This window comes from Halovibrio variabilis, assembly GCF_007991175.1.
GTDB classification, from domain to species: Bacteria; Pseudomonadota; Gammaproteobacteria; order Pseudomonadales; family Halomonadaceae; genus Vreelandella; species Vreelandella variabilis.
The window spans coordinates 56,746-113,154 of record NZ_BJXV01000014.1 but is presented as its reverse complement, the minus strand read 5'-3'; the positions used below and the strand labels follow the sequence as shown (position 1 = coordinate 113,154).

The following is a 56,409-nucleotide window of genomic DNA, read 5'->3' as shown; positions in this document are numbered from 1 at the left end:
CGCCATGACCGAGTGTAGTCAAGCAGAAGGTGATTGTGAGCTGGTAGCGACCTGCAGCGTGGCCGACAACTGGCAACGGGTTTCATTGGCAATGCGCACCCTGCTTGAGAGCGTGACGCTCGCGCACCTTGCGGATACCGCGCCGATTAAATTGCCGGTGCAAATGCCGATTCAAACGATCAGCCTGTCGACAGCGACTGCCTAACAGCGCCGCCGTAGAAGCAGGCCTTATTAATTATTAAAGGCGATGACCTCGCCACCCAACTGCCCGGAGGGTATCACCATGGCAACTGAAGAAATGGAACAGTTGGTTCGTCGCGAATACAAAGACGGCTTTGTAACCGATATTGAAAGCGACACCCTGCCACCTGGCCTGGATGAAAACACCATCGCCTTTATCTCTAACAAGAAAGGCGAACCCGAGTGGATGCTTGAGTGGCGTCTGGATGCCTACCGTCAATGGTTGAAGATGGAGGCTCCTTCCTGGGCGCATCTCGATTATCCGCCGATTGATTACCAGTCCATCTCTTACTTTAGCGCACCGAAGCGCCCGGAAGACCGTCCTCAGAGCCTGGATGAAGTGGATCCCAAGCTGCTGGAGACCTACGAAAAACTGGGTATTCCGCTGCACGAGCGCGCCGCGCTTGCGGGCGTGGCGGTAGACGCCGTGTTCGACTCCGTGTCGGTCGCTACCACCTTTAAAAAGCAGCTGGGCGAAGCCGGGGTGATTTTCTGCTCGATTTCCGAAGCCATTCGCGACTACCCAGAGCTGATCAAGCAATACCTGGGCACCGTCGTCCCGCAAAACGACAACTATTTTGCGGCACTGAACTCAGCGGTGTTTACCGATGGCTCCTTTGTGTTTGTGCCGGAAGGCGTGACCTGCCCGATGGAGCTGTCGACTTACTTCCGTATTAACGCGGCCAACACCGGCCAGTTTGAACGCACGCTGATTATTTGCGAAAGCCGTGCTCAGGTCTCCTATCTGGAAGGCTGTACGGCGCCGATGCGCGATGAAAACCAGCTCCACGCCGCAGTGGTCGAGCTCGTCGCGCTAGACGACGCCTATATCAAATACTCCACCGTACAGAACTGGTACCCCGGTGATGAAAACGGCGTTGGCGGTATCTACAACTTTGTTACCAAACGCGGTGACTGCCGTGGCGACCGTTCACGGATCAGCTGGACCCAGGTGGAAACCGGTTCTGCCATCACCTGGAAGTACCCCTCCTGTGTGCTGCGCGGTAAAGACAGCATCGGCGAATTTTACTCCGTTGCGGTCACCAACGGTCGTCAGCAGGCGGATACCGGCACCAAGATGATTCATATTGGTGAGGGCACTCGCTCTTATATCGTCGCCAAGGGCATTTCAGCGGGCAGAAGTGACCAGTCCTATCGTGGCCTGGTGAAAATCGGCCCGCGGGCCAAAGGGGCGCGCAACTTTACCCAGTGCGATTCGCTGCTGATCGGCGATAAGAGCGGTGCGCACACCTTCCCCTACCAAGAAATTGGTAATAGCACGGCGACCATTGAGCACGAAGCGACCACGTCTAAAATCGGGGAAGACCAGCTGTTCTACTGCCAGAGCCGCGGTATCTCGGAAGAGGACGCCGTCAGCATGATCGTTAACGGCTTCTGTAAAGACGTTTTCCAAGAGCTGCCGATGGAATTCGCGGTAGAAGCCGAAGCACTGCTCAACGTGACGTTGGAAGGTGCGGTAGGCTAACCGTTGGCCCTTTGTTTTACTTACTTATACCCGTGTCGCCCTGGCGGCACGCAAGAATCAGAAAGGTAATCAATATGTTGCAAGTGAATGATTTACACGTCACCGTCGAAGGTAATGAAATTCTTAAAGGCCTCACCCTGACCATCAATGCCGGTGAAGTACACGCCATCATGGGGCCAAACGGCGCGGGTAAATCGACACTATCGGCGGTGATCGCCGGTAAAGATGGCTACGAAGTTACCCAGGGTACGGTTACCTTTGAAGGCAAAGACGTGCTCGAGATGGAAATTGAAGAGCGCGCCCAGGCCGGTTTGCTGTTGGGCTTTCAATACCCGGTGGAAATTCCAGGGGTAAAAAACATCTATCTGCTGAAAGCAGCGCTTAATGCCCAGCGTGTGGCTCGCGGTGAAGGCGAGATGCCCGCACCGGAGTTTATGAAGCTGGTCAAAGAGAAGCTCGGCTACATGAAAATGGACGCCAGCTTCCTGCAGCGTGCGGTAAACGAAGGCTTCTCTGGCGGCGAGAAAAAGCGCAACGAGATTCTGCAAATGCTGGTACTCCAGCCCAAACTCGCCATGCTCGATGAAATCGATTCGGGGCTGGATATCGACGCCATGAAAGTCGTTGCAGATGGCGTTAACAGCCTGCGCGCTCAAGACCGCGCCATTCTGCTGGTCACTCACTATCAGCGCCTGCTGGATTACATCGTGCCGGATAAAGTCCATGTGCTGGTCGATGGCCGTATTGTCAAAAGCGGCGACGCTGAGCTGGCCAAACAGCTGGAAGCCAACGGGTACGAAGGCATCGAGGAGTCTGTGGCATGAGCGATACGCAAACCTTTTTAGATACGCTGCAAGCGCGTAGCCAAGGCTATCAGGCGGAGCCAACCTGGATCGCCGCGCGCCGCCAGGCGGGCGCTGCACGGTTTGAAGCCTTGGGTTTCCCGACGCGCCGTGATGAAGAGTGGAAATATACCGACGTGCGCTCGATTGCCCGGGGCAACTTTGCCCTGGCCGATGACGCCGAATTTTCCCCGGCTAGCGCTGCGGCGCTGACGCTGCCCATCAATGCCTATCGACTTACCTTCGTGGATGGTGTTTTTTCGGCCGCACTCTCGGATGTTGATTCGCTGCCGTCAAGCGTCCAGGTATTACCGCTTTCCAAGGCGCTTGAGGAGAATCACGAAGCCGTGGGCGGGCCGCTGGGCCGTTTGACCGGGGTCGAATTCTCACCGTTTGCCGCATTGAACACCGCCTTTATGGAAGAGGGCGCCGTGGTGCGCATCGCGCCCGGAACGGTGGTTGAAAAACCCATTCTGCTGCAGTTTCTATCCCGTGCTGGCCAGCCGGTGATGTGCCACCCGCGCGTGCTGGTAGAAGCCGGTAGCCGCAGCGAAGCCACGCTGATTGAACACTATACTGGTGAAAGTGAAGCGACTAACTTCACCAATGTGGTGGGTGAGTTGATGCTTGATCGTGGCGCGATATTGGCCCACTACAAGCTGCAAGAAGCGCCGCTGGGCGATATGCACGTGGCAAGTATCCACGTGGAGCAGGGTCGTGATACGCGCTATACCTCTTACAACCTGAGCTTGGGCGGTTCGCTGGTGCGTAACGACCTGATCAGTGATTTGAATGGCCAGGGCGCGGAAACCAATTTTCTGGGGCTGTTCTTTGGCCAGGGGCGCCAGCACGTTGATAACCACACCAAGGTGAATCACAACGCGCCGCTGACGTTCTCCAACGAGAACTACAAAGGCATTCTGGATGACCGCGCCCACGGGGTGTTTAACGGCAAAGTCTACGTCAAGCGCGACAGTCAGAAGATCGAAGGCTATCAAAGTAACCAAAACTTACTGCTCTCGGATCGCGCCCACATCGACGCCAAGCCCGAGCTTGAAATCTATGCCGACGATGTGAAGTGCTCGCACGGTACGACCACCGGCCAGTTGGACGAAAACGCTATCTATGTGCTGCGTACCCGCGGCATTGATGAAGCCACTGCACGGGGTCTACTGACGCTGGCCTTTGCCGGTGAAGTGCTGGACAAGGTCAGTCTGGACGCAATTGCCGAACGCGTTGAATTAGCGGTCGCTGGTAAGCTGCCAGAGCGCTTTAATCTGGCAGGGCTGGTAGAAACGGCGGTTGCTCTCAACGATTAACCAGGAGTGTTCGATGCCACATACCGTTATTGAGTCAGCGCCTAGCCTTTCGCCAACGAGCCCTGCGCAAGCGCCTTTAGACGTTGCGCGGCTGCGTCAGGACTTCCCGATTTTGGCTCGTGAAGTGCACGGCAAGCCGCTGATCTATTTAGACAACGCGGCCACTAGCCAGACGCCACAGCAGGTCATTGACGTATTTAGCGATTACTATTCGCGCTATAACGCCAATATCCATCGTGGGCTGCACACCCTCGCCGATGAAGCAACAGCGGCGTTTGAAGGCACGCGCCATCGGGTTCGGGCGTTTCTCAACGCGGAAGATGCGCGTCAGATCATCTTCACCCGTGGCACCACAGAAGCGATTAACCTGGTGGCGCAAAGCTGGGGGCGGAAAAACCTTGCCCCTGGTGATGAAGTGCTTATTTCGATGCTTGAGCACCACTCCAATATTGTGCCCTGGCAGCTGCTGGCCGCTGAGATCGGCTTCACCATCAAGGTGATTCCCGTCGAAGCCAACGGCACGCTGGACCTGGCCGCTTATCGCGCGCTGCTTAGCGAGCGTACCAAGCTGGTGGCGGTGAACCACGTCTCTAATGCGTTTGGCACGGTTAATCCAGTCCAGGAGATGGCCGCGCTGGCTCATCATCAGGGCGCGGTGATACTGGTCGATGGCGCTCAGGCCGCGCCGCATCAGGTTGTCGATGTGCAAGCCATTGATGCCGACTTCTATGCCTTCTCCGGCCATAAAGTTTATGGGCCGACCGGGGTGGGCGTGCTGTACGGTAAGCAGGCACTGCTTGAAGCGATGCCGCCCTGGCAGGGCGGCGGTGAGATGATCAATACCGTCTCCTTTGATGTCGGCACTACCTTCGCGGCGATTCCACATAAATTTGAAGCGGGCACGCCGGCTATTGCGGAAGTGATCGCCCTGGGGCGGGCTTTGGAGTGGATGGAGAGCGTCGGTGTGAGCGCGATTGGCGCCTGGGAAGGGCAGCTGCTTGCGCATGCGACGCAAGCGGCGGGCCGCATTGACGGTCTACGTATTTTAGGCACAGCGCCTGATAAAGCTGCCGTTCTCTCCTTTATCGTGGACGGTGCGCACTCCCAGGATATTGGTCTGCTGATCGATCAGCTCGGCGTCGCCATTCGTACCGGGCACCACTGCGCGCAGCCGTTGTTACATCATTTCGGGGTAGACGCGACGTGCCGTGCTTCATTTGCGGCGTATAATACGCTGGAAGAAGTGGACCGCTTTATTGAAGCACTTCAACGTGTCATTAATATGGTGCGTTAAGCGCGGTTATGTAAGGCCAGTTCTCTAAGAACAGCTATTTAAGGACAGCTATGGATCTTGAGCAAGTCGCTAGTCTCGAACGAGGCCAACAGTTGCCGCTCCAGCGTGATGTGGAGGCTATTGCGATTCCGTTTGGGAGTACGGAAACGCTGGCCGAAGATAGCGTGGTGAGCGTCATGCAAGCGAAGGGCAGTACGGTGAGTGTCGGTTTTGAGGGGCGTCTTTTTCTGGTTGAGGGCAGCAACTTAGATGCCTTAGGGCTTGAGCCGTTACCGCGCCCTACGCTGCCCGAAACGGCAACGGAAGAAGAAATAGAGCAGTTTGTGTGGGATCAGCTACGCACCTGTTTTGACCCGGAGATTCCCGTTAACATTGTTGATTTAGGGCTGGTCTACGGCTGCCGTATCGAGCGCTTAATTAACGGTGAGCGCATGGTGACTATCCGTATGACGCTGACCGCCCCAGGCTGTGGAATGGGCGATGTGATTGCCGCGGATGCGCGCAATAAGATCCTCGGTGCGCCGCAAATCAGCAAAGTGCACACCGAAATCGTCTTCAGTCCGCCCTGGAGCCGTGACATGATGAGTGACGAGGCCAAGCTTGAACTCGGCATGTTTTGAGTTGGATACATAACCTTGTGTTGATATGGCTAAAGCGTTTGCTAATGTCGCTAGGAGCACTATTGCTGCTGGCGATATTGTTGTTTATAGCGGGTAATTTTTGGGTAGTGGCCACCACGGCGGCCTATATCGAAAAGCAACCCCAGCAATGCCGCCCCGATAAAGTGGGAATTGTATTTGGCACGTCTCACTGGACGCGCAGCGGCGTACGCAACCCGCACTTTCATGCCCGTATGCGCACCGCGGCAACATTGATTGATCAAGCGAGTGTCGAGCATCTGTTGCTCTCAGGGGATAACCGTACCCAGGCGTATAACGAGCCACGGGCGATGTGGCGCGAGCTGTATCGGCGCGGCGTAGCGCCTGAGCGGTTGACCATGGATTTTGCGGGCTTTAGCACCTACGACACGCTGGCTCGTGCCAAGGACGTTTTTCAGCTTGAAAGGGCGTTACTGATCACGCAGAGCTGGCACCTGCCGCGGGCGGTGTATATTGGTCGGGCGTTAGGTATAGATGTCACTGGCTGCGTGGCGGATGACCCAACGGTCGCTTTGGGGTGGCGCTTAAAGCTGCGCGAGTGGGCGGCGCGGGTAGCCACCCTGGGCGATCTGTATATTTGGAAGCGGGAACCCTATTTTCTAGGTGCGCCGGAACCCATTGAATTGCCGCCGCGGCCTCCCATTGAACTCATCCTGCCGGGGTTAGACAAGCGTTTTGTCGCCCCTTGACCAGCTTTGCCCACGTCAGCCTTGCCAATCTCAGCGATGCGTTTTGCGCTTTTGCAGCGTATACAGCTCGCGTATCAGCTTACGACAGCCCCGCATGCACTCTTCCACTACTGGCTCGATCGGGTCGGGCAAGGGGTGAGTAAACAGTGAAGAGAGGGCCTGCATCAGTACCCGCTCTTGCTCCAATAGCTCATTGATCAATACTTGACTATCGTTGCCAACAAAGCTTTTCAAGCGGCTCCATAGCCAGAGAAAATCATCCCGCTCAACGTCTGCATCGCGAGGCAGCATTTTCAAATGCGTACGGGCGAGTTCCTGCAGCTTGCGCATCTGTTTAAGCCGTTCGGTATAGTGCGGCTTTAGGGCGTCGCGCAGTGAGGGCCGCAGGCGTTCGATATTGTCTTGGAAATAATCAATGCTATCGGCCAGCGCTTCCAATACGCTGTCCATCGCCACTTGGCGATTATCGAGAAACATGAGCGTCTACCTCCTTCGGTGACGCAGATTGTGAGCGGGGCAGCGTCAATTTGCCACCCCCGTAACGGATATATTTTATATTTTTTGCCCTAGCCTTTCGGCTTAGGCGGCGCCTTGCGGGGGGGCACGGCATTTTTTTCAATATGTTCAATAATCATGCCTGCAATATCCTTGCCGGTGGCGTTTTCAATGCCAAACAGCCCAGGTGAAGAGTTAACCTCCATAATCACCGGCCCGTGATTAGAGCGCAACAAGTCGACACCGGCCACGCGCAGCCCCATGGCTTTTGCCGCGCGAATAGCGGTAGAGCGCTCTTCGGGGGTAATTCGGATCACGCTGGCGGTGCCGCCGCGGTGCAGGTTCGAACGAAACTCGCCCTCTGCCGCCTGGCGCTTCATTGACGCCACCACCTTATCGCCGATCACTAAGCAGCGGATATCGGCGCCACGCGCTTCTTTAATATACTCCTGCACCATGATGTTGGCTTTCATGCCCATGAAGGCTTGAATCACCGATTCTGCCGCCTGGTTGGTTTCCGCCAGTACCACGCCAATCCCCTGGGTGCCTTCGAGCAACTTAATGACCAGCGGTGCGCCTTTTACCATGGTGATTAAGTCGGGAATATCGTCAGGCGAGTGGGCAAACCCCGTGATTGGTAGGCCCAGGCCTTTACGCGATAGTAGCTGTAGCGAACGCAGCTTGTCCCGTGAGCGGGTAATCGAGACGTTATCGTTGATAACGTAAGTGCCCATCATCTCAAACTGACGCAGCACCGCGCAGCCGTAAAAGGTCACCGATGAGCCAATCCGCGGGATCACTGCATCGAAAGGCTCAATCTCTTCGCCTTTATAGTGAATCGAGGGGTGGTGAGAGGTAATGCTCATATAGCAGCGCAGCGTGTCCACCACGCGAGCGGTATGCCCGCGCTGCTCTGCAGCTTCCACCAAGCGGCGGGTAGAGTACAAATTGCGATTGCGCGACAGCAGAGCGATATGCATGTAAGAGACTCCGAGCCTAAATTAAGGCGACTAATAAGGGGTTAAGGCTCACCGTGCAAAAAAGCGGCACCGGGTGCAACTAGCAGGCGGCGCAAGGCGCGGCGTCCTAGTAACATCGGATGGCGCATATTGCTACGGTCAGTCAGGGTCAGTTCAACGAGAAAATTTAATTCGCCCATTTGCATCGGGGTGCGGATCACATAGCGCCACTCGCTATGGCCGTTAGAACTGGTGACCCGGCGTCGATCATGCAAGTGCAGACTATAACGGTGGGCCGGCGTGTCCGGTCCCCCGCCGTGGGTAATAAAACTCACCCACAGTTGCCCATGTTCATCTTCATGGGTGTCTATCTCTTCCGCATGCAGGGCAGACGTGCGTGCACCGGTGTCGGCTTTGCAACAAAGGTGGAGCCCAAGCTCAGGTAACGTCACCATCTCGCGACGTCCAATAACCGCCTTAGCCTGATAGGGTAATTCCTTCAAAGTTCACTCCTTGCAAATAAAAGTGACAACATCGAATCAAGCATTGCTGTGTTGCATCATAAGGGCTAATCGGCGTTGGACCGGGGAGCCCGCTGGCGCATCCCGTAGCGCCATCATGACCGGTAAGCGTAGCCGCGGTATTAGCGCAATGTCTCGCACCGCCGCGGCGAAATCGGTCCGCTTGTCCTCCGCCAAACGCTGTAGAAATAGCGGCAGTCGCTGAGCATCTTCAAGGTGGCGCCAGCCGCGGCCTGCCATGGCGGCGAGCACATCAGGCCCGCAAGCCGCCGTGTCAGTTAATAAAAGGCCATACCACTGGCCAATTTCGGCGCTGTCGGTATTGCCCACAGCGCGTAGACAGGCACACAGGGTTTCTACATCGCCCGCTTGCGCGGCAACCTCGCCTCGCTGGTGAAGTGCCGACGCTAGTGCCGCTGACAAGGCATGATGTTCTAAACAGTAGCACAATGAGTGAATAACGGCGGCAGGCAGTGAACCCAGTTGTTGAGCTAAGGTTGCATCGTCAGGCGTTTCCAAGCGGGCGACGTAGTCGGCGATCCCTTGTAACCCCAAGGCTTGCCAATCAATGCTTAGCTGGCCGCTAAAGTACGCTTCAACGGGTTCTAAATGCTGACTGGCGGGCAAGCCCATGGCGTAGGTAGCGCGGGCATTTAACGTCGCTTGGAAGGTAACATTCGGCGTGAAGGCGAGAGGATTATCCTTCATTAAATGATCCACGTCCGCTGTTTCTTCGCGGCCTACTTGCGAAACGTTGCGTCCCAGCGTCTCTAATAGCCGATTTAAAAACGCATCGCGCTGGGCGGGTACCAGCAGCCCTTGTTCATCCAGCGGTAAGGCTAAAAACCAAATCGCCGGCTCGGGCATATCGCCGAGGCGAAACACAATGGCTAATCGCGCTTGGCTTTGCCATGGTTCTGGCCACGCCAGCTCGCCACGTTCAAAGGCAGCGAATGACTCCCGTGGACAGGGGACGACATGGCGGCCCATATGGTAAAGCGAGACCTCACCACCGCTACGGGTAAAAAACTCATCAAGGGTTTGAATCGGTTGCATGACATCCTTCCGCGTTGCAAGCCTGCACTCTACCTTGATGATGGATCACTGTCAGCCGCAAAAGTCGATAAACATCGTTCAAATGACGCGCCATTCATGACAGTGCGGTTAAAAATTAAACAACTAGTCGAAAGCCCCATGAGAGCAGGCGCTGCGACACCTTTCCATAGTTTATCCACAGGCTCATGCAGGTTTTCTGTGGGTCTATGGATAAGTATTCTCAAACGATCTTGATTGGCAAGCCGTCCACACAGCAGGGATAATGATAGGACGATTTTCTTTTTCACTTTCCAAGGCAGTGACAAACCTATTTATGAGTACTTATCAGCCGCTGCAAACCGCGCTTTTAGAGCTTGAAGCTTCGATGAAAGCCGCCGATTTGTGGCGTATGCCAAGACCGGACGCAGACGCATTTGCAAGCCAGCAGCCGTTTTGTATCGACACCATGTCGCTTCCCCAGTGGATCCGCTTTGTGTTTATTGCCCGTTTGAACGCTTTGATTGATGCGAATGCTGCCATGCCCGCCAAGTGCGAGGTGGCGCCCGCCGTGGCGGCCTATTTGCAGCAGGAAAAAACACCCGCCCACCACCAGCTGCTCGTCGTTCGCGCGGTGGAGAAGGTCGATCAGATTGTCACGGAGAGCTGAAAGGGAAGAGCTGCGTAGGATCTTAGTAACGAAAAGCCTGCCAGAAAGGCAGGCTTTGGGGATAACAGCTAAAACGGTGGTTTTACAGGCGGCCTAGAAGCGGTAACTGAGGCCTGCCATGACCACGACAGGGTCGATCTCAACGCTGCCAGCGTCTGCGCCGCCTACTTTGGCGTCGGCATCGATATCGATATACCAGGCCGCCGCATTGAACGCCCAATGTTCATCAATCAGCAGGTCCACACCTACCTGACCCGCAGCGCCCCAGGAGTCGTCAAGTTCCAATGACGCGCCGATATCGGTTTTTTCGTCAGAGAAGCGGGTGTAGTTAATACCGGCGCCGACATAAGGCTGAACACGGGCCTCGGTACCCCCTAGCGGGTAGTACTGTAGCGTGAGGGTAGGCGGCAGATGCTTGGTAGAGCCATCGGTCACGCCTTCCACCTGCAGGTCGTGTTTGAAGGGTAGCGCGGCCAACAGCTCGACGCCCATCTTATCGTGGAAGCGATAGCCCAGAGTGAAGGCAAAATTCGATTCCGCATCGACATTAACATCGGCGCCTAAGATCTCACCGTTATTGCTTTTCGGGTCCACTTTCGCAATACCCACGCGGGTAAAAAAGTCACCCGCGCCATAAGCAAATGCCTGGCTGCTGGTCATCAATGCCGCAGCGGCAATGCTGGAAACGAGTAAGGTGGAAAGGGCGGCTTTACGCATGGGTTCACTCCAGGTGTTAAAACAGACAGTTTCAAATGACTAGTTGCAAAGCTGGGCGGCCATTCGATAGCCGCTTAACGATGAAACAAGTGTAACGAGACCCAGGGAGTGGATTATTGATCCAGGGCAAGGGTTATTAGACAAACGTTATTAGGAGGGAGGGGGGCGGGGAAGCCTAACTCAGGAGCGGGCTGCTGGCCATTTGGGTACCCAATTAGCATGGGTATATGCACAGCTATAAGCAGTATTTTGAGTCCGTAATGCGTGTTTTTCTGGTACGCTCAGCAAGCGGCATGCTCAAATTTTCCGGATTTTTTTATAAAAACGAATTAAAACAGCTGGTTGTAAAAAATATGCCGTGCTTATAGGCAATGCGAAAAGATGGTCATAAGTGATTATGAGCATGCGCTTTTTTCTAGCGTGGTTTGCATTGGGGATTGGTGATTTTCCATTCTTATCAATACCTTGAAGGTTTTTATGGTGTTAGACTTTCTAGAAAAATACGCATGCTTATAAATAAACTGTTAAATTCATGGAGAAACGAATGAACATCCGTACCACGTTAATTGTCGTAATTTTGTTTGCATTGTCAGGTTGTGGGCAATCTAGCAGCTCAGGCTTAGAGGTCTCAAAAGGCGAGTTTGGGGAATCTTGGCCGTTTACTGTAGAAAGTGGAGTTGTGGATTGTGTTGATGGCCAGGCGGCGATCTTCAAGACAGGCGGGACGTCCTATCAACTGAATGGTTTTGCCCGTAGTAGTGGCTATGCGCCTATAGATCCAATTTGGCGAGAAAACCCTGAGATTCCAGGGGTGAGAGTCAATATAGGTTCCATGATTGATTTAGCGCTGGAGCAGTGTTGAGAATTTAACCATCCTGTGCAGCCGACGCTCGTACCTCGCGCGGCTGACGGTTAGCGTTGGGCATCAACACACTCGCTCCGAGGCGACTGACCCCATGAATGCACGCACTCTAGGTACTCTGCTTCAATACGGTGTTGCTAGCGATCTTGCCGAAAAAGCTAATTCAGCTGGGCTCACTGTGACCAAGGCGAGGTCACTTAGCCAGAAGGATATGGTTTCAAAGTTCGGTCTTTCCGAGGCTGAAGCGAAGACCTTGAGCCACTGTGTACGGCGGGAACCAATCGACGAGCAAATTGTTCAGTTACTGCTGGAAAGCAGTAACTTCGTGTGCAGTGTGTGCAAAGGTCAAAAGGGGCCTTCTTACATCATTCACCACATAGTCGAATACGAAAAGACTCAGGACAACACCTACAACAATCTTATTGTCCTTTGCCCCGTCGATCACGACCTCGCACACCAAGGCGGGCTGACTCTAAGGCTCACCGAATCTCAGCTGCGCACAACAAAAACGAAGTGGGAAAAACAGGTCGAGGTGGCGAATGCGCAAAGAGCAGCGCAATTAATCGACGTGAATGACGATGCAATTGACTACGTCAATGTGAAACGCATCGAAGAGTTGTGTGTTCGTCTCTTCAAGAAGATACCTCAAACAACGCTTACAGCCAGCCTTCGCAGCGCAGGCATTTTGGGCGCTGGTGGCTCCTTTGACCAGAAGTATGTTCAGACACACTTGTCGGGAGGGCGCTACCTATTCGACTACATCACGCACCAAGAGACAGAGCACTACAAACAACTGACGCAGCAGATTGCCACGGTGACTAACTTCATCGATCTAGATGAAACGGCTAACGCAGGGCATTCCGCCCTGAAGGCGAGCGAAGGGCATTACGCGTTCTTCATCGGCGGTGTCTGTGCTAAAGGGCCGGACCTGCCTATCACTGCGAGCACTCCGACCATCCTTCTTCACTATTCACGAAAGCATCTTCGTATTGAATGGATACTAGATCCCATCTTCATGATGTCTATGTCAGCCATCACCCGAATTGGTGGCAAGAATCGCTACATCATCTATTGCCTTGTACGTACTGTTGAACTGCAAGCTGATAAGGTCACTCTAGTTCGGGCAAGTCCCCTTCTAATTGCTCAACCCAACAAATGGGTGCATAAGACGCCAGCAATTGCCTACGAACGGCAGTACGCCGAATACATTGATGATGATTTTTTGGACGATGATGCAGATGATGCCCAACCTGGCGGTGCAGGGGACGCTGCGCAGTGAGGCCGCGCAGCGCCCCTGACCTTGAACGTTATGTGCCCAAGAGGTCAGTATGGATTTGAACATGGAAATCAAAGATTGGATTACCGTTTGCGCGATCATCGCTGGGCCAATTCTGGCTGTCCAAGCGCAAAAAATGGTCGAGAGCATACGAGACCGAAAGCAAAGAAAACTTCAAATCTTCCATACCCTGATGGAGACACGGGCTACTAGGCTTTCAGGGCCACACGTTTCAGCTCTAAACATGATAGACCTGGAATTCTACGGGAAGAAATACTTCGGTAAACGCTGGCAATCGGAAGCTGACAGGAAAGTCACGAACGCATGGAAAATCTATAACGATCATCTGAATAACAGCGTACCTGATGAACGTCTAGACGCATGGATAGAGAAAGGGGCTGAGCTATTTACGTCTTTACTGTATGCCATGTCTCAGTCCTTAGGTTATGACTTTGATGAAGTCCAGCTGAAGCGGGATTGTTATAGCCCGATAGCGCACGGAAAAATTGAAAGAGATCAAACCAAGATAAGAGAAGGGATCGTTGGTATCTTGGAAGGGCGAAGATCCTTTCCAATGGCGGTTACATACCTACCACCCTACCAACCTATTGACCCTGTGCCGGAAGCAGAGTCACATAACGATCAAAAGCAGTCGGACTCGTAAACTCGCCGCTGTTTCGAAGCGTTAAATGCCAGTGACCGCGAGATCCAGTGCGGCAATAATGTGATCTCTGAAGTGCGAGAGGGAGCCGACGGGATTCTTTAGGTGCTTTTTTGGCACCGAGGAAATTTGCGGAGTGAGCAAGAGCAACGTCTGATCGTTGAACGTTACCTCTGGCGTGAGGCCCCGCATGGCCTGTTCGCCAAAAGCAGCGCTCCTCCCCAAAGGGATAACGATACGAGTTGCCAAGTCGGTCAGAAGGGCGCTTTGAATATCTATCAGGTAAGGGTAGTGCGCTTTGCTGGTTTTACTTGGGTTAGGGTAAACGTCGAATTGTGCCATCAAAACTCCCGAAATTCGTCGCCAAAGCACCCATGTTGCTCAACGAATTCGTTATAATTCTTGATCGCACTACGGTTTTCTTCGACCCATTGAGCGGCCTCTCGTTTCGCAAGCTCTTCCTTCAGCGCCCGCTCAAGGGTGGCTGAAAGGTTAATGTTCAGAGCGCGGGTCTTGTTTAGGAGGTCACTGTTCACCGACAGGTTCGCTGCCTTTCTGGGTGCGGCTGTATCGTAAAGTTCTGGCATTTTTCCCTCCACAGAGTTGTGACCAACATTATTACAGATTATGCGCACTGGAATGCGCATTCAAGTGAGCATTTAACAAATTGCAGGGTAATCCTCCGTAAATCCCGGCTGCCAGATACAAAAAAGCCACTAACGAGTAGTGGCTAATGATGGATCGCTGAGACAGTGATCAGCATTTGCTGAGTGCGGGAGGAGGGCAAGCGACTTCAATGAGCCGCTCGCCTCCTAAGCACCTGTTCCTAAGCACCAACCACTAAGGCAACAACCTATTCGGCCGTTGCCAACAGGCTGGCGTTGCCGCCCGCTGCGGTGGTGTCGATACATAGGTGACGTTCCACCACGTAGCGATCCGGCGAGATAGTCTGGGTCTCGAGCGAGATGATGGCGCCGTCGCGCTTGGCCAGCGCAATGCGCAGTTCGCGGGTCCAGTCGCTGGCGCCAGCAGCGGCGACCGCTGCAATGCCTTTGACCTCGCTCAGTGTCTCTGCTGAAACGCTGCCATCAAGCCCGACCACTGGCGCGCCGGCGTCAATCAGTGGCTTCACCGCCTGCTCGGCACCTGTCGTGACCACGACGGCCGCACAGCCCGCGCCGAGGGCCTGGGCTGCTTGCGCGATGGCGATATCCAGAGTTGGCCCGAGGCACAGCACCACTCCTTTCGGATACATCGCCAGGCGGTTGCTTTCGCCCGTCGGCCCCGGCAGCGTCTGCGACGTCATGTCCAGCGCGGCCGTCTCATTGAGTGCCTTGCGGATCACGCCGCCTTTGCCGGAGAGCGCCTTGCGCAGCACCTCGATGCGATTGGGACGTACCGCCCAGTTACGCGCATCCAGCCCATCAAGCGCCGATTGAAGATCGCCAAGTGAAACGGCTTTTCCTTCTGGCGCCTCAACGTGCTCGGCGTCTGCGGTGCGACGGAAGCGGTTGACGTAGAGTGGGCCACCGGCCTTGGGGCCTGTGCCTGAGAGCCCCTCGCCACCGAACGGCTGGGAGCCAACGATGGCGCCGATCTGGTTGCGGTTGACGTAGACGTTGCCGACATGGATGCGCTCGACGATCTGCTGCACGCGGTCATCAATGCGGGTATGCAAGCCGAAGGTCAGCCCGTAGCCTTTGCCATTGATATCGTCGACCACCTTGTCGATATCCCGCGCTTTGAAGGTGGCGACGTGCAGCACCGGGCCGAAGATCTCACGCTCGAGGTCCTCGATGCCGCTGACTTCGACCACCGCCGGGGTGACAAAGGTGCCGGTGTCTGGCGCGGGCAGCTTCTTCAGTACCTTGCCGTTTTTCTCCTGTGTTGCCACATAGTCGCTGATATCGGCCTGGGCGTCGGCGTCGATGACCGGCGACACGTCGGTATCGGTGTTCCAGGGGTCGCCAATGGTGAGCGCGTCCATGGCGCCGTAGAGCATGTTGAGCAACCGGTCCCGCGCTTCTTCCTGGACATACAGCATGCGCAGCGCGGAACAGCGCTGGCCAGCCGACTGGAAGGAGGAAATCAGTATATCGCGCACCGCCTGCTCGGTCAGCGCCGTGGAGTCCACAATCATGGAGTTGAGCCCGCCGGTCTCGGCGATTAGTATCGCATCGGGGCCCGCGTTCTCGGCCAGCGCCTTGTGGATAATCTGCGCCACCGGGGTGGAGCCGGTGAAGCAGACACCGGCGATACGCGGATCGCTGGTCAGCGGGCCGCCCACCGTCGGGCCGTCGCCCGGCAGCAGCTGCAGCGCCGCTTCCGGTAGGCCGGCTTCGCGCATCAGCTCGACGGCGCGGGCGGCAATCAGGGGCGTCTGCTCGGCGGGCTTGGCGAGTACCGCGTTACCGGCCACTAGGGCAGCAGCGATCTGCCCGGTGGTAATCGCCAGGGGGAAGTTCCACGGGCTGATGCAGACGAAGATGCCGCGGGCGCTGCCGGGCTCTTCCGCGTCCAGACGCTCGCCTTCGTTGGCATAAAAACGCAGGAAATCCACCGCTTCGCGCACTTCGGCGATACCGTCGAACATCATCTTGCCCGCTTCGCGGGTGGTGATCACGGTCAGCTCGGCGATATGCTCCTCGTAGAGATCGGCAGTGCGGCGCAGTACCGCGGCGCGTTCGGCCGCTGGGCGTGCCGACCACTCTTTGAAGCCTTGCTCGGCGGCGTCAAGGGCGGTTGTCACCTCTTCAGGGGTGGCCTCATGCACCTTGCCGACCACTCGCGAACCATCTGCGGGGGAGACGGCATCGCGCGCCGGGCCCTGGGGTGCGGGGTTGCCCACCAGCATGGGGCCTGCGGTCCAGGTGGCATCGGCAAACGCTTCCCGTGCCTCAAGCAGTGGGAGGATCGATGCTGGCTCGTTAATCCGATAGCCCTTGGAGTTCTTGCGCTCAGGCTCGAACAGCTCGCCGGGCTGACGGATCAACGGGCTTGAGACGTCGTTGCCGAGCTGCTTAAAGCCTTCAATGGGATCCTTTGATACCTCGCTCGGCGGAATCGAGCTGTCCACCACCTGATTGACGAACGAGGAATTGGCGCCGTTTTCCAACAGGCGGCGGACCAGATAGGCCAGCAGATCGCGGTGCGCGCCGACCGGGGCATAGATGCGGCAGTGGGCGCCTTCCGTCTCCTTGACGATGTGGTGCAGCGATTCGCCCATGCCGTGCAGGCGCTGGAACTCGTAGCTGTCCTTGTCGTCGCCTGCCATGGCCACCACGGCGGCGCAGGTGTGGGCGTTGTGGGTAGCGAACTGCGGATAGATACGGTCGCGCCGGTCGAGCAGCATCTGGGCGCAGGCCATGTAGCTGACATCGGTGTTGACCTTGCGGGTGAAGACCGGGAAGGTCTTGACCCCCATCTCCTGGGAAAGTTTGATCTCGGTATCCCAGTAAGCGCCTTTGACCAGACGTACCATAATCTTGCGATCGAACCGCTCGGCCAGTTCGTAGAGTGTCTCAATCATCGGCGCGGCTCGGCGCCCATAGGCCTGCACGACGACCCCGAAGCCATCCCATCCGTCCAGGCTTGGGTCGGCCATCAATGCCTCGATCACGTCGAGGGAGAGATCCAGCCGGTCTTGCTCTTCGGCGTCGATGTTGAAACCGATATTGGCCTTGGCTGCCTGCTGCACCAGCTCTTTGGCGCGGGGCAATAGCTCGGCCATCACCGTGTCACGGTGGGTATATTCATAGCGCGGATGCAGCGCTGAGAGCTTCACGGAGATGCCGGGGCTGCCGCGTACGTCGCCCTTGGCCTGCTTGGCGATCGCGGTAATCGCCTCGGCATACGCTTGATGATAGCGGAGAGCATCGTCGTCGGTGCGCGCCGCTTCGCCCAGCATGTCGTAGGAGTAGGTGTAGCCCTGTTTCTCGAGTTCGCGGGCATTTTTCATACCCTCGTCAATGGTTTGGCCGAGTACGAACTGGCGGCCGAGAATTTTCATTGATTGGCCAACCGCCCTGCGCACCACCGGCTCGCCCATGCGGCGTACCAGGCCGCGTAGCGCCCGCGTCGGGCCCTTGGGGTCTTCTTCCAGCACCTTGCCAGTCAGCAGCAGTGCCCAGGTCGAGGCATTGACCATTGACGAAGACGACTTGCCCAGGTGGGCGCCCCAGTCAGACGGCTCGATCTTGTCGTGGATCAGGTCGTCGATGGTTTCCGCATCGGGTACGCGCAGCAGTGCTTCCGCCAGACACATCAGACCGACGCCCTCGGTGGTCGAGAGCCCGTACTCGGCCAGGAACGCCTCCATCATTGAGGGCGACCTTTCCTTACGCACACGCGCCACGTAGTTAGCACCCTCGGCGGCGACCTTCTGGCGGTCATCCTCCGATAGCTTGATACGCTCGACAAGCCCGTGCAGTACATCTGCCTCATTGGCGTCGTAATTGGTGCGAATGCGTGAGCGCAGATCACTCACGTCGCTATGCAGATTATGCAGATGGGGATTGGCTTCGTTCATACTGGGTTTCTCCCTGCTAGCCGAAACGTAGCGTTGATGCGTTGTCAGCTAGAATGTAGTCGTTCTTTTTAAAGCAAGCACAAAAGATCAAACCAATAGAGGGCTCCCGCGGGAGCCCTCTTTATACGTTAGATATGCTCTGGCAATACGTTGAATGTACCCTGGAACGTTAGTTGCGAGTGATGTGCTGATATTCACCCGAGTCTTCGGTTGCGTTGCTCACCACCATGATGGCAATGAAGGACGCGATGAAGCCAGGAATAATCTCGTAGACACCTGGGCCGCCCAGGAATTCACCGTTCCAGCCCAGCGAGATCCAAATCATAACCGTGAGAGCACCGACTACCATGCCTGCGATGGCACCATTACCGTTGGTGCGTGACCACATCAGCGACAAGATAATTAGCGGGCCAAACGCTGCACCGAAGCCTGCCCAAGCGTTACTGACCAGCCCCAGCACCTGGGAGTTTTCATCAGAGGCAATAATCGCTGCCACGATACCCACCAGCACCACGCAGACACGGCCGACGGCGACAGACTCTTGTTCGGACGCATTCTTGTGCAGGAACAGGCGATAGAAGTCCTCAGTCAGTGAGGAAGACGCCACCAGAAGCTGGCTGGAAACGGTACTCATGATCGCAGCAAGCAGTGCCGCGTAGAGGAAACCGGTAATCAACGGATGGAACAGCAGATTCGCCAGGACAATAAAGATCGTTTCCGGATCTTCGATATCCATGCCATTGCGGATCGCATAGGCGCGGCCGAAGATGCCCAGAGAAACGGCACCAATCAGCGAGATAAGCATCCAGCCCATGCCGATGTTGCGGGCAACGGGGACATCCTTCAGCGTTCGGATCGCCATAAAGCGCACAATGATGTGCGGCTGGCCGAAATAGCCCAGCCCCCAGGTCACCGCAGACAGCCAGCCGATGAAGGTGAGGCCTGATGTCCAGGATAGCAGGGTAGGATCGATTTCATTCAGGGTCTGTGTCGCTTGGCCTAAACCACCGCCACCTTCGCCAAATAGCACCACCGCTGGCATGATTACTAGCGCTAGCATCATGATGCAGCCTTGCACGAAGTCCGTCATGCTCACAGCCAGGAAGCCGCCGACCACCGTGTAAACAAGCACCACGCCAAGCGTGATCATGATACCCATGGCGTAGTTGCTCATGTCACCGAAGTTGTAAATGCCAGAAAACGCGCTTTCAAATAGCTTGCCGCCAGCCACTAGACCTGACGCGGTGTAAACCGCGAAAAAGATCACGATAACGATGGCAGACACGGTGCGCAGGGAAAGCGCACGGGTCGGGAAGCGGTTGGCGAGGAAAGCCGGAATAGTGATCGCATTGCCGTAGTGAACCGTCTGTTCACGCAGACGCGGAGCGACCAGAATCCAGTTGAATAACGCCCCTACGAGCAAGCCAATGCCGATCCAGGCCGAGCCCAGGCCGGATACAAACATTGCGCCCGGTAAACCTAGCAGCAACCAACCGCTCATGTCCGATGCGCCGGCAGAGAGAGCCGCTACTTGCGGGCTGAGGGTTCGACCACCCAGCATGTAATCTTCAGAGGAAGAGGTGGATTTGCGCATCGCATAAATGCCGATGCCGACCATAAGCGCAAAGTACGCAATGAGACTAATCCAAACACCAATAGCCATGTAACTTCTCCAGTTCGTCAGGACGGAATGAGTTCCGACCGGTTAGCGCGGTTACCGTGAGAAACCGGTAGTGGCCCGCATTGTTTTTAACCCCGTTGGCTATTACGTTACGAGGCCTAACGAGCGCCCGCCAGAGATAGTGTCAGAAGGTTTGATGGCACGTTTATCAGCAATGATCCCTGTATTATTTTCGACCATGAGGTAGTTTCCTGTTCAGGAGTTTTGGTTTGTCGTTGATGAGTTGCTCACTCATCGCCTAGCGCCAACAGTGACGCGTTCCCGCCTAACGCAGCGGTGTTATTAGTAATCGTTTTTGCAGTAACAAGTGTTTCAGATAAAGAACAAATGAGTAACAGAGCGTTAGGCCCAAGCTAATAAGCGAATGTAGAGTGCCGCCACCTTGAGTGTATGTTGGTTCCGCGGTAATACGTGTCAATTCCGCGGCAAGAGTAGTAGTTTTACGACTTTAGTAGAATTTTTGCTGGCCTGCTAGCGGCTCAAAAGCAGCGTTTGACGGGCTAATAGCAACCGGTGCCATATCCGCTTGGCGCAATTTGCGCGGCGACAATCCATAGCTGCGCCGAAACGCATGGGACAGGGCGCTTTGGTTGGCAAAGCCGGTTTGAATCGCAATATCGGTAAGCGGTAGGCGGCTTTGCAGAATCAATTGGCGGGCCGCATGCAGGCGCTGGCGCTTGACGTACTGCCAGGGCGATAGCCCGGTTTGGGCGCGAAAGCACTCGGAAAAATGCGCTTCGCTCAGGCAGGCCAGCCGGGCAAGATCGGCAACTCGGAGGTCATCGGCGAGATGTTGATGAATAAAGTGGTCGATGCGGCTTAGGTCCAAGCGGCGCTGAGTGGTGTTGGCCGGCGTACCTAGCCGGGCTTTAAGTGAGCCCAGCAGAGTGGCTGCCAATCGATCTTGCTGAAAGGAGTCGGAGGCAGTGTCAAACCCTTGAGCAAGCTCGCTTTGCATAAAAGTTAAATAGTGGCGTATGGAGCTATCCAGGCCGAAAAAGCGGGGTGCATCAAACAGTGCCACCAGCTCGCGGTTTTCACCGGTTAGCGCAGGGGCATCTTCGGGAAGGTCGAAAATCAATTGCCGGTTGTGGCCGTAACCTGAGTAGTAGTGTTCGTGGTTGGCGGGCACGATACAGCCCGAAAACGCATTGACTCGACCACCTAAGCCTTCGATTTCAAATTCCGAGGAACCGTACAGCGTAATCACTATTTGATGAAAATCGTGCGTGTGGTGATGTGTAGCGCTGGCTAGCGGAATTTGCCGGATAGTGCTGGGCATCGTCAGTCTCCTAAACCGCAATAACGCTCATGAACCGCAATCACTGTTGCTGGCGGAGGTTAGTATGAGCGGACAAATGGTCGCGAAGGGCCTTAAGCTCTTCTTGCCCCTCTTGCGTAAGCAGTGGCTTACCTTGGGCAACCAGCCAGCGACGACCGTGCTCCTCCATTAAGTGCGCAGCGCGGCGCCTAATGCCGTCCAAATACTCATTGTGGCGAATGGGATAACCGATGATAGCGTTCCATTCGGTTTCGCTCACTTCGCTGTTAAGCGCCTTATCAAACAGTGTAAGTAGATCGTCGGGTTCAGTGCGGTATCGCGGGGTGCTTGACGTCATTAACACCAACATGACCGCGCCAATCACCAGCAGGCACACACCAAACACTAAAAGATACAGCGCCATTCGCAATGCTCCTAGGCGTCGTCCGTTAATAAATACCTGTTTAACTATACGCTGGAAGCTGGCAATGACGAAAATTTTACCTTTTTTGCGAACTTTTCCTTCACAGCGTGTCTGAGTTAGTACAGGCAACATGGCGATAGCAGTCGCTAGAATTGTTGTCTTAGCTCTATATGTTTTGATCCCTTGCTTCCGCTACTTTCTGAGTAGCGGTTTTTTTTGCCTGTTGCCTGCCAATGGCTCACGCCTGGGTGATAGTTAGGGCCTTGTGATGGTTAGGACCTCCACACCATTAATGACGGCGAATGGTCAGTAGGGCGATGAGGATATCACGTCGTGTCACGATGCCTACCAAGCGCTGCTGTTCGACCACCGGATAGATTTTGGGTTTAGGGCCGAGCATTTCCTGGGCCAGGTCGGTAATACTTTTATTTGGCGTTACGCTAAGCACCTCATGACGCATCATTTCTTTAACCAGCGGTGCTTCGTCGTCGTGATAGATGCTATCCAGCACGCGGCCCATGACATCCTGCTCGGAGATAAAGCCAATTAGCCGATCAGCAGCGTCTACAACCGGCGCCCCAGGTAAACGGTGCAATGCTAACCCTTTGGCTAGCGTGGTAACCGATGTGTCGGGTGAGACGCGGTAGCAGTCACGGGACATGATGTCGCGCACGATGTTAGGGGTTGTTGTTTTCATAAAGGACTCCTGACGCACCGTCTTCAGCCATTGTATTTAGCTATCACTGTATTTGACTCGTTGCATTTAGCGACAGCCATATCAATGCACCACGTGAGCGGGTGTTTGAGAGCCAGCGGGTATCGCCTTAATGCAACATCGACCCTACCACTGATCGACTCTATCACTGTAGGTGATTTTGCCCATTGCGTGTTGCTGTGCCCCCTGAGGTATTTCAACGCTTTCAATACTGAATCTTGTAAGCTGTTATTTCTCTAACCATTAAAATGATCCCCTATTGATTGAACGCTTCAAGGAGCTTCTGATGGATGCACGTGAGTACTTGAACCGCAAAGGAGTGGGCGTTGACCATGAACCTGAACGTCCCAATACGCTGGAAGAAAAGGCCTGGGAGCGCGCGCGTGGCTCTGGTCATCAGCGACCTAAATCAGGTACGCCCCATGATTGGGAAGAGTGGGAGCGCTACCACGGTGATCTTGCTGAAGGGGCCGAGACGCTCGATCAGAAAATTGACAAAGAAGCCCATCGGGCACAGGCGCGGGGGGAAGCGGCAGCGCCGGAAGCAAGTCCTGTCGAGCACTTCACGCCTGCGCCAAAAGCGCGGTCAGAAGGACCAACGGCGGACATGGAAACCGCGCCGCCTGAGTCGCCAGCAGGGTTGAGAATGGCCTACTTCGCGCTGGCAATTCTACTGCCCCCGCTTGCCGTGGCATTGACGAAAGGCAGCCCCCGCCGAGTGGTCATCAGCGCTGTGTTAACGCTGCTGGGTTGGTTACCCGGCGTAGCCTACGCGTTTCGCTGGGTTTGGCAGCGTTAACGTTAGGTGCTTAATGACGTTGACGACTTGGCAGCCCTGTTAAGGTGCGTATAATCCATGTAAACCACCTAAAGCAACGAGGTTTACAGTGGGCTATTTGATTGGTGTGACCGCCTTGTGGGCATTCTCCTTTTCGCTGATTGGGGTATATCTGGCCGGGCAGGTAGACAGCTACTTTGCGGTACTCTTGCGGGTATCACTGGCTACGTTGGTGTTCTTGCCGTTTTTACGCCCCAGCTTGCTGCAAGGTAAGCAGCGGCTGGCGCTTATGGGCTTAGGCGCCGTGCAGCTAGGGGTGATGTACACCTTTTTCTATCAATCTTTTCTGCTGCTGTCGGTACCTGAAGTTCTGCTGTTTACCATCTTTACGCCTATTTATATCGCGCTGCTGGATGATCTGCTGTTCGGGCGCTTTACGCCGATCTATTTAATCACTGCGCTGCTCGCGGTGGTGGGCGCTGGGGTTATCCGCTACGACGGCGTTGACAGCGGGTTTTGGGCAGGCTTTTTAGTGGTGCAAGGGGCCAACCTTTGTTTCGCCCTCGGCCAAGTGGGCTACCGTCGCTTAGCGGCTGATTTGTCGCCTTCGTTGGCATGGCATAACGTCTTTGGCTGGTTCTTTATTGGCGCAATGGTCGTCGCCTTGCCGGCGTATTTACTCTTCGGCAACAGCGCGGCGCTGCCCACGACGTCGCTGCAGTGGGGAGTATTGGCGTGGCTAGGGTTAGTGGCGTCAGGCGTGGGCTACTTTGCCTGGAACCAGGGGGCGACGAAAGTAGACGCTGGCACCTTGGCCATTATGAACAATGCGCTGGTGCCCGCGGGCTTGATAGTCAATTTGCTGATTTGGAACCGCGATGCGGATATCCCACGCTTGGTGTTAGGCGCGCTGATAATGGCAGCTTCACTATGGCTAAACCATTGGTGGTGCCAGCGCCGTCAAGTGGCCGTTAGTTAAGTCTATTTGCCCGATACTATCGCTGACGCCATAATGGCTGTCTATGCAAGCGAGACTCAGCCCATGAGCAACACCTTACTATCGCCATCAGACGCTGTGTCGTCTTCCCGCGACCGCCCAGGCAGGCCCTTTAAAACCATTGGGCTGATTGGTCGGCTGGGTAGCGATAAAGTTATCGACTCTTTGCAGCGTCTCGTCACCTACCTGGTCGCCAACGACTACCATGTGCTGATGGAAGACCGCACCGCTACCGCGTTGCCGCAGCATGGTCAGCCGGAAACCAGCCGCCGCATGTTGGGTGAGCTGTGCGATTTAGTGATTGTGGTGGGCGGCGACGGTAGTTTGCTAGGCGCGGCGCGCACTCTTTGCCGTAGCGGCACGCTGATTTTAGGTGTTAACCGTGGTCGGCTGGGATTTCTTACCGATATTTCCCCAGATGAGCTAGAAACCCGCGTAGGCGAAGTGCTGGCGGGGGAGTTTGAGGTTGAGCAGCGTTTCTTGCTCGACGCAGTGCTGTACCGTAATGGGGTTGCGGTAGGCAATGGCGATGCCCTTAACGAAGTAGTGGTGCATCCCGGTAAAGCGGTCCGCATGATTGAGTTTGAGCTGTTTATTGACGGCCAGTTTGTGTATAGCCAGCGTAGCGACGGCTTAATTATTGCCACGCCCACCGGCTCCACGGCCTACGCGTTGTCGGGCGGCGGGCCGATTATGCACCCTAAGCTGGATGTCGTGACGCTGGTCCCAATGTTCCCCCATACGCTGTCGAGTCGGCCAATTGTGATTGATGCCGAGAGTGAAATACGCATTCATATTGGCGAAACGAACCAGTCCTATCCGCATATAAGCTGCGACGGGCAAACGCGAGCGGTGGCCAAACCCAACGATGTGCTAGTGATTACACGTAAACCCGAACCTGTTCAGTTGGTGCATCCCATCGGCCACAATTTTTATGAAGTGCTACGCAGCAAGTTAGGCTGGAGCAATCGGTTGGGGGATTAAGCATGCAGCGTCAAACGCAAGGCAAGCCCCCACTGGAAGGATATGACCTGATTGGTGATGTTCATGGCTGTGGCGCTACGCTGGCGGTATTGCTGGAAAAGCTGGGGTACCACCAGCGTGCCGGTGTGTATCGCCATCCCCGCCGCAAAGTCATCTTTCTGGGAGATTTAATTGATCGCGGGCCGCGTATCCGCCTTGCGGTGACCATCGCCCGGCGGATGGTCGAGCAGGGCGAGGCGTATATCGTCATGGGCAATCATGAATATAACGCCCTGGCGTATACCCATCCAGCGCCTGTGGGCAGCCACAAACGCTGGCTGCGTGAGCATACCCCGCGGCATAATCGTATTATTCAAGATACCCTGGATCAGTATCGCGACTATACCAACGAGTGGGACGATACCCTGGCGTGGTTTAAAACCATCCCGCTGTGTTTAGAAATCGATGGTATCCGCGTGGTGCATGCCTGCTGGGATAAGGCGCTGATTGCAGAGCTTAACCAGCGCCATCCTGATGGCTGCATGGACACTCAGTTTCTAGTCGAGTCTATCGATCCGACGACCCAGGCGTTTCGAATTTTAGACCGCTTAACCCGTGGCCCGCATGTCTCGCTGCCCGCAGGCATCGCGATCCACTCCGGCGATGGCTTTAAGCGGAAAAGTTTTCGCGCCCACTTCTGGGCCCAGGCGCCTCAGCAGTGGGGCGATGTAGTCTTCCAGCCGGATAATCTGCCCGGCGATCTTGAAACCCGGCCATTGACCCCCGAAGAACGCCAGCAACTTAGTTATTATGGCCCTGAACAACCGCCGTTGTTTATCGGTCACTACTGGTGTGAAGGCATACCGGCGTTGCCGACTGGCAATATCGCTTGTCTGGATTATAGTGCTGTCAAATATGGACGTTTAGTTGCTTACCGTTGGAGCGGAGAGCGTGCCTTAAACGCCGACCACTTTGTTTGGGTGCCGGTTCCCAGAGAGGAACGAGCGTTGCCCAAACCCTGGGAGATCGACTTTGATTAGCCCCTTGTTTTTAAAATTACATACCGTTACATAATTTTTGCAAACCAGCTGAACTAACCCTGCTGTCGGCTATCAGAGTAAGTGTTCCCTTGAATGATCCCTTGCTTTAATTCTCCGGCGGTCCCCACCGCCGGTTTTTTTTGGTCTGTTGGTTGGCGGCCACTTAGCGTATTCAAACCCACGCGTTGCGGCCATAGAGCTGCCTGCGCTTTGATTAGAGGGAAGTTATGCATCCAGTGATGCTTTTGCCCGATCACGCGGATATGAGCGAACTGCGCCAAGCGCTTTGGCACCATCGCATTGGTCACCGCATTACCGATGAAGCTGATGGACAGCTGCTATGGATCGCCGACCCACACCAACATGATGAGCTCATGGCCCTAGTAGAGCGCTGGCAGCAGGGTGAACGCCTGGAGCTTCAGCAGCCTGCTAAACGTTCAAATACCATGACCACTTCGTTAACCTCGCTGCGTCAGGTGCCGGTGACGGCACTGATGATAGTGATTAGCCTGGCAGTATTTGCGTTGATTGGGGTGTTTGGCGATCTGTTGATTGTGACCTTGACCATCGTCCCGATAGGTATTTCAGGGGGTGAGCTGGTCATGGGTAATCTGTCGCAAACGCTTTTCTCAGGCCAACTATGGCGCTTATTATCGCCGGCCTTTTTGCACTTTGGCTGGATGCATCTGATTTTTAATCTGATGTGGGTATGGTATTTCGGCCGCCAAATTGAGGCGCTGCAGGGCAGTCGTACCATGTTACTGCTGCTTATTGTGGCGGGTATCGGTGCTAACCTGGCGCAGTACCTGACCGGCACCGCCCTGTTTGGCGGTATGTCCGGGGTGGTTTACGCTTTGCTGGCGCACGTGTGGCTGATGTCGCGTCGAGTGCCGCAAAGCGGCTTTTTTGTACCCCAGATGCTGGTGGTGTTTATGCTCGGCTGGATGGTGTTCACCATGACCGACATGGCCGACAGCGTTGGGTTTGGCAACGTGGCCAACGAAGCCCACTTGGGCGGGCTGCTCGTGGGGCTTGCCACTGGCTGGTATTATTCATCACGCCGTTTGAAACATCGTTAAGAGGCCTGCAATGAGCGACATGACGTTCGAAAAAATGATCAACCAGATGACCCCGGCGATTTACGAAAGCCTTAAACAGGCCGTATCGCTGCGCAAATGGCCCGACGGCCGTCGTTTGACGCCGGAACAAACCGCACTCTGCCTGGAAGCGGTGATGCGTTTTGAGGCGGAGAACAACGTGCCAGAAGAGAACCGTGTCGGGTATTTAGAGCAGCGTACCTGCGGGGCGGCTGCCAGCGGCGCGGGTGTATCGCCTGAAATGACCGGTTTGGCGCGGGATGCCACGCGTGATTGATATGGCAGTACAAGGTTGTTTAAGCAAAATGGCGGCAGCGCTCCCTAGCCGCCAGAATGATCAGGTGGTCTACCACTTGCGGGCGGGTGAGCACCGAATTGCGCTTAACGAGCGTATCGGCGAGCCGCTTAGCCTGCGCTGGACCGGGGCAATTGCCTGTACTCACTGTGGGCGGGCGACTAAAAAAAGCTTTGCCCAGGGCCACTGTTACCCCTGCTTCAAGCGATTGGCCCAGTGCGATACCTGCATCATGAAGCCGGAAACCTGCCACTATTTCCAAGGCACCTGCCGTGAGCCGGAGTGGGGCGAGCGGCATTGTTTCCAACCCCATATCGTCTATTTGGCTAACTCCTCGGGGCTCAAGGTGGGTATTACCCGCAACACCCAGATGCCTACCCGCTGGCTGGACCAAGGCGCGATTCAGGCGCTGCCGATTCTTGAAGTGGATACTCGTCAGCAGTCCGGGTTTGTCGAAATGCTGTTTAAAGAGCAGGTAGCAGACCGTACCAACTGGCGGGCGATGCTCAAGGGGGACGTAGAGGTGATCGATTTAAACGCCGAGCGTGACCGTTTGTTTAGCCTGTTGGCCAATGGCTTGAGTCAACTACGCGAGACCCACGGCGTCGATTCGATTCGCACGCTGGAAGCGGTGCCGCAACATTTCCACTACCCGGTTAGCGTCTTTCCGAAAAAAGTGGCATCGCATAATTTTGACAAGCAGCCGTTAGTGGAAGGCCTGCTGCAAGGCGTCAAAGGACAGTATTTAATCCTTGATAGCGGCGTGATTAATCTCCGCAAATTCACCGGTTACGAGATCCAAATAAGTTAACACGGCTGGTTAGAACGCATCGAGTTGGCTAAGGTTAGGAAGTAACTGATCCAGCCTTAAGCAACGCAAGGAAGCCTTCGATGCCCTGGCTAAAACTGCTTCACATTGCCGCGCTAGTCATCTGGTGCGGCTCACTGCTTTATTTACCTGCCTTGCTTAGTCAGGCGCTGCTACTGCGTAAAGACTCGGGCTTTGCCCAGGGTACGCCGCCTATGCCGCGGTTTTTTTATAACTCAATCGCTACCCCGGCCGCCTTAACAGCGATCGCCTCGGGCACGCTGCTGTTTCTTGTCCATGGCGTGTTGGGCGGCTGGCTGATTTTAAAGCTTGGTGCGGTCGTTGCGATGGTGGCGGCTCATGGCTGTTTTGGTTTTTTGATTCTACGCATAGAGATGGGCCATTACCGCTGGGTTAAGCCCGCTAACTGGGCCGCGCTGAGCGTTGCGCTGGCGGGAATATTGAGTGTTCTCGCCGTCGTGTTAGCGAAACCGTTGGACTGGAGCTGACAAGATGTTATTTGATCGAGCTGCTTCAGTCGTCAACATCGACGCCGACCGCGTGTTCATACACCAGTTGCCCGCCCAGCCACCCCGCCAAGGCAATCAAAGCGGCGGTGATCAGCGAAACAGTCAGGCCCCAGGGTATAATCGCGCTGGGGTCATTAAAGCGCAACAGCCAGTTAAGCGACGCCAGCGAAAGCATTACCACCGCGACGATAGCGTGACTCCAGCCTGTTATCAGGTGGCGAATACGTGGCACCGTCACCAAGTCAATAATCCCCACCATGCTGGCAATCCAGCCACCAAAAGCGCCAACGCCTGCCAGCCACAGGCTAGCGCGCAGCCAGAACGGGTCGCCGCTCAGCAAAAAGCCGATATCGCTCGCTACCAGCGCCATCAGAGCCGCGACGGGAAAGTGAATCATCACGGGATGAAGCGGGTGGCCGGCGAGCGAGGCGCGGCTTTTAATCGAGCGTTGGGGAGATTTTGCCATCGTCACTTCCTGTGGGCAGTAAAAGCCATTCAAGGGATAAAGCTGCGTAGACAGCGCCTAGGCCCGCAGCGGGCCAACAAGTTTAGCGTAGCACTAACAATGCTAATTGGGCTGCTATTGGCCGGCTGCGCGGGGGATCAGTCTATCCTAAACCCGGCTGGCCAGGCCGCGCGAGATGTGGTGATGATCTGGTGGATAATGCTGGGATTTGGCAGCGTGGTATTGGTACTGGTCACCGCGTTTTGGCTATATACCTTCAAGCGTAAAGCGGTGACGCGAACGCCTGCTGAGGAGCGAAAAATAGCCCGCCGCTGGATTGTTGGCGGCGGCATTGTACTGCCGGTGGCGAGCATTACGGCGCTATTGGCGTTTGGGGTGCCCACCGGGCAGCGGCTTTTGCCGCTGCCATTGGAAGAGCCACCGGAAGTGATTGAAGTGATTGGCCACCAGTGGTGGTGGGAAGTCCGCTACCCTGATGCGGAAGGGGGCGAGGTGGTGACCGCTAATCAGTTGATAATGCCCGCTGGCGAGCCGGTGGATTTTCACGTTACCGGCGCTGATGTTATTCACGCTTTCTGGGTGCCACGGCTGGGCGGCAAGATCGACATGATCCCTGGGCGGATGAATAAAATACGTTTGGAAGCCGATGAACCAGCGGTATTTGGCGCTCAGTGTGCCGAGTTTTGCGGTGCCCAGCATGCTCAAATGCAGCTTTATGTGGAAGCCGTGGGGCGTGACGAGTACGAGGCCTGGCTGGCTGCCCGTCAAACTAGCGAGCTAACGGCGCTAGCGGGAAACGACCAACAGCATGAACCTGCCAGGGAGGCCTTTATGACCCATTGCGCGAGCTGCCACCGAGTGGCAGGGCTCTCCTCGGGTAAAGCAGGGCCGGATCTTTCTGATCTTGGAAGCCGGACAAGCCTCGGGGCGGGGATAATGGCCATGGAAGAGGGCGCCGTCACTCACTGGCTTAAGCATCACCAGCGCTTAAAACCGGGCAACAAAATGCCGTCCCACGATAATATTGAAACCGCCACCTTGGAGAGCCTGGGTGCTTGGCTGGAGACCTTGGCCCCATGACGACGATTAATCGCCAGGCAACCCCTCAATATCCCCAATATTCTAAAGACCCGCAAGGGTTACACGAAGATCTGCACGAAATATGGGGCAATCCACGCGGGTTAAAAGCCTTCACCATTGTGAATCACTCCACGCTCGGCCTAAGGTTCATGGTCACTGGGATGGTGTTCTTCTTGGTCGGCGGTCTGTTAGCCATGCTGGTGCGCACCCAGTTGGCATTCCCCGATCAAGACTTCATGTCGCCGGATATCTATAACCAGGTCATCACCATGCACGGCACGGTGATGATGTTCCTGTTCGCCATCCCTATGTTGGAAGGGCTGGCGATTTACATGATACCCAAGATGATTGGTGCCCGGGATCTGGTTTGCCCGCGGCTGACATCACTGGGTTACTGGTGTTATCTATTTGGCGGCATCATTTTGTCGTTTAGTTTGATTCTGGAGATGGCGCCTAATAGCGGCTGGTTTATGTATACGCCGCTCAGCAGCAATGAATACTCACCGGGCTTGGGTTCGGATTTCTGGCTGCTAGGCATTACCTTTGTTGAAATTTCCGCGCTTTCTGCCGGGGTTGAACTGGTGGTGTCGATTCTGCGCACCCGCACTCAGGGCATGGCACTGCATAAAATGCCGCTGTTTGCCTGGTACATCCTCGCCATGGCGCTAATGATTGTGGTCGGTTTCCCGCCGCTGATTTTGGGCAGTGTGTTGCTGGAGCTTGAGCGCGCCGTGGGGATGCCCTTTTTTGAAGTTGCCGGCGGCGGTGACCCGATTCTTTGGCAGCACCTGTTCTGGCTGTTTGGCCATCCTGAGGTGTACATCATTTTCCTGCCCGCAGCGGGGGTTGTCTCCACGCTGATACCAGTGTTTGCGGGCCGCCCGATCGTTGGCTATGGCTGGGTGGTGGCCGCGATTATCATCACCGGTTTTATCAGTTTTGGACTCTGGGTTCATCACATGTTTACCGTGGGGATTCCCCAGTTGGCCCAAGCATTTTTTTCGGCGGCGAGTATGTTGGTGGCGGTACCCACGGCCATTCAGGTGTTTGTGTGGTTGGCCACACTCTGGCTGGGTAAGCCCAAAATGAAGCTGCCGATGCTGTGGATCATGGGCTTTTTGATTATCTTTGTGTGTGGCGGTTTGACCGGGGTAATGCTGGCGCTGGTGCCGTTTAATCTACAGGTGCACGACACCCACTTTGTGGTGGCGCATATGCACTATGTGTTGGTGGGGGGCATGTTTTTCCCACTTATCGCCGGGCTGTATTACTGGTTGCCGCTGTTTTCAGGGCGCATGCCGTCTGAAACGCTGGGGAAATGGGGCTTTTGGCTGACCTTTTTGGGCTTTAATGGCACTTTCTTGATCATGCACTGGACGGGCCTGCTGGGTATGCCGCGGCGAGTGTACTCCTACGATTCGGGCATGGGGTGGGATATTTTTAATCTACTCTCATCCGTCAGCAGCTTTATTCTGTCGGCGGGCGTTGCCATGGTGCTGTTGGATATAGCGCTGCACTTCCGTTTCGGCAAACCCGCTAAGCATAACCCCTGGAACGCAGATACCCTTGAGTGGGCCAACCGCATGCCGCCCAGCGCCTATAACTTTGTCAGCCTGCCAAACGTCGAGACACGTCACCCGCTATGGGATAACCCGGATTTACCTCGCGCCATGGCGGAAGGTGAGCATGGCCTGGCGGTGGCAACCCATGGGCGGCGGGAGATGTGGGGCACTGACCCTTTAACCGGAAAAGTGCGTGAAATCATTCATCTGCCGGGAAACTCATGGTGGCCGCTGTTTGCTGCTATGGCGCTTGCCGTGGTGTGTTTAAGCCTGCTGACGCGGCTATATCCGCTAGCCGGTATCGCCGTCATCGTGGCTGGGCTATTTCTGCTGCGCTGGTCGTGGGAGAACGGGGCGCACCCGAAAGCGGCGCCGGATGCCGAGGTCGCTCCCGGCGACCCACCACTACACTCACGCACCATGGATGGCCCAGGCCTATGGGCCATGTCGATCACGCTGCTCGCCAATGGTTCGTTCTTCTTATCCTATCTGTTTGGCTGGTTCTATTTATGGACGATGTCCCCTGAGTGGCGGATGCCCGAGACGTCACAGCTCTCCTCGGTGGGGCTGGTTGTTGCAGGGGGGGCGCTAACCGCTGGTGCCGGAATACTTGAGAAACTGGTGCGCGGTCTACGCCAGCGCAAGGATTCAGGGCTGGCCGTGGGCATGTATTGCATCAGCGCCCTAGGCTTTGTGCAGGTGGGCATGACACTCTGGGTATTGCTCAGTGCGGCTCTCGCCGTTACCGAGACTTCCCATGATGCGATCATTATGGTCGGGCTGGCCTATGCGCTGCTACACGGTAGCTTAGGCGCTACTCTAACGCTGCTGCAGGGCCTGCGAGTAGGTTATGGCTATGTGGGTGCCCATGCGCCTTTCGAGCCCGCAGTGGTTGCCCAGCTGTGGCGCTATAACCTGGTGACCTTCTGGATACTGGTGGGCGCGCTTGCGGTGCTGCCCCGCGTGATAGGGAGCTAGGCTGATGACATTGATTATGCAGCGCTTGCACTTAACCCATCCAGTGCATTTCGTGATTGGTCTGACACTTTGGAGTATCTGGTTTGTAGCCGTTTATGGCGGGCATGCGGTGGCCTGCGCCGTGGTGCCACCTGCTCCCGAACAGGGCGTTTTTACCTTGGTTAACGCCATGCTGCTTGTCGTTAGTATTGCAGCAATCGCACTGCTGGCGGCGTTAACGCTAGGCTGTTGCCGCGTGGCCAAGCGCCATGAAGGGCGGCTGCGCTTTAATGCGGTGGTTTCTGCAGGGCTCTATCTATTCTCTACGCTGGGTGTTGTATTTACCGCGTTACCCATTATAGGCATTCCGGCTTGCCTGTAAGCGATGCGCTTAGTAAGGAGGACGAGCAGCTCTTTACCCTCCACGGTATGTGGTGCACCAGCTGCGCCTTAGCCGTGGAAGGCTCTCTCAAACGGCTTGAAGGCGTGCGTGAGGTTAGCGTCCACTATCCAAGCGCGACCCTCTGCATCAGTGGCACACCTGCCGTTATCCAGCTCTCAACGCTCGCCCCAAAAGTTAAACGCCTTGGCTATCGGCTAACAGAACTTGAGCCGGTGGTAGACGCCCATGGGCGTTTAGAAGAGGAGAGCCGCTACCTAACGCTTCGACTGATGGTCGGTTCGCTGTTCGGCATGTGGACGATGCTCGCCTCCCTACTGATCTACGCCGGTGCGCTGCCTGATCATCAGGTTGAGCTGGTGGTGGCATGGGTTTCAGGGGCGTTTTCACTGCCCGTTGTGTTGTTTGCAGGAGTGCCGTTTTATCGGGCGGGATGGCGTACGCTGCTGGCTAAACGACCGGGAATGGATGTGCTGGTTAGCCTGGGCGTTATCGGCGCGGTGATGGTCTCGATTTGGCTGCTATGGCGCGGCTCAAGCGAGGCTTACTTCGACACGGCCGTGATGCTGATTATGCTTTTACTGGTTGGGCGGCTGGTGGAAACGCTGTGCCGCCACCGTGGGTTAAAAGCGCTCGATTCGCTGGCGCTGCCAGATGACAACATAAAGGTTTGGCAAGCTGAACGTTGGGAATCGCTTCCTGTGGGTGAAGCGACGAAGGGAATGCGCATCGAGCTTGCGTCCGGTGAGTTGGTAGCGCTTGATGGCATGCTAGAAGCGCCCGGTTGGATCGATACGGCCTCGCTGACCGGCGAAAGCCTGCCGCGCCACTTGCATGCCGGGCAAAAGGTCTACGCGGGCTGCCGCTATTTGGGCGCCACGCCTATCGTTATGCAGGTAAGCGCTGGGGTAGGCAAGCGGCGACTGGATCTACTGTGTGACGAAATGCGCCGCTACCAAGCCGAAAAAGGCGAGCTGCAGAAGCTCGCTGACCGCTTTGCCGCCTGGTTAAGCCCGCTGGCGCTAGTGCTAGCAATGCTAACGCTGCCCGGCGCATTGCTGTTTGGCCTGGGCTGGGAAGATGCTTTTGTGCGCGCTCTTTCGGTTTTAGTCGTCGCTTGCCCTTGCGCCGTCGGGCTCGCGGTACCGCTGGCAAGCCTGGCGGGTAGCGGTCAGGCTATGCAGCAGAGTATTGCGCTACGCGACCCAGCAGCGCTCGAAACTTTGGCACGTATTCGCTCGGTAGCGCTGGATAAAACCGGCACCTTAACCACCGGTAGCCACTCGGTAATGCACTGGCAGGCTAGAGAGGGCGTTGGTGAGCCCACCTTGCAGCGCAAGCTCAGTGCCGCCGTGGCGGGAAGCGAACATCCGTTAGCACAAGCGTTGGCGCGCTGGTCGAGCAGCCGAGGCGATCAGCGCCCTGGGCAGTATCTGCAGGTTAATGACACACCCGGGGAAGGGCGCCGCGTGCAACTCAACAGCGGCGAGTGGCTCACGGTGGGCAGCGCCGGGTGGCTCGCTCGCCAGCAGATAGCGCTGCCTGCCCAAGCGGAAGACGCAACGCTGGACTTTGCTTCCCAAGTGATGCTTGCGGACGATACAGGCTGGTTAGCAACGTTCTATTTGGCCGATCAGCCAGTAAAGGATGCCGCGGCCAGTGTGAACAATTTGTTAGCGGCTGGTTATGTGGTGGCGATGATCAGCGGTGACCGGCAGGGCGCAGTGAGTTGGTTGGGTGAGCGGATAGGTCTTGGAAGAGACGCTTGCTATGCCCGGCGCTCGCCGGAAGCCAAAGCGCGGCTGCTGCAGGCGCTGCCATCGCCAACGCTCTATGTAGGGGATGGCTTAAACGATACCTTGAGCTTGGCCGCGGCCGATGTGGGTATCGCGCCACTGAGTGCCAGCGAAGCTGCTAGAGAAGGGGCTGCCGCACAGCTAATGGCGGCCGGGGTCGGGAGCGTAGTGAAATTGCTCTGCATTGCCAAACGCACGCGGCGCATCATGGTTCAGAATCTGTTCTTTTCGGCGCTCTATAACACTTTGGCATTGGGCTTGGTGGTGCTGGTGGCGATACCCCCGCTAGTGGCGGTCCTTGCCATGGCGGCGAGCTCGCTGACGGTTACCCTTAACGCTGCACGACTGGCATGGTCAGACCCTGATGAAAATGACTAAACAGCATAGCCAAGTGCCTGCTTGAGTCGCTCGGCGTGTGTGGCCACCCAACTTGGATTGATCGCGCCCCAATCACGAATCTGGTAGCGGCCAATGTTGTGGCGCTCGCCTTCGCCTTTAGTAAACACACACTCGATATCCAACTCGGCAAGCGATGCAATCGTATCCTGGGCGGTGCGCCGTGGCATGCCGGTGGCCTCGATTAACGCGGGCACGCTGGCGACGCCTTGTTCGATCAAATAGGCGACGTATAAACGTCGGTAAAAACTCGATTTGGTTTTGCTAAGAGCGGGCATTTGGCTTCCTTTACAGCAAGTTTATTAACGTCGCCGACTAGCTTAAATGAATAAATCTCCCTGCGCCCGTGGTGGCCGAAAATCTCGCGTGTTGAGCCCCTGTTCGGTACGTTCTTGTAACTTCCACTGGCGGCTGGCGCGAGCGAAACGCTTCGCGATTAAATCGGCAAAAACGCCTTCACCGCGAAAGCGCTTACCAAACTTGGCATCGTACGTTTTGCCACCTCGGCACTGGCGCATCAGGCTCATTACTTTAGCGGCGCGCTCCGGGTAGTGCGCTTCTAACCACGCTTCAAACAGTGGCGCGACTTCATGGGGAAGCCTCAACAGCATCCAAGTGGCCGTGCGTGCGCCCGCGCGGCTGGCGGCTTCCAAAAGGTTTTCGATTTCATGATCGGTCAGCCCCGGAATAACCGGTGAGATCAGCGTGCCCACCGGAATACCCGCGGTATTGAGTTCGCTAATGGCCCGCAGGCGCGCTTGGGGTGACGCTGTACGCGGTTCCAGGGAACGCTTTAGGTTGGCATCCAGGCTGGTCAAGCTGACAAACACACGTACTAAGCGGTGTTCGGCCATCTCAGCCAGCAACTCTAAATCCCGCAGCACTAAGGTGCTTTTTGTCACAATCGTCACCGGGTGACGACATTCCAGCAGCAGTTCCAGCAACCGCCGGGTGGTTTGGTAGGTGGCCTCTAACGGCTGGTAGCAGTCGGTGTTGCCAGAAAGGTTGATAGGACGACACACATAGTTGGGGTGGCAAAACTCCTCAGATAACCGTTCCACTAAACCGCTGCGGGCAATCAATTTGGTTTCAAAATCCAGCCCTGGCGATAAGTCCCAGTAGGCATGCGACGGGCGGGCATAGCAGTAAACGCAGCCATGTTCACAGCCGCGATAAGGGTTTAGTGAGCGATCAAAGGGCAAATCAGGCGATTTGTTCCAGGACAGGGCACTTTTGCTCACTTCCTCGCGCACTTCGGTGGCAATGGTTGTCGACGTTTCTTCCCGCCACCAGCCGTCATCTTCCGCAACGCTGTGGGTGGGCGCAAAGCGATTGTGCGGGTCGTATGTCGCCCCACGGCCTTTACGCACTGCTGAAACACTAGACGTTTGCTCGGGAGTCATCATTTGCCACCTCTGACTTGTATAACTATATATATGGTTATATATACAGTATATGGCGTTTGGCTAAAGGTGCAAGGAGCGGGAGAGGGGCTTAAAAAAACGTCGCGGATGGCCCGATACCGTGATGATTAACTGGGTAGCGGCGCTGACAGTCGACGATTTGAGTACCACGCTGAGTTGTCACAATTGTCTAAAATCTTAGACTTGGCCCCATTTACTAATAGGCACTATTAATCAGACTTCTTAAATATTTTTTACGGTACTTGCAAAAAATACGTCAATGACGTATGTTTGTTATTATGCTTACCATCATTGAAACCCCAACATTTGCAGCGGACGCCAGAAAAATCTGGACAGAGGAAGAGCGAGGGGCTTTCTTTGCCTGGTTGGCAGCCAATCCAGAAATTGGCGACCCCATCCCAGGTAGCGGTGGGTGTAGGAAAGTTCGTTGGTCTGTAGCGGGCACCGGAAAGCGGGGCGGGGCTCGAGTTATTTATTTTACTAAACGGGCTAACGGTGAAATCTGGCTATTAGTCATCTACAAAAAAGCTGTTAAAGAGAACATTCCCGCTCATATTCTGAAGTCGATTCGTGAGGTGCTGGAAGATGAGTAACGAAATTATCAGTGCAGAAGAGCTTGGTAACAAGCTGCTCCAATCTGTTAAAGAGATGAAGGCCGCAAAGGCAGCACGTGTCAGCCGTGTTGCGCCCAATGAAGTCGCTAAAGCACGCAGCAAAACCGGTCTAACGCAGGGTGAGTTTGCCAAGGCGCTCAATATTTCTCCACGTACTTTGCAGGAGTGGGAGCAAGGTCGCAGGAAGCCTTCTGGGCCCGCTAAGGCATTGGTTGAAATAGCGTTTCGTCACCCTGAAATTATTCGTGAAGATCTACTGTTAAACGCTTAGTCGCCTACCTTCCCTAAAAAAACGCCTTGGTTCTTTCAAACCAAGGCGTTGGTTTTACCCGTTTACTTATTCGATTAGTGCTTTTTCCTCGCCGGCTTCTTATCGGCATTGGCCGGTACGCTTTCCTGTTCGCCGCTGCCGCCATTGGGGAAGTGCGCACGAACCAGTTCCAGCAGGCCTTGGGTGGAGGCATCGAAGTCAGCGGCGTTGGTGTCGATGCGTTCGCTGATTTCACCGGCGATACGCTTGCCGAGCTGCACACCCCACTGGTCAAAGGAGTTGATGTTCCAGATTACCCCTTGAACGAATACCTTGTGTTCATAAAGTGCTATCAGCGCGCCCAGATTTTTCGGCGTTAGCTCGTCCAGCAGTAGGGTGCTGGAAGGACGGTTGCCGGGGCAGCTGTAGGGGTCATGCTGGCTTAGCTCTTTGCTGTCCCCTTGGCTGCCTTCCATGAAGGCGTTGGCCTGGGCGAGCATGTTGGTCAGCAGGGCAAAATGGTGGTCTTCCATGCCGGGCTCGGGCTTGAGCGAGGCAATAAAGTCGATAGGCACGTAGCGGGTGCCTTGGTGCAGTAGCTGGAAGAATGCATGCTGGCCGTTGGAACCGGTTTGCCCCCATACAATCGGGCCGGTTTTATAGTTCACCGGGTGGCCGAAAATATCCACCGACTTACCGTTAGACTCCATATCCAGCTGCTGCAGGAAAGAGGGCAGCTGGTTCAAGGCCTGGTCGTAGGGCACGATAGCTTGGGTCTCGGCGCCAATAAAGTTGATGTACCAAATGCCAATCAGCGCCATCAGTACCGGCATATTTTGTGAAAAGGGCGCATTGATGAAATGGTTATCCATTTCCTGGGCGCCTTCCAGCAGCTCGATAAAGCCTTCAAAACCAATCGAAAGCGCAATCGGCAGGCCGATGGATGACCACATGGAGTATCGCCCGCCCACCCAGGCCCAGAACTCGAATACGTTCTCTTCGCGAATACCGAACTCCATCGCCGCTTTGCGGTTGGTGGAAGCGGCAATAAAGTGCGCGCCCACATCGGCGTCTTCCCCGGCATTCTCCAGGAACCAGCGGCGCGCGGTTTTGGCGTTGAGCAGCGTTTCCTGGGTAGAGAAGGTTTTGGTCGAGACGATAAACAGCGTAGTCGCCGGGTCGAGCCGCGAAAGCACCTTCTGAATATGGGTACCGTCCACGTTGGAAACGAAGTGGAAGTGCAGCTCCGGGTGGCGGTACTTGAGCAGCGCACGCACCGCCATATTGGGGCCAAGGTCCGAGCCGCCTATGCCGATATTGACCACGTCCTTGATGCGCTGGCCGTTGTAGCCTTTCCACTCGCCGCTACGCACTGCTTCCGAGAAAAGCTTGATCTGTTCGCGAGTGCGAGTAATTTCAGGCATGACGTCTTCGCCGTCCACATAGACCGGCTCATCGCCTAAGTGGCGCAGAGCGGTATGCAGTACCGGGCGGTTCTCGGTGACGTTGATAATATCGCCCGAGAACATCTGTGCGCGGCGCTGTACCAGCGCGGAGTGGTCGGCCAGCTCAATCAGCTTGGCGAGCACTTCATCTGAGACGTGGTGCTTGGAGTAGTCAAGAAACAGCCCCCCCACCCGTAAGCTCATTTTCTCAAAGCGCTGCGGGTCATTGGTGAAATAGTCACGAATGCGGTCGTTGGCGGTTTTATCGCGCAGGCGCTCAAGCGCCTGCCAGGTAACACTGCGAGTGAGCTGAAACATAAGGCGATCCGTTTGTTGTAGATGAATTAGGTGATCAAAAATCGAAAAAGTAGGTTATGTAAAAATACTACATAAAAAGTGACAAAGAGTGGAGGGTATTTGTGCTGGGAAGGAGTTAGCTGCTTAAAACTACCGACTTTTGTGAGGGCAGGCGAGATGCCTGCCCTTCACTTTTTTGCTAAAAGCCGTTAAGTGGCAACGGCTACTGGGGCAGCACCGCGCTTGATAAAGGCGTAGCCCAATCCGGTGACCAGCGAGCCTGCCACAATGGCGCCAAGGTAGAGCAGCACCGGGGTAATGGCGTTGGGAATCAGCAGCACAAAGATGCCGCCGTGGGGCGCCATTAGCTGCGCACCGACCAGCATAGAGAGCGCGCCGGTTAGCGCACCGCCCACGATACAGGCAGGAATGACCCGTAGCGGATCTTTGGCCGCAAAGGGGATCGCGCCTTCGCTAATAAAGCATAGGCCAAGTACGAACGAGGCTTTACCCGCTTCCCGCTCGGGTTCAGAGAACTTGCGACTGGCGACAAAACTGGCAATGCCCATACCAATGGCAGGCACCATGCCCGCCGCCATAATCGCTGCCATGGGGCCGTAGGTTTCTGAGGCGAGCAGACCCACGCCAAAAGTGTAGGCGGCTTTATTGACCGGGCCACCCAGGTCAAAGCACATCATCGCCCCCAGCAGAATGCCCAGTAGCACCGCGTTGGTGGAGCCCATGGATTCCAGGAAGCTGGTCAGGCCATTGAGCAGTGCGGCGACCGGTTCGCCAATCACGTAGATCATGGTTAGGCCGGTAACCAAACTGGCCACTAGCGGAATGATCAGAATCGGCTTCAGGGATTCAATGCTAGAGGGCAGTTTGACATAGCGAGTAACGGCCAGCGCCACATAGCCCGCCAGAAAGCCCGCCAAAATACCGCCGATAAACCCGGAGCCGATATTGGACGCCAGCATGCCGCCAATCATACCCGGCGCAATGCCGGGGCGATCGGCGATGGAATAGGCAATGTAGCCTGCCAGTACTGGAATCATCAGGGCAAAGGCGGTGCCGCCACCGATCTGCATTAGCGCGGCGGCCAGGGTGCCTTCCTGTTCAAAAGCCTCGATGCCAAACACAAAGGAAAGTGCAATCAGCAGGCCGCCCGCTACTACCATCGGCAGCATAAAGGAAACGCCGGTGAGCAGGTGCTTATAAACGCCTTTCTCTTTGACGCTCTTAGTGTCGCTGGCGGCGTTGGCTGAACCGCTGCTCTCTAACGCCGCATTTTCCAGCGCGGCCTCAATGGTAGGTTGTGGCTTCTTCAATGCGTTGCTGGTAGAGGTGCGATAAACGCGCTTGCCAGCGAAGCGAGTAGGATCGACTTCGATATCGCAGGCCAGCAGCACCACGTCTGCTTCGGCGATCTCTGCTTCGGTCAACTGAGCTTGTGCGCCTACCGAGCCTTGGGTCTCCACGCGAATGGCGTGGCCCATGGCTTTACCTGCCTCTGCTAGCGCTTCAGCGGCCATAAAGGTGTGGGCCACGCCGGTGGGGCAGGCGGTGACGGCAACAATCTTCTTGCCGCCCGGCTTGCTGGCGTCAACGGCGGTGGGCGTGGCAGTAGGCGCCGTGTAGATAGGTGCTTCACGCTTGGCCTGAGCCAGGAACGCGCTGGGGTCGGGAAGGGCGCTGGCGATAGGCGCCTGGAAGAGCCGCTTGCCTTCAAAGCGTTCCGGGGCTGGCACGTAATCAGCCGCGACGACGATTAAATCGGCGTTGGCGATCTGCTCGGCAGTGGCGGCTTGCAGCGGGGCTATTTCAGCGTGCATTTCCACATGCACTGTCCAGCCTTGGCGCTGGGCGGCTTGCTCCAGGCGCTTGGCCGCGAGGAACGTGGTCGCCATGCCGCTGGGGCAGGCGGTAATCAGAATAATGTTCATAGCGTGGCTCCCTCGGTGATGGTGTCATCAAGACGCCGTATCCGGGTGTGTTGTTGGAGTGAATCGAAATCGGCAGCGTGGGGGTTGCCCACACCAATGTGGCGCACTGCTTCGGCAGAAAGCGCGGTGGCAAAGCGAAGGGTGTGCTCGGGGGCATGGCCACTCAGCAGGCCGTGGAGGATGCCAGCGACAAAAGTATCGCCAGCGCAAACGGTATTGGTCGCGGTGACCTTGGGCGGCGTAGCGTGCCAGGCACCTTGCGCATTAACCCACAGCACGCCGTCAGCACCCGCAGAAATTAACGCGTGCTCCACGCCGCTGTGATGTAATCGTGTAGCAGCGCGTAGGCGCGTCGGAGTGGTTTCGAGCGCTTCACCTGCCCATTCGGCAAGCTCGGTTTCGTTGGGTTTAACGCCCGCAGGATGCGTTGCGATGGCAACATTAAGCGCTGGACCGCTGGTATCCACCCACAGCGGCACGCCGCTGGCGTTTAAATGCTTTAATAGCTTGCTGAAGTCGTCCAGTGACAGCCCCGGGGGCAGGCTGCCCGCTAGAACGACGGCTTGTGGCGGTGTCGTGCTGGCAAGCTCGGTATCAAGGGTGTTGATCAACGCCTGCAAATGCGTGGCGTCAACCGGCATGCCGGGGCCGTTAATGTCGGTGATGCGACCGCTCTGTTCAGCAATTTTGGCGTTAATACGGGTTTCCCCCGGCACGCGCACAAAGGCGTCTGCTAGCGAGTACTTGGCAAACGCCAGCTGAAAGGGCGCCTCGTTATCGGCACCTAAAAAGCCGCTAACGGTAACGACGTGGCCAAGGCCTGCCAATACCCGGGCAACGTTAACGCCTTTGCCTGCGGCTTCTAACTGCGCGCTGTTGGGGCGGTTGACGCTGCCTACTACCAGGGCATCAAGGTTAAACGCCAAATCCAGCGCTGGGTTGAGCGTAATGCACAGCACGCGGGCCATTAGCGCGCCTCCAGGGCATCACGCACTTCGTCGCTGGTCGCTTGGGAGAGCGCCAATTGCGCACTGACCTGAGCGTCCGCGAAGTCAAACTCGCGCAGGCGGGCTTTGACCAGCGGAATCTGCCGCGCGCTGACGGAGAGCTCGTCGACGCCCAGGCCTACCAGCACCGGAATGGCCACGGCGTCTGAGGCTAATTCGCCGCATACGCCGACCCATTTGCCTTGGGTGTGGGCAGCTGCCACGGTCATTTGAATTAAACGCAGCACTGCGGGGTGTAAACCATCGGCACTGGCCGAAAGCTCCGGGTGGCCACGGTCGATGGCCAGGGTGTACTGGGTCAAGTCGTTGGTGCCCACCGAGAAAAAGTCCACCTCGGCGGCAAGGCTTGGCGCCAGCAGCGCGCTGGAGGGGATTTCAATCATCACCCCTAATTGCACATCGGTAGCACGCTGAGAGGGGGCGATTTCAGTTAATAAGCGATCATAAATCGCTTTAACCGCGCGGAATTCGGCGATGTCTTTGACCATCGGCAGCATGATACGCAGCGGCTGGTTGGTGCTGGCCATCAGCAGGGCGCGTAGCTGAGTTTCCAGTACGTCGGGTTGGGTCAGCGCTAAGCGAATGCCACGCAGGCCCAGGAAGGGATTGTCTTCGTGGGGCACAGGCCAGTAGGGCAGCGGTTTGTCGCCGCCGACGTCCAGGGTGCGCGCGACCAGCGGGCGGCCCTCCAGGGCATCAATCGCCTGGCGGTACTCGCCAATTTGGGTGGCCAAGTCCGGTGCACTGGCGTGGGCCATAAACAGAAATTCGGTGCGTAGCAGGCCAACGCCTTCGGCGCCGCGCTCTACCGCATCGGCGGCGTGGGCGGTGTTGCCTAAATTCGCCGCGACTTCGACTCGATGGCCATCCCGGGTTTGGGCGATCTCAAAGCGTGTTTCCCAGGCATCGGCTTCACGCTGCTGGTGCTCTTGCAGCTGTTTCTCAGCACGCAGTAAGCGTTCCTCTGAAGGCTGCGGTGTCACTCGGCCGCGCTCGCCGTCCAGAATCATCATACTGCCGTTATTGAGTGTCATCACCGCTTGGCCCGCGCCGACGACGGCAGGAATGCCCAGGGCGCGGGCGAGAATAGCGCTGTGGGCGGTGGCGCCGCCGCGTACGGTAAGCAGGCCGCGTACCCGCGACGTATCCAGGCGAGCGACATCGGAAGGGCCGATATCGTCCATGACCAGAATGTAGGGGTGATCCGGCGGTTCGGGAAGGCTGACATCGCAGAGCACGCCAAGCACCCGGCGGCCGACGTCGCGCAGGTCGGCCGCGCGTTGGGCAAGCAGGCGGTCGGCGAGCATCTCTTGGGCGTGGGCCGCGGTTTCAATGGCTTCCCACCAGGCGGCCTGAGCCGATAAACCATCGCGAATGCCTTCTGCCGCCGCCTGGTAAAGCTCGGGGTCGTCGAGTATTTCCTCGTGCATCGAGAGAATATCGGCAACCTCAGCGCCAGGGGCGTTGTGCACGAGGGTCTGCAGCTGGGTACCCGCCACTTTTAATGCCTCGCGCAGGCGGACCAACTCATGCTCTGGATCGTCGGCGTGCTGGGGATAGTCAAATGTCAGCGGACGAATCACAAACACCGGCGCGATCGCTAAACCAGGGGACGCGGCTACCCCAACGTGGGGCGTATCGCTGGCTAATGGCGCCACGCTGGGTGCTGCTTGCGTATCAACAATGGCGTTGTCTTCGCGCCCACCGTCAAACGGCGATACTTTCTCACCCAGGCCGTCTTCAACCGCAGCGGCGACGGCCTCTAAGGCTTCGCTTGCTTGCTCCCCTTCGGCTGACAGCACCAGCCACTGGCCACGTCGTGCGCCCAAACCAATTACTTTGGTTAGGCTAGCCGCGGAAACCGGCGTCGCGCTGCCTTCTTCCAGGCGTACATTAATTGGCATGTGCTGGGCGCGAGCCACCTGCACCAGCTGTTTCGCCGGGCGGGCGTGCAGGCCGTGCGTATTAAGAACTCTAACGCGATGGGTGTGTGTATTGGCAGTCTCTCCTGCCAGGGAGGCTAGCAGTTGCGCGCTGGTTTTGCCCACTAGGCTCTGGCTTTCACCGTTTTCTATCACTGCCATCAGTTGCTCTAGCAGCGGGCGGTGGGCATCGCCGTGAGCAGCTAAACAAAACAACGCATGTATTGGATGGCCAGCGCTTTCCAGGGATTGTTCAGCAGGCGTGGCAACCCCAAGCGCTGGCTGATTCACGCCCTGGTCGCTGCTGGTCAGCCAGAGTCCTTTGCCTAACCAGGTCGGCTGCGCCGCAGCGACGCCGGTAATAAAACTGTTATCGACACAGCCGCATTGACGTAAGCGAGCGGCGGCGGCCAGGGCGAGTTCTTGTGGGTCGCGAGCCGGAAAGTTGACGCACAGGGTTTCAGCATCCAGGCGGGGTTCTAACGTTGGTTTGGAAAGTAGCCGCGCTACATCATCGGCCGAAGTGGCGCCGGCCAGCTGTTCCGCAACGCCTTCGCGATCCAGAACGTGGGTGAGCTGGCGTAAGATATCAAGGTGCTCATCGTTCTGTGCGGCGATGGTTACCAGTACGTGTACCTGCTGGCCGTCGTGCCACTCGATCCCTTGGGGAAACTGCAGTACCCGCACGCCCGTTTGCTTCACATGCTGGCGGCTTTCTGGCGTACCGTGGGGGATCGCAATGGTGTTGCCTAAAAACGTTGATGACTGCGCCTCGCGGGCGTGTAGGCCATCGCGGTAGCCAGCCTCAACGAATCCGGCGTCTACCAACGCCTCAGCGGCACTGTCCAGAGCGATTTGCCAGCTGTCTGCGTGGCGGCCAAGCAAGATGTCATCGGGGCCGAGTGTTAGCATGGTGCTCTCCTGTAAACGCGTTCAGGTAACGTCTAATGACAATTCAGCCGCTGCGAAAGCCCATGATGCTGAAGCCTACATCTATAGTCGAAGGCGTCATGGGTCTGGATGGATGAATCGTGTCACCTGTGTATAGTGGCTATGCTGAATCGATTCACTTTAGGACACAAGGGCTGTGTATTTAGACTTTGGTCGGGTAAAGCCCAGCGCGCTGATAAACGGTCTAGTAACACCAAGAGGGTCTCATGACACTTGCTGATATTGCCCGACTCGCTGGTGTTTCACGCACCACAGCGAGTTACGTGATTAATGGCCAGGCAGAACAGCGACGTATCAGCACGGCAACGATTGAAAAAGTCATGGCCGTGGTGCGTCAACATCGCTACCACATTGATCCCCAAGCTGCCGCGTTACGCCGTGGCGCCAGCCGTCTTATTGGCCTTATCGTGCCTGATTTAGAGAATGTCAGTTACGCCCGCCTAGCCAAACGCCTGGAGCGCGGTGCCAGGGAGCGGGGTTATCAGCTGCTGATCGTAAGCTCGGATGATTGTGCAGAGAGTGAGCGGACACTTGCGTTGGCGCTGCGTGCACAACGCTGTGAGGTGTTGATCACCGCCAGCTGCTTGCCCAGCGACGATACTTTTTACACCGACTTGGTAGATGAGGGCTGGTTCGTGGTGGGCATGGACCGTGGCCTCAATCCGGCGCGCTTTGCCAGTGTTGTGAGTAATGATCAGGAAGCAGCAAAGATATTGACCCGCTCGGTAATCGGCGCGGCAACCAAACGTGTTGCCTGGTTAGAAGCGATGCCGGATCTGTCGATTAGCCGCGAACGGCGAGCAGGGTTTAATGCCGCCCTAAAAGATACCGCAATTGAACCACTGTATTTGAGCGGTGCCCACTATGAGCGGAGCGAAGGTGCGCGTTTAGCCGTTCAGCTGCTAGATGAGCAGGGTGGTGCCGATGCACTGGTGACGGCGTCTTATACGCTGCTGGAGGGGGTGTTTGATGTGTTCTTAGAGCGTGGCGGCTTGCCGGACAATATTCGCCTGGCTACTTTTGGCGACCATCGGCTTCTGGACTTTCTTCCCCAGCCGGTGAATTCAGCTTGGCAAGATTATGACCGTATTGCTGAACTAACCCTGCATTGCACTTTGGCCGCCATGGACGGGCATTACGAATGTGGGTTGCAGGTGGTGGCTCGCCACCTGCACCAGCGTTAAACAGTACGCGCCTGGGCCCAAGCGGCTGCATCGGGTATCGACATGTCGTAGCTCTCGCTTAAGTAGGGCGAGGAGAGTAGAAAGTCGGCGCTCGCCGCATTGCAGGCGACCGGTACATTCCACAGTGCCGCTAAACGCAGCAGCGCTTTGACATCCGGGTCGTGGGGCTGGGGAGAGAAGGGGTCCCAAAAGAAGATCAGCACATCCAGCCGCTGCTCCGCAATCCGTGCGCCAATCTGCTGGTCACCGCCTAAGGGCCCGCTCATTAGCCCCTCGACATCTAATCCTAACGCGGTTTGCAGCCGCTTAGATGTTGTGCCTGTCCCGATCAGTTCGTGCTGGCTCAGCGTATCCTTCCAGCGGGTTGCCCACTCCAGCATTTCGCTCTTCTTGCCATCGTGGGCAATCAGCGCAATACGCTTGCGCGGTTGCAGCGTACGGATGGCCTGGCGGGGCGGTTGCGCGTCACTCATTTGGTTACTTCCCTCATGGTTCTATTGTCTTTCGGTCTTATGGCCGAATGGCTTTTTTCTTGTTAAAGGTCGCAAAAGCTAAAAGCTCGCTATAGAGGTTAGACCGTTACTCACTATCAAAGGCAAGGATTTTCATCGTATTGGTGCCCCCATGGGCATTCATATGGTCGCCGCGAGTGAGAATGACATGCTCGCCCGGGTGGATAAATCCCTTCGCCTGCAAGCATTTCAAGGCCTCTTGGTTAAGATTGGCCGGGTCCATATCGGTGGTGTCGAAAGGTATTGAAACGACGCCACGATAGAGCGCCATGCGCCGCTGGGCGATAGGGCTGTGAGCCAACCCTACGATAGGCAGGCCTGAACGAATGCGCGATGCAATCAGCGGTGTATAGCCGGTGGAGGTCATGCAGGCGATGGCGCTGACGCCGGATAAGTGATTCGCTGCATACATCGCCGATAGCGCAATGGTTTCATCGATGCGCTCAAAGCCTTCATGAATGCGGTGGCCTGACTCTTGAGCGAGCCGCTCACGCTCGGCACCCAGACAAACGCGGTTCATCGCTTCGATGGTTTCCACCGGGTAATCACCTGCCGCCGTTTCCGCAGAGAGCATGACTGCATCGGTGGCGTCGAGCACTGCGTTAGCCACGTCGAAGACCTCGGCGCGGGTGGGCAGCGGCGACTCAATCATCGATTCCATCATCTGGGTGGCGGTAATGACGGCACGGTTGAGCGTACGTGCGTGCTTGATAATGCGCTTCTGAGTACCAATCAGCGCGGCGTCGCCAATCTCAACGCCCAAATCGCCCCTGGCCACCATGACCGCCTCAGAGGCTTCAATGATGCCGTCCAGCGTAGCATCGTCAGCAACCGCTTCGGCACGTTCAAGCTTAGCCACTAAGCCAATTTCTTTACCGGCTTCGCCAAGCAGCTCGCGGGCTTCTTGCATGTCCGCGGCGCTGCGCGGGAAGGAGACAGCTAAGTAGTCAACGCCGATTTCAATGGCGGTTTTTAGGTCAGCCTTGTCTTTTTCAGTGAGAGCGGGCGCTGAGAGTCCGCCGCCTTGTTTGTTAATGCCTTTATTGTTGGAGAGCTTGCCGCCCACGTGAACGCGGGTATGGACTTCTTGTCCAACTACTTGCGTGACATCGAGTACCAAGCGGCCATCGTCGAGCAGCAGGCGGTCGCCCTCAACAACATCATCAGCCAGGGTTTGATAGTCACAGCCGACGCGGTCTGCGGTGCCACTGTTGGCGTCCAGTGCCATATCCAAGACAAACGGTTGGCCGACCTCGAGTTTGACGGCGCCCTCGATGAAACGAGCAATACGAATTTTTGGCCCCTGCAGGTCGCCCAGGGCAGCAACGCTGCGGCCAAGGCCCTCGGCGATCTCGCGGACTTCGCTTAAGCGACGGCGGTGATCATCCGCTGAGCCGTGGGAGAAGTTAAGCCGTACCACATCCACACCGGCTTTTAGCATCGCTTCCAGCACGCCGGGGCGATCACTAGCGGGGCCGAGTGTGGCGACGATTTTGGTGCGCCGCAATGGAGTATGAGGGCTGGTCTGCGTGTGGGTAAGATGGCTAGTAGACGCCGGAGCTTGTGTATTCGAGGTGGCTTTTGTCACGTGGGCGCTCTCCTTTTTAAGGGTATTGTTGGCGATTTAGTATTGGACTACGATAGCGTTTATATAGTAATTTTACTACATATTGGATTTTTACTAGCCTTTTGGGGCGGTTAAGAAGCTATTTATCGGCCTCATGACGCTTAAATACGTATTTTTAGTAATTTTTTTACTAAAGGTACCACTTATTATTATTGGTCAATTGAGGAGCTAACATGACAATAAAAGTTGCAATTAACGGATTTGGTCGTATCGGCCGCAATGTGCTGCGCGCCCTTTATGAAAACAGCTACCGTGACCGTATTCAGGTCGTTGCTATTAACGATCTCGGCGACCCCTCGCTAAATTCCCACCTGCTGCGTCACGACACTGTGCATGGTCATTTTCCTTTTAAGGTAGAACACGACGCCGAAAGCATCACGGTGGATGGTGATCGTATCGTCATCTCTTCTGAGCGCGATCCAGTGCAGCTGCCATGGGCATCGATGAATATCGATCTAGTGATGGAGTGCACCGGGCTGTTTACCAAGCGCGAAGCGGCGGCCAAGCATATCCAAGCGGGTGCCAAGCGCGTGCTGATTTCTGCACCCAGCCCTGATGCCGATGCGACGATTGTGTATGGCGTGAATGACCAGGTGTTGACCGCTGAGCACACCGTTGTCTCTAACGCTTCCTGCACCACCAACTGTTTAGCGCCGGTGGCAAAAGCGTTGAACGATGCAGTCGGTATCGAAAACGGTTTGATGACCACGGTGCACGCTTACACCAACGATCAGAATCTGTCGGATGTTTACCATACCGACCCTTATCGTGCGCGCAGTGCCACGCATTCGATGATCCCGACCAAAACCGGCGCTGCCGCTGCGGTGGGCTTGGTGCTACCAGAGCTGGCGGGTAAGTTTGACGGCCTGGCCGTTCGCGTACCGGTAATCAACGTCTCGCTGGTGGATCTGACCTTTACTGCCAGTCGCGATACCACTAAAGAAGAGATTAATGCCATCGTTGAGAAGGCCGCGGCTAACTCGCCGGTATTGGCCGTTAACGCTGAGCCGTTGGTCTCTATTGACTTTAACCACGATGCCAACTCTTCGACCTTCGATGCTAATCACACCCGTGTGAATGGGCGTCTGGTTAAAATTATGGCCTGGTACGACAACGAGTGGGGCTTCTCCAACCGTATGCTGGATACCGCGCTGGCCATGCAGGCAACTGCCAAGTAACACGCTGCCAGGTATCCACTACTAAGGGCAGGTATCGCCCAGCAGCAGTTCAGTTTGCAGCAGCTGCTGGGCGAGGGGGACGCGGCCAAGAATCATCTGCGCTGCGACCCGCCCTTTACCCACGCTATCCTGGCGCACTGTGGTTAAACGCGGTGCCCGGTACTGCCCTTCTGCAATGCCGTCAAACCCGGTAATGCGTAACTCTTCCGGCACCCGAATACCGCGCTGCTCGGCGAGCGTTAGCGCCGTGAGCGCAATGCGGTCAGACATGCACAGCAGCAGGTCTGGCCGTTTTTCTATGGGCTGGTCGAGAATCTCAGCAATCACCGGCGAGCACACCTCAAAGGTATTCTCCTCGATATTCCAGAGCGGCACTTGCGCCACATCCACACCTTGCTCACTCAGCGCGCTATGAAAGCCCTCAAGGCGGGCGCGGCTGATGGTGCTGGTGTTGGGCAGCAGCGTGTGCTCGGCCGTCACCCGGCCGTTGCAGACCTCTTTGGTCAAGCGCAGGTTGATAATCGCCGGGCGTTTGGGCAACTCGCTAAGCGCATGCTGGGCGATTTTATAGCTGGCAGCGGTGTCATCGATATGCACCGTCGGGCAGCCTTCAATATCAAAATCAACGGCCACCAGGGTGCGCTGGGCGGGCAGTTCATCCAGCAGTTTATTGTTGGGCATTAACCCGTAAACGATAAAGCCATCGGCGATATTGGCGGAGCCCGGCGGCTGTGAGGCGTGGCCGCGACCCGGCAATAACAGCAGCGTGTGGCCGTGGGCATCGAGAACTTCGGCAACACCGGATAAAAACTCGCTGGCCACGGCGTCGTTCAAACTGTAGGTAAGGCTTTCTGCAAGAATCACCGCAATAATCCGCGAGCGGCCGGTGCGCAAGCTGCGCGCTTTGGCGTCAGGGCCGCTGTAACCCAGCCGTTTGGCCTCTTTGAGTATGCGTTCGCGCAGGGCTGGCGAGAGCTGATCCGGCCGGTTAAAGGCGTTGGAAATCGTCGCAGTAGAGACGTTGAGTTCCTGCGCAAGATCCTTGAGTGTCATACGGCGCTGATCAGTCACGGTGCTTCCTTTACAGGCTTTTTTAATAATTGAAAATTTAGCTATTCAATAGGTGCGGATAATAAAATCGACCCGCTGAATGTTGCCACTCCCCATGATAAGCGAAAGGGGGGGTTAGGCACACACAGAGGGTCGTTAATGCGGGTATCTTGGTTGTCTCTCGTGCTTAAGCTGCTGCTTGTTGAGTAGATAGCATTAGTGCTGCACCGTTCTCATCGAATAAGTGTACTTTTTCCCAATCTGCTGCTAGTGATACCTGCTGGCCTTCCCGCCACTGACTGGGGGCTTCGCTGCGATGGATCAGCAGCGTGTCGCCCTGTTTGGGCTCAAGGTAGACGTAAACCTCGTTACCTAAATACTCGACGTTGACGATATCGAAACAGTTGTCATCGGTGGGCGCAGCTAAGCATAGGTGCTCTGGGCGAATGCCGAGGGTCAACGCTTCGCCGCTTTGCCGCTGCTGGGCGTTCTGGGGCAGGGCGAGTTCGCCAATTCCCGCAGCTCGCACACGGCAGCCGTTAGCGTCACCAGCGAGTAATTCAGCAGGCATGAAGTTCATGGTAGGGGAACCGATAAACCCGGCAACGAATTTCGTCGCGGGGCGCTGGTACAGCTCGTGGGGGCTGCCCACCTGCTCAACGTGGCCGCCATTGAGTACTACAATTTTGTCGGCCAGGGTCATGGCTTCGACCTGGTCGTGGGTGACGTAAATCATGGTTGAACCCAGGCGGTTATGCAGCCGGGCGATCTCGTTACGCATTTGTACCCGCAGCGAGGCATCCAGGTTGGAGAGCGGCTCGTCAAATAGCAGAATGCGCGGTTCACGCGCCATGGCTCGGCCCATGGCCACCCGCTGGCGCTGCCCGCCAGAGAGAGCCTTGGGTTTGCGGTGGAGTAGCTCTTCTAGCTGCAGGATCTTGGCGGTAGCCATTACCCGCTCATGAACTGTTTCCTTGGTCGCTTTAGCCAGCTTTAAGCCAAACGCCATGTTGTCGTAAACGGTCATATGCGGATAGAGCGCGTAGGACTGAAACACCATGCCGACGCCGCGCTCCCGGGGCGGTAGGTCGTTGACGACCGTCTCGTCTATGCAGAGATCGCCATCGCTGATCGACTCCAAACCGGCGATCAGGCGTAAAAGCGTTGACTTGCCGCAGCCTGAGGGACCGACGAAGACCACAAACTCGCCGTCGCCAATGTGTAGGTCAATATCATTAATAATATGATCGCGGCCAAACAACTTGTTGACCTTATTAAGCGTAACACTTGCCATGGGTGACTCCTTGCCGACCTCAACGCTTGAGTCGCGTTAGGTCGGCTTGTTGTTGTGGGTGAGGGCTTTGCCATTAAGCGACGCGCATAAAAGCCGCTTGATAGCCCGGTAGTGTCAGGCTGTTACCGTCACGTTGGGTGTTAAAGCCGTGGCCCTGCAAATCGCTTTCAATCGTTAATGGCAGGCTAACCGTCTGCGCCTCGTTGGTGAGATTGAAAACGCACAGCACTGTTTCATCACCTTTTTGTCGGCTAAAACCGAGCAGCGTTTCGCCTACATCGACCAGCGTTAAGTCACCATCGAACAGTGCGGGGTGCTGGCGGCGGAAGGCCAGCATGTTGCGCAGTGCATTCAAGGTTGAGTTAGCATCACCTTGTTGGCGACTAACCGCCATATCCCGATGACTGGCCTCCATGGGTAGCCAAGGTTCAACGCTGGAAAAACCGCCATGTTCGCTGTCGTTCCAGGGTATTGGCGTGCGGCAACCGTCGCGGCCTTTAAATTCCGGCCAGAGCACTTTGCCGTAAGGATCCTGAATGCGTTCAAACGGCACGTCGGCTTCCGGCAGACCGAGTTCTTCGCCTTGATAAAGGCAGACGCTACCGCGCAGCGAGCAGAGCATGGCCAGCATTACCTTGGGATAAGCGCGTGGATCCTCATCGGCTCCCCAGCGGGTGGCACTGCGCACCACATCATGATTGGAGGTTGCCCAGCAGGGCCAGGCGTCGCCCGCCAGTCGCTGAAAACGCTCCAGCACTTCATGAATATAGCGCGCCGAGTGGGGTGTGTTGAGCAGGTCGAAGGTGTAGGCCATATGCAGCTTGTCGCCACCGGCGGTGTACTCGGCCATGCGCTCAAGCGGGTTATCGTCGCCAATTTCGCCCACGGTCGTGGTACCGGGATACTCGTACATCAGCGCCCGTAGATCTTTCAAGAAGTCGAGGTTTTCGGGGCGGCTCAGGTCGTAGACGTGGCGCTGCCAAGTGTAGGGATTGCTATCCGGTGCGCCCAGGGTTTTAGCTTCGCCCTTGGGGACCGGCGGATTGTCGCGCAGCTCGGCATCGTGGAAGTAAAAGTTGACGGTGTCCAAGCGGAAACCGTCCACGCCCAGCTCCAGCCAGAAACGCATATTGTCCAACTGCGCCTGACGTGCTTCCGGATTATGGAAGTTAACGTCCGGCTGGCTGGTCAGGAAGTTATGCATATAGTACTGCTGGCGACGGGAATCAAACGTCCACGCCGGGCCGCCGAAAATCGACAGCCAGTTGTTGGGTGGCGTGCCGTCCGGTTTGGGGTCGGCCCATACAAACCAGTCGGCTTTAGGGTTGCTGCGGTTTTGACGACTTTCCTGAAACCAGGCGTGTTGATCCGAGGTGTGACTAATCACCTGGTCGATCATCACCTTCAAGCCAAGCGAGTGGGCTTTTGCCAGTAGCGTTTTAAAGTCCTCAAGGGTGCCGAACATGGGGTCGACGTCGCAATAATCGCTAATATCGTAGCCAAAATCGAGCATTGGCGAGGTGAAAAACGGTGATAGCCAGATGCCGTCCACATTGAGGGAGGCAACGTAATCGAGTTTTTCGGTAATGCCGTTAAGATCGCCAATACCGTCGCCGCGGCTATCCATAAAGCTGCGCGGGTAGATCTGGTAGATAACCCCACCGCGCCACCAGAGTGTGTTGTCTTGCATCGTAGAGTCCATCGTTGACATAAAAAAATTCCTTATCCTTTAACGGCGCCTGCAGTAAGGCCTGACACAATGCGGCGCTGGAAGATAATCACTAATACGACCAGTGGCACCGTGACCACCACAGACGCGGCCATAATCGGCCCCCAGGGCAGTTCGTAGGCACTGCCGCCTGACAGCAGCGCAATAGCGACGGGTACCGTGCGCTGGTCATCGGTCAGCGTGAAGGTGAGGGCAAACAGAAACTCGTTCCAAGCCGCGATAAATGCCAGCAGGCCGGTGGTCGCCATGGCGGGCCACATGAGCGGCAGAAATACTTTCGTGATGGTTATCCAGGGCGTGGCACCGTCCATGATGGCGGCCTCTTCCAGCTCCATGGGCAACTGCTTCATAAAGGTGGTCAATACCCATACGGTGAAGGGCAGGGTGAAGATGGTGTAGCTTAAAATCAGCCCAGCGGGGTTGTTATAGAGATTGAGCGCACGAATCACCTCAAAAAGCCCGGAAAGCACCGCTACCTGGGGAAACATCGACACCCCAAGAATTACCAGCAGCACCGTGGAGCGGCCCCGAAAGCGCACCCGGCCCAGGGCGTAAGAGGCGGTAATGCCGAGTAGCAGGGCGATAAACACCACGCTAAACGCCACCACGATGGAGTTGAAAATAGCGCGCAGAAAGCTGGTCTGGCTAAAAATGCTGATGTAGTTATCGAAGTTCCAGTTCGAAGGCCAAAGCTCGACGCGGAACAGGTCGCTCGACGGTTTTAACGAGGTGACTACCGCGTAGTAGAAGGGGAAAACGGCGTACACCATGATCAGCACAATCAGCGCCCAAAACCCGACGCGCTTGGCTATTTTGGCCAACTGACGAGTGTTCATTAGTCACCTCCCAATTGGATCTGTTTACGCCCAGCGTAGAGGTAAGCCACGGTAGCCAGGGCAATGATTAGGAACAGCAGGGTAGAAGCGGCGCTGCCGTAACCGACATCCTGGAACTCGACCAGCTGTTGGCGGGCATAGACCGACATCGACATGGTGCTGGTGGAGTTGGAGGTGAGTACGTAAATCACATCGAAGACGCGCAGCGCATCCAACAGGCGGAAGATCACTGCGACCATTAGCGCCGGGGTAATCAGCGGTAGGGTAACTTTGAAGAACACCCGCAGCGGGTGAATGCCGTCTACCTCGGCGGCCTCGTAGCAATCCTTGGGCAGCATCTGCAGAGCAGCAAGCACCAGCAGCGCCACGAAGGGAATGGTTTTCCACACATCGACCATAATCACCGCCCACATGGAGTAGGTGGCGTTCGCCGTCCAGGCGATGGGGGCATCGATAATGCCCACGCTCATCAGCAGGTGATTGATGATGCCGAATTGGTCGTTGAGCATCCATGCCCACATTTGCGCGGAAACAATAGTTGGGATTGCCCAGGGGATCAGCACCGCAGCGCGTACAATCACGCGGCCCTTAAACTCGGCGTTCAAAATCAGCGCCACAATGACCCCGAAAACCACTTCCAGCGATACCGACACCACCGAAAAGTAGACGGTGTTCCATACCGACTGCCACCACACCGAGTCGGCCAATACCCCATACCAGCGGCCATCTTCATAGACGAGGTAGTTCTCGAAGCCAATCAGATTGGCAGCGCCTAAATCTGATAGTGATGCATCGGTGAAGCTGAGAAAGAAGGTGCGCACCAGTGGCCAGCCAGCGACCAGGGTTAACGCAATCAGCATGGGGGCTAAAAAGAGCCAGGCGGCTTTAACCCGCTGACGGCGAACCTTAGTGCCCCGGCGCGGCTTGGTTGTGAAAGAACGCGCCCCGGCGGGCGCGTCATCATGCTTGATGGAGGTCGACATGGAAGGGCTCCAGGGTTACCAGTTGCGACGCTTCAGGCGAGCCAATTCGTCTTCGAGGTCGGCGACCGCTTGGGCGCCATCTTTGCTGCCGGACAATACCTGATGAGCGTTGCTGAAAAAGGCGTTGCTCACTCGGCCATAGGCATCGCCGGTAGGCGCGGAGGGGCGTGCAACAGCGTTAACAAAGGTGTCGTAAAGGGTGCCAAAGAAGGGCACCGCCTCAAGCACTTCTTCATCCTGGTAGAGGGCGTCGATAGTGGGGTTATAAGAGGCTTGAATGGCGCGACGCTTTTGCTCTTCTTCACCGGTCAGGAAGGCGACGAGGTCGGCGGCGAGCTCAGGGTGTTCGCTATAGCGCGATACGGCCAGGTTCCAGCCGCCCAGGCCAGCGGCACTTTGGCCGTTTTCACCACCCGCGGGCAGTTGGGTTACCCCCACTTTGCCGCGAACGTCACTGTCTTCGCTTTGGGCCAGCGACCAGGCGTAGGGCCAGTTGCGCATAAATACCGCGTTGCCGCCTTGGAATACACCGCGGGCTTCCTCTTCGGTGTAATTAAGCACACCGTTGGGCGAAATATCGCCAATCCAGGAAGCGGCTAAGTCCAGCGCTTTTGCGGCGTGTTCGTTGTTAATGCTCACTTCGCCATCGGCTTCCACCACCGTG

Annotated in this window: 54 protein-coding genes (2 of these 54 cut by a window edge); 27 read left to right on the top strand and 27 right to left on the bottom strand. The window is 56.3% G+C overall.

Features of this window, described 5'->3' with window-relative positions:
* The 7 genes from HVA01_RS13350 to HVA01_RS13320 form a co-directional block, all read left to right on the top strand.
* On the top strand, positions 1-205 hold the 3' end of the coding sequence (locus tag HVA01_RS13350; protein WP_146875901.1) for an SUF system Fe-S cluster assembly regulator. It extends 260 nt beyond the left edge of the window; 205 of the gene's 465 nt are visible here — the last part of the coding sequence; its start codon lies off the left edge, out of view; it ends in the stop codon at positions 203-205.
* A gap of 78 nt (positions 206-283) precedes the next feature.
* The gene (gene sufB / locus HVA01_RS13345) at positions 284-1,726 is read left to right on the top strand and encodes a Fe-S cluster assembly protein SufB (protein WP_146875900.1); all 1,443 of its coding nucleotides are present in this window, start codon (positions 284-286) and stop codon (positions 1,724-1,726) included.
* Positions 1,727-1,800: 74 nt separating this feature from the next.
* Positions 1,801-2,550 carry a Fe-S cluster assembly ATPase SufC gene (sufC, locus tag HVA01_RS13340; RefSeq protein ID WP_146875899.1) on the top strand — a complete coding sequence of 250 codons (750 nt, stop codon included), beginning with the start codon at positions 1,801-1,803 and terminating at the stop codon, positions 2,548-2,550.
* Positions 2,547-3,887 carry a Fe-S cluster assembly protein SufD gene (gene sufD / locus HVA01_RS13335; RefSeq protein ID WP_146875898.1) on the top strand — a complete coding sequence of 447 codons (1,341 nt, stop codon included), beginning with the start codon at positions 2,547-2,549 and terminating at the stop codon, positions 3,885-3,887. Before sufC ends, sufD begins: the two co-directional genes overlap by 4 nt.
* A gap of 13 nt (positions 3,888-3,900) precedes the next feature.
* Entirely contained in the window at positions 3,901-5,181 is a 1,281-nt protein-coding gene (locus HVA01_RS13330; protein WP_146875897.1) for a cysteine desulfurase, read from the top strand.
* 50 nt (positions 5,182-5,231) lie between these two features.
* Complete coding sequence (gene sufT, locus HVA01_RS13325; protein WP_146875896.1) at positions 5,232-5,801, top strand: putative Fe-S cluster assembly protein SufT; 570 nt, start codon at positions 5,232-5,234, stop codon at positions 5,799-5,801.
* A 44-nt stretch (positions 5,802-5,845) separates the two neighbouring features.
* On the top strand, positions 5,846-6,529 hold the full coding sequence (locus HVA01_RS13320) for a SanA/YdcF family protein (RefSeq protein ID WP_246129626.1): 684 nt from the start codon (positions 5,846-5,848) through the stop codon (positions 6,527-6,529).
* 30 nt (positions 6,530-6,559) lie between these two features.
* Here the strand turns inward: HVA01_RS13320 and HVA01_RS13315 are convergent, their stop codons facing one another.
* From HVA01_RS13315 to HVA01_RS13300, 4 genes are all read right to left on the bottom strand, one after another.
* Positions 6,560-7,006: a hypothetical protein gene (locus HVA01_RS13315; RefSeq protein WP_146875895.1), complete on the bottom strand. Its 447-nt coding sequence runs from the start codon at positions 7,004-7,006 to the stop codon at positions 6,560-6,562.
* A gap of 89 nt (positions 7,007-7,095) precedes the next feature.
* A complete protein-coding gene (gene rimK, locus HVA01_RS13310; RefSeq protein ID WP_146875894.1) occupies positions 7,096-8,004 on the bottom strand; it encodes a 30S ribosomal protein S6--L-glutamate ligase in 909 nt (302 codons plus the stop codon).
* 41 nt (positions 8,005-8,045) lie between these two features.
* Positions 8,046-8,486, bottom strand: a complete 441-nt coding sequence (locus HVA01_RS13305) for an ATP-dependent zinc protease family protein (protein WP_146875893.1) — start codon at positions 8,484-8,486, stop codon at positions 8,046-8,048.
* 36 nt (positions 8,487-8,522) lie between these two features.
* The gene (locus HVA01_RS13300; RefSeq protein WP_146875892.1) at positions 8,523-9,560 is read right to left on the bottom strand and encodes a DUF3549 family protein; all 1,038 of its coding nucleotides are present in this window, start codon (positions 9,558-9,560) and stop codon (positions 8,523-8,525) included.
* Positions 9,561-9,873: 313 nt separating this feature from the next.
* On the opposite strand from HVA01_RS13300, the gene HVA01_RS13295 reads away from it, so the two are divergent.
* On the top strand, positions 9,874-10,206 hold the full coding sequence (locus HVA01_RS13295; protein WP_146875891.1) for a YqcC family protein: 333 nt from the start codon (positions 9,874-9,876) through the stop codon (positions 10,204-10,206).
* 93 nt (positions 10,207-10,299) lie between these two features.
* On the opposite strand, the gene HVA01_RS13290 is transcribed toward HVA01_RS13295, so the two are convergent.
* Positions 10,300-10,923, bottom strand: coding sequence for an OmpW/AlkL family protein (locus HVA01_RS13290; RefSeq protein WP_146875890.1), 624 nt, complete (start codon positions 10,921-10,923; stop codon positions 10,300-10,302).
* A gap of 544 nt (positions 10,924-11,467) precedes the next feature.
* Between HVA01_RS13290 and HVA01_RS13285 the strand changes: the two genes are divergently transcribed.
* From HVA01_RS13285 to HVA01_RS13275, 3 genes are all read left to right on the top strand, one after another.
* Positions 11,468-11,785, top strand: coding sequence for a DUF2511 domain-containing protein (locus HVA01_RS13285; RefSeq protein WP_170243516.1), 318 nt, complete (start codon positions 11,468-11,470; stop codon positions 11,783-11,785).
* 94 nt (positions 11,786-11,879) lie between these two features.
* Complete coding sequence (locus HVA01_RS13280; RefSeq protein ID WP_146875888.1) at positions 11,880-13,064, top strand: HNH endonuclease signature motif containing protein; 1,185 nt, start codon at positions 11,880-11,882, stop codon at positions 13,062-13,064.
* Between the two features lie 61 nt (positions 13,065-13,125).
* Complete coding sequence (locus HVA01_RS13275; protein ID WP_146875887.1) at positions 13,126-13,725, top strand: DUF6680 family protein; 600 nt, start codon at positions 13,126-13,128, stop codon at positions 13,723-13,725.
* A gap of 21 nt (positions 13,726-13,746) precedes the next feature.
* Here the strand turns inward: HVA01_RS13275 and HVA01_RS13270 are convergent, their stop codons facing one another.
* From HVA01_RS13270 to HVA01_RS13240, 7 genes are all read right to left on the bottom strand, one after another.
* Positions 13,747-14,064, bottom strand: coding sequence for a CcdB family protein (locus tag HVA01_RS13270; protein WP_146875886.1), 318 nt, complete (start codon positions 14,062-14,064; stop codon positions 13,747-13,749).
* Positions 14,064-14,309: a type II toxin-antitoxin system CcdA family antitoxin gene (locus HVA01_RS13265; RefSeq protein WP_144812960.1), complete on the bottom strand. Its 246-nt coding sequence runs from the start codon at positions 14,307-14,309 to the stop codon at positions 14,064-14,066. Before HVA01_RS13265 ends, HVA01_RS13270 begins: the two co-directional genes overlap by 1 nt.
* Before the next feature lie 266 nt (positions 14,310-14,575).
* A complete protein-coding gene (gene putA, locus HVA01_RS13260) occupies positions 14,576-18,250 on the bottom strand; it encodes a bifunctional proline dehydrogenase/L-glutamate gamma-semialdehyde dehydrogenase PutA (protein ID WP_146875885.1) in 3,675 nt (1,224 codons plus the stop codon).
* Between the two features lie 169 nt (positions 18,251-18,419).
* On the bottom strand, positions 18,420-19,913 hold the full coding sequence (gene putP, locus HVA01_RS13255; RefSeq protein WP_146875884.1) for a sodium/proline symporter PutP: 1,494 nt from the start codon (positions 19,911-19,913) through the stop codon (positions 18,420-18,422).
* A 466-nt stretch (positions 19,914-20,379) separates the two neighbouring features.
* A complete protein-coding gene (locus HVA01_RS13250) occupies positions 20,380-21,213 on the bottom strand; it encodes an AraC family transcriptional regulator (RefSeq protein ID WP_146875883.1) in 834 nt (277 codons plus the stop codon).
* Positions 21,214-21,253: 40 nt separating this feature from the next.
* Positions 21,254-21,616: a hypothetical protein gene (locus HVA01_RS13245; RefSeq protein WP_146875882.1), complete on the bottom strand. Its 363-nt coding sequence runs from the start codon at positions 21,614-21,616 to the stop codon at positions 21,254-21,256.
* A gap of 289 nt (positions 21,617-21,905) precedes the next feature.
* Positions 21,906-22,313 carry a CBS domain-containing protein gene (locus HVA01_RS13240; protein WP_146875881.1) on the bottom strand — a complete coding sequence of 136 codons (408 nt, stop codon included), beginning with the start codon at positions 22,311-22,313 and terminating at the stop codon, positions 21,906-21,908.
* A gap of 304 nt (positions 22,314-22,617) precedes the next feature.
* Here HVA01_RS13240 and HVA01_RS13235 point away from each other — a divergent pair, with 304 nt between their 5' ends.
* From HVA01_RS13235 to HVA01_RS13200, 8 genes are all read left to right on the top strand, one after another.
* Complete coding sequence (locus HVA01_RS13235) at positions 22,618-23,130, top strand: YqaE/Pmp3 family membrane protein (RefSeq protein WP_146875880.1); 513 nt, start codon at positions 22,618-22,620, stop codon at positions 23,128-23,130.
* An 88-nt stretch (positions 23,131-23,218) separates the two neighbouring features.
* Entirely contained in the window at positions 23,219-24,088 is an 870-nt protein-coding gene (locus HVA01_RS13230) for a carboxylate/amino acid/amine transporter (protein ID WP_146875879.1), read from the top strand.
* 63 nt (positions 24,089-24,151) lie between these two features.
* Positions 24,152-25,090 carry an NAD(+) kinase gene (locus tag HVA01_RS13225; protein ID WP_146875878.1) on the top strand — a complete coding sequence of 313 codons (939 nt, stop codon included), beginning with the start codon at positions 24,152-24,154 and terminating at the stop codon, positions 25,088-25,090.
* 2 nt (positions 25,091-25,092) lie between these two features.
* Entirely contained in the window at positions 25,093-26,109 is a 1,017-nt protein-coding gene (locus HVA01_RS13220; RefSeq protein ID WP_246129625.1) for a metallophosphoesterase, read from the top strand.
* 227 nt (positions 26,110-26,336) lie between these two features.
* Positions 26,337-27,188 carry a rhomboid family intramembrane serine protease gene (locus HVA01_RS13215; RefSeq protein ID WP_146875877.1) on the top strand — a complete coding sequence of 284 codons (852 nt, stop codon included), beginning with the start codon at positions 26,337-26,339 and terminating at the stop codon, positions 27,186-27,188.
* Between the two features lie 10 nt (positions 27,189-27,198).
* Positions 27,199-27,483 carry a YeaC family protein gene (locus HVA01_RS13210; RefSeq protein WP_146875876.1) on the top strand — a complete coding sequence of 95 codons (285 nt, stop codon included), beginning with the start codon at positions 27,199-27,201 and terminating at the stop codon, positions 27,481-27,483.
* A complete protein-coding gene (locus tag HVA01_RS13205; RefSeq protein WP_146875875.1) occupies positions 27,467-28,312 on the top strand; it encodes a DUF2797 domain-containing protein in 846 nt (281 codons plus the stop codon). Before HVA01_RS13210 ends, HVA01_RS13205 begins: the two co-directional genes overlap by 17 nt.
* A gap of 80 nt (positions 28,313-28,392) precedes the next feature.
* A complete protein-coding gene (locus HVA01_RS13200) occupies positions 28,393-28,818 on the top strand; it encodes a CopD family protein (RefSeq protein WP_146875874.1) in 426 nt (141 codons plus the stop codon).
* Positions 28,819-28,843: 25 nt separating this feature from the next.
* Here HVA01_RS13200 and HVA01_RS13195 read toward each other — a convergent pair whose 3' ends face one another.
* On the bottom strand, positions 28,844-29,305 hold the full coding sequence (locus tag HVA01_RS13195; protein ID WP_146875873.1) for a DUF2231 domain-containing protein: 462 nt from the start codon (positions 29,303-29,305) through the stop codon (positions 28,844-28,846).
* Between the two features lie 99 nt (positions 29,306-29,404).
* Between HVA01_RS13195 and coxB the strand changes: the two genes are divergently transcribed.
* The 4 genes from coxB to HVA01_RS13175 are packed head-to-tail and all read left to right on the top strand — an operon-like array spanning position 29,405 to position 35,478.
* Positions 29,405-30,385 carry a cytochrome c oxidase subunit II gene (gene coxB, locus HVA01_RS13190; RefSeq protein ID WP_246129622.1) on the top strand — a complete coding sequence of 327 codons (981 nt, stop codon included), beginning with the start codon at positions 29,405-29,407 and terminating at the stop codon, positions 30,383-30,385.
* Positions 30,382-32,925, top strand: coding sequence for a cytochrome c oxidase subunit I (ctaD, locus tag HVA01_RS13185; protein ID WP_146875872.1), 2,544 nt, complete (start codon positions 30,382-30,384; stop codon positions 32,923-32,925). The genes coxB and ctaD overlap by 4 nt, the downstream gene beginning before the upstream one ends.
* Before the next feature lie 4 nt (positions 32,926-32,929).
* Positions 32,930-33,286, top strand: a complete 357-nt coding sequence (locus HVA01_RS13180; RefSeq protein ID WP_146875871.1) for a hypothetical protein — start codon at positions 32,930-32,932, stop codon at positions 33,284-33,286.
* Positions 33,277-35,478, top strand: a complete 2,202-nt coding sequence (locus tag HVA01_RS13175; protein WP_281288476.1) for a heavy metal translocating P-type ATPase — start codon at positions 33,277-33,279, stop codon at positions 35,476-35,478. Before HVA01_RS13180 ends, HVA01_RS13175 begins: the two co-directional genes overlap by 10 nt.
* On the opposite strand, the gene HVA01_RS13170 is transcribed toward HVA01_RS13175, so the two are convergent.
* Together HVA01_RS13170 and HVA01_RS13165 are read right to left on the bottom strand one after the other, a co-directional pair.
* Positions 35,475-35,774 carry a winged helix-turn-helix domain-containing protein gene (locus tag HVA01_RS13170; protein ID WP_146875870.1) on the bottom strand — a complete coding sequence of 100 codons (300 nt, stop codon included), beginning with the start codon at positions 35,772-35,774 and terminating at the stop codon, positions 35,475-35,477. The two genes, HVA01_RS13175 and HVA01_RS13170, sit on opposite strands and share 4 nt — an antisense overlap.
* A gap of 42 nt (positions 35,775-35,816) precedes the next feature.
* Positions 35,817-36,902 (bottom strand): PA0069 family radical SAM protein, encoded by a 1,086-nt coding sequence (locus tag HVA01_RS13165; RefSeq protein WP_146875869.1) that lies wholly within the window; start codon positions 36,900-36,902, stop codon positions 35,817-35,819.
* 296 nt (positions 36,903-37,198) lie between these two features.
* Between HVA01_RS13165 and HVA01_RS13155 the strand changes: the two genes are divergently transcribed.
* Both HVA01_RS13155 and HVA01_RS13150 read left to right on the top strand, forming a co-directional pair.
* Positions 37,199-37,513, top strand: coding sequence for a transcriptional regulator (locus HVA01_RS13155; RefSeq protein ID WP_146875868.1), 315 nt, complete (start codon positions 37,199-37,201; stop codon positions 37,511-37,513).
* Positions 37,506-37,805, top strand: a complete 300-nt coding sequence (locus tag HVA01_RS13150) for a helix-turn-helix domain-containing protein (RefSeq protein WP_146875867.1) — start codon at positions 37,506-37,508, stop codon at positions 37,803-37,805. Before HVA01_RS13155 ends, HVA01_RS13150 begins: the two co-directional genes overlap by 8 nt.
* A 74-nt stretch (positions 37,806-37,879) precedes the next feature.
* On the opposite strand, the gene pgi is transcribed toward HVA01_RS13150, so the two are convergent.
* The 4 genes from pgi to ptsP form a co-directional block, all read right to left on the bottom strand.
* A complete protein-coding gene (gene pgi / locus HVA01_RS13145) occupies positions 37,880-39,547 on the bottom strand; it encodes a glucose-6-phosphate isomerase (protein WP_146875866.1) in 1,668 nt (555 codons plus the stop codon).
* A gap of 188 nt (positions 39,548-39,735) precedes the next feature.
* The gene (locus HVA01_RS13140; RefSeq protein ID WP_146875865.1) at positions 39,736-41,472 is read right to left on the bottom strand and encodes a PTS fructose-like transporter subunit IIB; all 1,737 of its coding nucleotides are present in this window, start codon (positions 41,470-41,472) and stop codon (positions 39,736-39,738) included.
* The gene (gene pfkB, locus HVA01_RS13135; protein WP_146875864.1) at positions 41,469-42,440 is read right to left on the bottom strand and encodes a 1-phosphofructokinase; all 972 of its coding nucleotides are present in this window, start codon (positions 42,438-42,440) and stop codon (positions 41,469-41,471) included. The genes HVA01_RS13140 and pfkB overlap by 4 nt, the downstream gene beginning before the upstream one ends.
* Entirely contained in the window at positions 42,440-45,313 is a 2,874-nt protein-coding gene (gene ptsP / locus HVA01_RS13130; protein ID WP_146875863.1) for a phosphoenolpyruvate--protein phosphotransferase, read from the bottom strand. The genes pfkB and ptsP overlap by 1 nt, the downstream gene beginning before the upstream one ends.
* A 245-nt stretch (positions 45,314-45,558) precedes the next feature.
* Between ptsP and cra the strand changes: the two genes are divergently transcribed.
* Positions 45,559-46,536: a catabolite repressor/activator gene (gene cra, locus HVA01_RS13125; RefSeq protein ID WP_146875862.1), complete on the top strand. Its 978-nt coding sequence runs from the start codon at positions 45,559-45,561 to the stop codon at positions 46,534-46,536.
* Here the strand turns inward: cra and HVA01_RS13120 are convergent.
* Both HVA01_RS13120 and pyk read right to left on the bottom strand, forming a co-directional pair.
* On the bottom strand, positions 46,533-47,009 hold the full coding sequence (locus HVA01_RS13120) for a methylglyoxal synthase (protein WP_146875861.1): 477 nt from the start codon (positions 47,007-47,009) through the stop codon (positions 46,533-46,535). The genes cra and HVA01_RS13120 overlap by 4 nt on opposite strands.
* A gap of 106 nt (positions 47,010-47,115) precedes the next feature.
* Entirely contained in the window at positions 47,116-48,636 is a 1,521-nt protein-coding gene (gene pyk, locus HVA01_RS13115) for a pyruvate kinase (RefSeq protein WP_246129620.1), read from the bottom strand.
* 212 nt (positions 48,637-48,848) lie between these two features.
* Here pyk and gap point away from each other — a divergent pair, with 212 nt between their 5' ends.
* Positions 48,849-49,853 carry a type I glyceraldehyde-3-phosphate dehydrogenase gene (gap, locus tag HVA01_RS13110; protein ID WP_146875860.1) on the top strand — a complete coding sequence of 335 codons (1,005 nt, stop codon included), beginning with the start codon at positions 48,849-48,851 and terminating at the stop codon, positions 49,851-49,853.
* A gap of 21 nt (positions 49,854-49,874) precedes the next feature.
* Here the strand turns inward: gap and HVA01_RS13105 are convergent, their stop codons facing one another.
* The 6 genes from HVA01_RS13105 to HVA01_RS13080 all read right to left on the bottom strand — a co-directional run.
* Positions 49,875-50,924 carry a LacI family DNA-binding transcriptional regulator gene (locus HVA01_RS13105; protein WP_246129618.1) on the bottom strand — a complete coding sequence of 350 codons (1,050 nt, stop codon included), beginning with the start codon at positions 50,922-50,924 and terminating at the stop codon, positions 49,875-49,877.
* A 166-nt stretch (positions 50,925-51,090) separates the two neighbouring features.
* Positions 51,091-52,197, bottom strand: a complete 1,107-nt coding sequence (locus tag HVA01_RS13100) for an ABC transporter ATP-binding protein (protein WP_146875859.1) — start codon at positions 52,195-52,197, stop codon at positions 51,091-51,093.
* 73 nt (positions 52,198-52,270) lie between these two features.
* The gene (locus HVA01_RS13095; RefSeq protein ID WP_146875927.1) at positions 52,271-53,887 is read right to left on the bottom strand and encodes an alpha-glucosidase family protein; all 1,617 of its coding nucleotides are present in this window, start codon (positions 53,885-53,887) and stop codon (positions 52,271-52,273) included.
* A 32-nt stretch (positions 53,888-53,919) separates the two neighbouring features.
* Positions 53,920-54,762: a carbohydrate ABC transporter permease gene (locus HVA01_RS13090; protein ID WP_146875858.1), complete on the bottom strand. Its 843-nt coding sequence runs from the start codon at positions 54,760-54,762 to the stop codon at positions 53,920-53,922.
* Entirely contained in the window at positions 54,762-55,745 is a 984-nt protein-coding gene (locus tag HVA01_RS13085) for a carbohydrate ABC transporter permease (RefSeq protein WP_146875857.1), read from the bottom strand. The genes HVA01_RS13090 and HVA01_RS13085 overlap by 1 nt, the downstream gene beginning before the upstream one ends.
* A gap of 15 nt (positions 55,746-55,760) precedes the next feature.
* Positions 55,761-56,409: the 3' portion of an ABC transporter substrate-binding protein gene (locus tag HVA01_RS13080; RefSeq protein WP_146875856.1), read on the bottom strand. 629 nt of this gene lie beyond the right edge of the window; the window shows 649 of its 1,278 coding nt (coding positions 630-1,278); the start codon falls outside the window, past its right edge; its stop codon occupies positions 55,761-55,763.

What these genes read in the sequence shown, in the direction of transcription:
- sufB (WP_146875900.1), top strand. Translation starts at nt 284, where the DNA reads ATGGCAACTGAAGAAATGGAACAGTTGGTTCGTCGCGAATACAAAGAC.
- sufC (WP_146875899.1), top strand. Translation starts at nt 1,801, where the DNA reads ATGTTGCAAGTGAATGATTTACACGTCACCGTCGAAGGTAATGAAATT.
- sufD (WP_146875898.1), top strand. Translation starts at nt 2,547, where the DNA reads ATGAGCGATACGCAAACCTTTTTAGATACGCTGCAAGCGCGTAGCCAA.
- HVA01_RS13330 (WP_146875897.1), top strand. Translation starts at nt 3,901, where the DNA reads ATGCCACATACCGTTATTGAGTCAGCGCCTAGCCTTTCGCCAACGAGC.
- sufT (WP_146875896.1), top strand. Translation starts at nt 5,232, where the DNA reads ATGGATCTTGAGCAAGTCGCTAGTCTCGAACGAGGCCAACAGTTGCCG.
- HVA01_RS13320 (WP_246129626.1), top strand. Translation starts at nt 5,846, where the DNA reads ATGTCGCTAGGAGCACTATTGCTGCTGGCGATATTGTTGTTTATAGCG.
- HVA01_RS13315 (WP_146875895.1), bottom strand. Translation starts at nt 7,006, where the DNA reads ATGTTTCTCGATAATCGCCAAGTGGCGATGGACAGCGTATTGGAAGCG.
- rimK (WP_146875894.1), bottom strand. Translation starts at nt 8,004, where the DNA reads ATGCATATCGCTCTGCTGTCGCGCAATCGCAATTTGTACTCTACCCGC.
- HVA01_RS13300 (WP_146875892.1), bottom strand. Translation starts at nt 9,560, where the DNA reads ATGCAACCGATTCAAACCCTTGATGAGTTTTTTACCCGTAGCGGTGGT.
- HVA01_RS13295 (WP_146875891.1), top strand. Translation starts at nt 9,874, where the DNA reads ATGAGTACTTATCAGCCGCTGCAAACCGCGCTTTTAGAGCTTGAAGCT.
- HVA01_RS13290 (WP_146875890.1), bottom strand. Translation starts at nt 10,923, where the DNA reads ATGCGTAAAGCCGCCCTTTCCACCTTACTCGTTTCCAGCATTGCCGCT.
- HVA01_RS13285 (WP_170243516.1), top strand. Translation starts at nt 11,468, where the DNA reads ATGAACATCCGTACCACGTTAATTGTCGTAATTTTGTTTGCATTGTCA.
- HVA01_RS13280 (WP_146875888.1), top strand. Translation starts at nt 11,880, where the DNA reads ATGAATGCACGCACTCTAGGTACTCTGCTTCAATACGGTGTTGCTAGC.
- HVA01_RS13275 (WP_146875887.1), top strand. Translation starts at nt 13,126, where the DNA reads ATGGAAATCAAAGATTGGATTACCGTTTGCGCGATCATCGCTGGGCCA.
- HVA01_RS13270 (WP_146875886.1), bottom strand. Translation starts at nt 14,064, where the DNA reads ATGGCACAATTCGACGTTTACCCTAACCCAAGTAAAACCAGCAAAGCG.
- HVA01_RS13265 (WP_144812960.1), bottom strand. Translation starts at nt 14,309, where the DNA reads ATGCCAGAACTTTACGATACAGCCGCACCCAGAAAGGCAGCGAACCTG.
- putA (WP_146875885.1), bottom strand. Translation starts at nt 18,250, where the DNA reads ATGAACGAAGCCAATCCCCATCTGCATAATCTGCATAGCGACGTGAGT.
- putP (WP_146875884.1), bottom strand. Translation starts at nt 19,913, where the DNA reads ATGGCTATTGGTGTTTGGATTAGTCTCATTGCGTACTTTGCGCTTATG.
- HVA01_RS13250 (WP_146875883.1), bottom strand. Translation starts at nt 21,213, where the DNA reads ATGCCCAGCACTATCCGGCAAATTCCGCTAGCCAGCGCTACACATCAC.
- HVA01_RS13245 (WP_146875882.1), bottom strand. Translation starts at nt 21,616, where the DNA reads ATGGCGCTGTATCTTTTAGTGTTTGGTGTGTGCCTGCTGGTGATTGGC.
- HVA01_RS13240 (WP_146875881.1), bottom strand. Translation starts at nt 22,313, where the DNA reads ATGAAAACAACAACCCCTAACATCGTGCGCGACATCATGTCCCGTGAC.
- HVA01_RS13235 (WP_146875880.1), top strand. Translation starts at nt 22,618, where the DNA reads ATGGATGCACGTGAGTACTTGAACCGCAAAGGAGTGGGCGTTGACCAT.
- HVA01_RS13225 (WP_146875878.1), top strand. Translation starts at nt 24,152, where the DNA reads ATGAGCAACACCTTACTATCGCCATCAGACGCTGTGTCGTCTTCCCGC.
- HVA01_RS13220 (WP_246129625.1), top strand. Translation starts at nt 25,093, where the DNA reads ATGCAGCGTCAAACGCAAGGCAAGCCCCCACTGGAAGGATATGACCTG.
- HVA01_RS13215 (WP_146875877.1), top strand. Translation starts at nt 26,337, where the DNA reads ATGCATCCAGTGATGCTTTTGCCCGATCACGCGGATATGAGCGAACTG.
- HVA01_RS13210 (WP_146875876.1), top strand. Translation starts at nt 27,199, where the DNA reads ATGAGCGACATGACGTTCGAAAAAATGATCAACCAGATGACCCCGGCG.
- HVA01_RS13205 (WP_146875875.1), top strand. Translation starts at nt 27,467, where the DNA reads ATGCCACGCGTGATTGATATGGCAGTACAAGGTTGTTTAAGCAAAATG.
- HVA01_RS13200 (WP_146875874.1), top strand. Translation starts at nt 28,393, where the DNA reads ATGCCCTGGCTAAAACTGCTTCACATTGCCGCGCTAGTCATCTGGTGC.
- HVA01_RS13195 (WP_146875873.1), bottom strand. Translation starts at nt 29,305, where the DNA reads ATGGCAAAATCTCCCCAACGCTCGATTAAAAGCCGCGCCTCGCTCGCC.
- coxB (WP_246129622.1), top strand. Translation starts at nt 29,405, where the DNA reads ATGCTAATTGGGCTGCTATTGGCCGGCTGCGCGGGGGATCAGTCTATC.
- ctaD (WP_146875872.1), top strand. Translation starts at nt 30,382, where the DNA reads ATGACGACGATTAATCGCCAGGCAACCCCTCAATATCCCCAATATTCT.
- HVA01_RS13180 (WP_146875871.1), top strand. Translation starts at nt 32,930, where the DNA reads ATGACATTGATTATGCAGCGCTTGCACTTAACCCATCCAGTGCATTTC.
- HVA01_RS13170 (WP_146875870.1), bottom strand. Translation starts at nt 35,774, where the DNA reads ATGCCCGCTCTTAGCAAAACCAAATCGAGTTTTTACCGACGTTTATAC.
- HVA01_RS13165 (WP_146875869.1), bottom strand. Translation starts at nt 36,902, where the DNA reads ATGATGACTCCCGAGCAAACGTCTAGTGTTTCAGCAGTGCGTAAAGGC.
- HVA01_RS13155 (WP_146875868.1), top strand. Translation starts at nt 37,199, where the DNA reads ATGCTTACCATCATTGAAACCCCAACATTTGCAGCGGACGCCAGAAAA.
- HVA01_RS13150 (WP_146875867.1), top strand. Translation starts at nt 37,506, where the DNA reads ATGAGTAACGAAATTATCAGTGCAGAAGAGCTTGGTAACAAGCTGCTC.
- pgi (WP_146875866.1), bottom strand. Translation starts at nt 39,547, where the DNA reads ATGTTTCAGCTCACTCGCAGTGTTACCTGGCAGGCGCTTGAGCGCCTG.
- HVA01_RS13140 (WP_146875865.1), bottom strand. Translation starts at nt 41,472, where the DNA reads ATGAACATTATTCTGATTACCGCCTGCCCCAGCGGCATGGCGACCACG.
- pfkB (WP_146875864.1), bottom strand. Translation starts at nt 42,440, where the DNA reads ATGGCCCGCGTGCTGTGCATTACGCTCAACCCAGCGCTGGATTTGGCG.
- ptsP (WP_146875863.1), bottom strand. Translation starts at nt 45,313, where the DNA reads ATGCTAACACTCGGCCCCGATGACATCTTGCTTGGCCGCCACGCAGAC.
- cra (WP_146875862.1), top strand. Translation starts at nt 45,559, where the DNA reads ATGACACTTGCTGATATTGCCCGACTCGCTGGTGTTTCACGCACCACA.
- HVA01_RS13120 (WP_146875861.1), bottom strand. Translation starts at nt 47,009, where the DNA reads ATGAGTGACGCGCAACCGCCCCGCCAGGCCATCCGTACGCTGCAACCG.
- gap (WP_146875860.1), top strand. Translation starts at nt 48,849, where the DNA reads ATGACAATAAAAGTTGCAATTAACGGATTTGGTCGTATCGGCCGCAAT.
- HVA01_RS13100 (WP_146875859.1), bottom strand. Translation starts at nt 52,197, where the DNA reads ATGGCAAGTGTTACGCTTAATAAGGTCAACAAGTTGTTTGGCCGCGAT.
- HVA01_RS13095 (WP_146875927.1), bottom strand. Translation starts at nt 53,887, where the DNA reads ATGCAAGACAACACACTCTGGTGGCGCGGTGGGGTTATCTACCAGATC.
- HVA01_RS13090 (WP_146875858.1), bottom strand. Translation starts at nt 54,762, where the DNA reads ATGAACACTCGTCAGTTGGCCAAAATAGCCAAGCGCGTCGGGTTTTGG.
- HVA01_RS13085 (WP_146875857.1), bottom strand. Translation starts at nt 55,745, where the DNA reads ATGTCGACCTCCATCAAGCATGATGACGCGCCCGCCGGGGCGCGTTCT.